This is a genomic window from Treponema ruminis (assembly GCF_014201975.1).
Lineage (GTDB): Bacteria > Spirochaetota > Spirochaetia > Treponematales > Treponemataceae > Treponema_D > Treponema_D ruminis.
Genome location: NZ_JACHFQ010000002.1, coordinates 1 through 57,671 on the forward strand (window position 1 = coordinate 1; position 57,671 = coordinate 57,671).

The window sequence follows — 57,671 nt, forward strand, 5'->3', positions numbered from 1 at the left end:
ATTTGTAACCTATAATTGGGTTCAGTACTTTATAAGGTGTAACCTTATATGGGGTTCATCCCTTAAAAAGCGTAACGTAAATGGGGGTCAGACCATAGGGGCCTTGAACGGTTGTTTTAAGGCTTCTATATTCCCTTCTGTTACTTTCTATAATGTGTATTCTGTCTACCAATAAATATATAAAAACGCCGCCTCACTAAATGGGGAGCCCCGCACCTTCCCCGTCTTTCTTCTAGCGGCGCTTTTTGTTTTTTGTCATGGCTTTTTCGGCTTTTTTGATGATTTGGCCGATATTCTTTTCGCCTGGAGTCATGCTTGAAAAACCGATTCCTGCCTTGAATTGGACTGAATCTTCCGGGAGGTTGTCGAGTTTTTCTTCCAGTTTTCCCATCAGCTGCAAGATGTTTTTGAAGTCGATTCCCTGCAGAATAACGGCAAATTCACCGCCCTGGATTCGGAATACAGGACTGTGCTTGAATGTGTCACAGGTGAATTTACAGAGCATCTTGACTGCAGTGTCTCCGGCTTCAATTCCTTTTTTGTCATTGAGTTTTTTGAGGTCGCTTATGTCGCAGATAAGCACTCCAAGTTCAAGCTCAGGATTCTTTTCGATTTCTTTGTTGAGGGTGATTTTTACTTCCTCAAAGGCGTTGTTATTGCCTACTCCGGTGAGCTCATCCTTGTTGTTGACGCTGGAGATTACTTTGTTGAGTTCTTCTGCCTGCTTGAGGGATTTTTGCCTCATGCAGCGGATTAAGGTTTTTATTACGCGGGAAATTTCGAGCGGCTTTGTGAGATGGGCGTTCATTCCGGCTTCGATGGAAGCCCTTACGTCTTCTTCAAAGGCGTTTGCCGTGAGGGCTATAATCGGCGTATTTTGCGCGTCGCTTCGATTGAGGGCACGGATTGCTTTTGTGGCGTCAATTCCGTTCATTACAGGCATCATGATGTCCATGAGGACGGCGTCATAGTAGTTTTCATTGGCCTCGCTGAAGAGCTTGACGGCGATTTTACCGTTTTCTGCGTATGTTACGCTGGCACCTTCGGCTTCGAGAAGTTCTTTTGCGCTCTGGCGGTTGGTTTCATTGTCTTCAACAAGGAGGATTCTTGAGCCGACGAGAGTTTCGCCGTTTTCATTTTCATCCTTGAACTCCTGCTTGCGGATTGCGGCAGTTCTGTCATCAATGGCAAATGGCATGTCGATTGTGAAAGTGCTTCCTTCGTTGAGCTTTGACCTTACGCTGATTGTTCCGCCCATCATTTCGATGAGGGATTTTGCAATTGCGGTTCCAAGGCCTGTTCCCTTGTATTCGGTGCGTGCCCCGCCGTCTTCCTGGGAGAAAGTTTCCCAGATGTGCTCAAGGAATTCTGCCTTCATGCCGATTCCGGTGTCTTCGACTTCGATGCGGTATGTGACTGTTTTGTAGCCTGTTCCCAGTTCCTTGATTCTGAAGGTGATTTTTCCTCCGTCCGGGGTGAACTTTACTGCGTTTCCGAGTATGTTGACCAGGGCCTGCCTCAAGTGAAGCTCATCGCCGAGCAGGAATGGATATCTGAAATCACTGAAATCTGTAATGATTTTGAGGTCTCTGTTTACCAGCTGGCCTTCAATAATCGAAAGACAGCCGTCTGCCAGTGAGTAAATGTTCATCGCTTTGTGGGCAATTTCAAGCTTGTTGCTTTCGATATGGCTCATGTCCAGGATGTCATTTACGAGAAGATTCAAGTGGAAGGCTGCCTTTGTGATTTTTTTGAGGCATTGTCCGATTTTTTCCGGATCGTCGAGGTTTTTGGCGGCCAGTTCAGCCATACCTATGACGCCGTTGATTGGAGTGCGGATGTCATGGCTCATGCGGGCAAGGAATTCGCTTTTGGTGGCGTTTGCGGCTTCTGCCCTTTCCTTGGCGGCTTTGAGTTCCTTCTGGGCTTTGAGTTCCTTGCGGATTTCAGCATCTTTTACGGCAAATCCAAAAACTACCGTACGTTCTGCAGTCCAGTCACCGACTTTTACGCACTTCATCTCACAGTATTGATTTGATTCGTTGCGGTAGCGGTAAATCAGCCTGTCTTTTAGAGAAAGCTGGCTGCCTACGTATTTGGGAGAGACTTTTAAAAGGAAGTCTGCCCTATCCTCTTCCAGCGTGCATTTTTCTGCATAAATTTCTGCTGCCTTTGAGAATGGAACCTTTGAGCGGATTACGTCCCCGATTTTGCTGTCTATGCGGTCTGAAAAGTTGTATGTGAAAAATTCCTCGCTGTCGATATTGACGTAATAAACGTTTGAATATTCACTTGCCAGCATTTCAAGAAAATTCTGATTGCGCTTTGATTCCTTTTTTTTGCGGATTTCATAATCGATGTTTTTACCGAGTATTATCGCCTGAACGTTGTTTTGCTCAGAGCCGACGAAAATCATCTGAAGCTCAATCCACTGTTCATTGTCCTCTGAAAATAGATATGGAAACTGAAGTGAAATGGCCGAGTCATTATCGACGACCCTTTCAAGAATTTTCTGCCTGTTGAAGGAAGCCGTAAAAAGATTGGAATAATCCTGATTTATGATGGAGTCCTTTATGGTAAGCAGGAATGAATCCAATTCTCCCGTGTATGCTATTGAATCTTTTAAAACCGTGTTACTGTATGAAATTATCTGATAGAAGTTGTTGGATAGATTACAGAAAACCATGAGCGGGTGAATGTTGTTCACAGCTTTAGAGAGAAGCCTGTCGTAGTTTTCCATTTTGTCAAAAAAAGCCATACAACTATTATATAACCGTATGGCTCATTTTACAAATCTTTTTTAAAACTTAATTTTTCGGTCGCTGCCCTCGTAATACTGCTTGCGGAGGGCTTTGATTGAGTCATCAGCCATGTAGTCGTCGAAAGGCATCATGCGGTCGATAACGCCTTTTGGTGTAATCTCGACGATGCGGTTTGCGATTGTCTGGATGAACTCGTGGTCGTGGCTTGTAAAGAGGATGACGCCAGGGAACTGAACGAGTGCCTGGTTCAAAGACTCGATTGCCTCAAGGTCGAGGTGGTTTGTCGGGTCATCGAGAATCAAGACGTTTGCGTTCTGAAGCATCATTTTTGAAAGCATACAGCGGACTTTTTCACCACCGGACAAGACCTTTACCTTTTTGAGTGACTCGTCGCCAGAGAAAAGCATTCGTCCCAAGAAGCCGCGGACATAAGCGTCATCCTGCTCCTTTGAGAACTGCTTGAGCCATTCAGTGATGTTCATGTCGTTGTCAAAGTATTTGTTGTTGTCTCGTGCAAGGTAGACCTGGCTTGTTGTCTGTCCCCAGAAGAATTCGCCGCTGTCAGCCTTTTTGTCGCCTGAGATGATGTCGAAAAGTGATGAAATCGTGTTGTGCTCTACGCCGACGAAAGCGATTTTGTCAGTGCGGTTGACCTTGAAGTCGAAATCTTTAAGAAGCTGAATTCCGTCCTCGTCCTTTGAGTTGAGTTTGCGGCATTCAAGAACGTTGTTTCCGATTTCACGCTCTGTTGAAAAGTGAACGTAAGGGAATTTTCGGCTTGTAACCGGTAAATCTTCCAATTCCAGCTTTTCCAAGACCTTTTTGCGGCTGGTAGCCTGGCGTGATTTTGCGGCATTTGAAGCGAATCGCTGGATGAATTCCTTGAGGTCTTTTGCCTTTTCCTCGTTTTTCTTTTTCTGGTCTTTTGCCTGTTTCTGCAAAATCTGGCTCATTTGATACCAGAAGTCGTAGTTTCCGGCGAACTGAGTGATTTTTCCGAAGTCGATGTCACATGTGACTGTACATACTGTGTTGAGGAAGTGGCGGTCATGCGATACGACGATGACTGTGTTCTCGAAGTCAAGAAGGAAGTCCTCAAGCCAGTTGATTGACTCCAAATCAAGACCGTTGGTAGGTTCATCGAGAAGAAGGATGTCTGGGTTTCCGAACAAAGCGCGGGCAAGCAAAACGCGGACTTTCTGGCTTTCATCAAGTTCGCTCATCATCTTGTCGTGGAATTTTTCTTCAAGACCAAGGCCTGAAAGCATCTGCTCAATCTGGTTTTCTGCCTCGTAGCCGCCGAGCTCGCCGAATTCTGCCTCAAGCTCAGCAGACTTGATTCCGTCTTCCTCAGTAAAGTCAGCCTTTGAATAGATTTCGTCGCGTGCCTTTGAGACCTCGTAGAGCTTAGGATAGCCCTGCATTACGGTGTCTTTTACAGAAAAAGAATCGAATGCGAAGTGGTCCTGGCTCAAAACAGCCATTCGCTCGCCTGGAGTCATGAAAATGTCGCCTGTGTCGTGATCCTGCTCACCAGAGAGAATCTTGAGGAAGGTTGATTTTCCCGCACCGTTAGCACCGATAATTCCGTAGCAGTTTCCTGCCGTGAATTTGATATTTACGTCTTTGAAAAGCGGTTTTTCGCTGAAATGAAGTGATACGTCAGATACTGTAATCATTTGTTTCTCCTAAAAATATTTATTTTAAAGCTATTGCTGAATTTTATTTTCCGCGTCCGATAAGACTCTTGAGCCTTGCGATCAGGCCAAGTTTCTTTGGAGCCGTCTCAGTCTTGCGTGCAGCGGCAGGATTTTTACGGTTATTTCCCCTTCCCTTGCCTGATTTTGCTTTTGCCGATTTGTCGTTTTTGTAAACTGCAGAAGAAGATTTTGCGTACTTTTCCTTGAAGTATCTGAGCCTTTCGTCGCTCGACATTCCGGAAAGTTTTGCGATTTCCTCGTCGCTTGCCCGGCGCACGGTGTTCTTTGACTTGTCGCCCTTGAATGACTTGAAGTCTTCTTTTGAGTGAGTTTTTTTGTCGCTTTTACGGCTTCTTCTTTCGCCCCTCTCAGACCGTCCCTTGCGCTCGCCCTTTTCCCTTCGTCTGTCTTCGCGCTCTTCTGAATCAAGGCGGATGTAAACGTTCTTAGACTTGTCTTCTTCAAAATCCTCTGCCACGGCAACCCGGCTTGGAATCTGCTTTTCGATGTAGCGCTCGATTGGAGCCAGAGAATAAACGTCCCGCTCAGAGCAGAATGTGTATGCCTTTCCAGATTTTCCGGCGCGGGCTGTTCGTCCGATTCTGTGGACATAGTTTTCGGCTTCGTTTGGCAAATCGTAGTTTACGACCATTGCAAGGTCATTTACGTCGATTCCGCGGGCTGCGACATCAGTTGCAACAAGGCAGGTGACTTTTCCGGCCTTGAATGAATCCATAATCTTGAGGCGTTTTGACTGAGGCAGGTCGCCGATGATGTATTCGTTTTTGATTCCATTGATTTCAAGACGCTTTGAAACGATTTCGCACATTTTCTTTGTGTCACAGAAAATGATTACGCTTTCTGGATTTTCCTTCTTGAAGATTCCCAGCAAAAGCTTCATTTTGTCGTCGCTTGAAACGTGAATCAGCTCCTGGTCAATTTCATCGACAGTGATGTTCTCGGCTTCAATCGTAATTTCCTTGGCCTCGCGTGTGTATTCCCATGCAAGGTTTTTGACGTAGGAATTGAGGGTTGCCGAAAAGAGCATTGTCTGGCGCATCTTTTTGTCGCCCTCGTTTTTTGGCAGAAAGTGAATGAGCTTTCGCAAATCCGGGTAAAATCCCATGTCGAACATGCGGTCAGCCTCGTCGATTGCAAGGTAACCTACGTTTGAAAGGTCCATCTGCTTGCCTTCGGTAAGGTCGATTATGCGGCCCGGAGTTCCGATGATGATGTCGCATCCTTTTTTGAGGTCAGCGACCTGTTTTTCATATCCTACTCCGCCGTAGAATGAAGCAAAGCGCAGGCCGGTGTGTTTTCCGAGTTTTTTAGCCTCTTCCTCAACCTGAACTGCAAGCTCGCGGGTCGGTACAAGAATGAGGGCGTTCTTTTTTGAAGAGCTTTCGCCCTCGCCTGCATTTTCCAGTCCGCTCATGATTTCCTGCATGATTGTAACAAGGAAAGCGGCTGTTTTTCCGGTTCCTGTCTGTGACTGAACATAAAGGTCACTTCCGTCAAGGGATTTTTCAAGCACTTTTTCCTGGACAGGCGTGCAAGTAACATAACCAGCCTCTGAAAGGCCGGCCTGAATTTTTTCGTTAAGATTTAATTCTGTGTAATTCATTGAATTTCCATGTAGATAAAAGATGATAGATAGTTATTTTTATTATATTCTTTTTTGGAATAATTGTATATACTTTCTATATGAATCAGAATACTCAGGAACAGAACGAATATCAGGCAAAAATCTTCGCTAACCGCCTGGCAAAAAAATACAAGCAGCTCCGTAAGTGGGCTCGCCGTGAGCGCGTCACATGCTACCGCCTTTATGACCGCGACATTCCAGAAGTTCCCCTCGCCGTCGATTTGTATGAATTTCTCCCGGATGGAATGGACTCAAAAATTGACGCCGCCATCTTTTTAAAGGGAGAAGACGCGAGAATTTCCGCTAACGACCTTTCGGCAGCCAAAGAAAAGGCTTCCCGCCAGTACCTTCACCTTTACTTGTATGAGAGACCGTATGAAAAATCAGACAGTGACGAGGAAATCTGGCTTTCTGAGATGAGAAAGGCCGCTGCTGCTACGCTTGAAATCCCTGAAAGTCACGTTATTCAAAAGCTGCGCAAAAAGCAGAAAGGCGAAAATCAATACGAAAAGATTGAAAGCGAACGAACGGTAGAAAGTTACGTCCAGGAATGCGGCCAGCTCTTCAAGGTCAATTTGAGCGACTATCTCGACACCGGCCTCTTTTTTGACCACCGCCCCCTCCGCTCTGTAGTCCGATCAGAGTGTGCCGGAAAGTCGGTCCTCAACCTTTTCTGCTACACAGGCTCTTTTTCAGTTTACGCTGCAGAAGGAAATGCCCGCCGTGTAGAGTCCGTCGATTTGAGCAACACCTATCTTGAATGGGCCCGCTTTAACTTTGCCCTCAACGACTTCGACCCGGACAGCCCGAAATTCTTCTTTACCCGCGGAGACGTTACAGGCTTCCTCAACCAGAAGCTTGCCGAAGTTCCCAATGCAGACAGAAGCAACCGCTACGACATAATAGTCCTTGATCCGCCGACTTTCTCGAATTCAAAGGCAACCCGCAACACCCTCGACATCAACCGGGACTGGAGCGAGCTTGTCAGAAAGTGTGTTAATTTGCTGAATGACGGCGGAGTCCTCTACTTCTCAACGAACTCCCACCGCCTTAAATTTGACGCAGACCTTGTTCCCAAAGTGACGGATTCAGGCAAGGCTGTAGCCCTTTTTGACATGACCGAAAAATCCCTGCCCGAAGATTTTAAAGGAACAAAAGCCCACAGGCTGTGGAAAATCCAGATAGCATAAAAAAAAGCTCCCCTTCCGGGGAACTTTCTTGATTAAAAAGACTTATACATGGAAGTTGTCAATCTGGCTTCCAATCTGGTCGATTGATGACTTCATCTTTTCTGAAATTCCGTCAAGCGCGCTTCCTGTCGAGCGGATTTTCATTGCACTCTCGCTCATGAGGGCCACGCTGTCCTTCATTACGCCGGTTGCGTCCTTGAGGTGGCGGACTTCTTCAAGAATCTGCTTGTTGCCCTGGCTCATTTCTTCGCTGGCAGTCTTAACTTCAGACGTGCTGTTGCTCATGTTGCGGAGGGCGTCAACAATCTGCTTACTTCCTTCCTGCTGTTCTTCCATTGCACTCTTAATCTGGCGGACCAGCTGGTCAGTTTCCTTGATTCCGTCCGAAACCGAGGTAAAGGTTGCTCCAGTTTCTTCTGAAACCTCAACTACTGACTCGATTGAACCCTTGATTTTATTAAGCTGGTCGCCGATTGTCTTTGACTGAACTGCAGAAGTTTCAGAAAGCTTTCGGATTTCGTCTGCTACAACTGCAAAGCCCTTTCCGGCCTCTCCGGCATGAGCCGCTTCGATTGCCGCATTCATGGCGAGAAGGTTTGTCTGGCCTGCGATTGCCGCGATTGCGACGTTTGCTTCCTGCAGCATGTTTGACTGGCTTTCAATTTCAATGATTCTTTCGCTCATTTCCTGCTGCTTTTCGTTTCCGGTTTTTGCCCGGATCTGAAGCATTTCGAAAGAATCCGCCATTTTTGCAACTGACTGGTTTACGCTTGAAATGTTCCCGATCATTTCTTCTACGGCAGATGAAGCCTCGCTTACTCCGCGTGACTGGGTGTCAATCATGCGCTCAAGGCTTTCGATGTTTGAAGCAATTTCATTGACGGCTCCGGCCGTTTCATCAACGCTGTTGGACTGGTTTCCGATTTGCTGCTGAACGCTGTCGATGTTTGCAAGAATGTCTGCAACCGACTGATTGTTTTCCTGAATACCGAAATTGAGCTCGTCGCCTGCTGTAGACAGGTCTGAGCGGGAAACTTTTACATCCATCATGATGTCATGCAGTTTTTCAACGAAAATATTGAAAGCGTTTGTTACAGAGCCGATGTCATCGTTTGAATGAACTTTTACACGCTTTGTTAAGTCTGCGTTTCCGGAAGCAATCTCATTGAGGTTCCTGTCGAGGTTTCTCAGTGGCTTAAGTACGCGGTAAACGGAAATTGCCGCCGTAACGATAAGGATGATTGCGATTGCGACTGTAAAGACCATCATTGTAAGCGTAAGGGACTGGGCGGTCGTATAAACCTGCTTGGCAGGAACAACCATTGCCATGCTCCATGGGGTGCCGTTTACAGGGGCGTAGACCATGAGGTTGGATCCCTTTTTTGAATGAATCCAGCCGTTTCCGCTTTCTTTTTTGATCATTGCGCTTGCAATATCCGCAAGTCCTTCGTATTCAGAAGCCAGCTGTGTTAAATTCTCATGCATTACTTTGTCTTTGTCCGGGAAAGACATGATTGTTCCGTCGCCTGTAATGAGAATCGCATATCCTTCCTCACCGATTTTGATAAGTTCGATTGCATCTGAAAGGCGGGCATGTGAGACGGCTCCTGCGATGAATCCGACAGCCTTTTTATGAATGGAAACTGTCTTACAGACGTAATAAGCTGAATCCTCGTCATTTGAGCCGACAGGATTGCTTATGTATTGTGACTTTCCGCTGCTTTTCATGTACTGATAAAATTCTGTGCCGGAAACATTCTTTGAGTTGCCCTCATCATCATAGGCCATTCCTGTTTCAAAATCACAAAAAAGGATTTCCTTGAAATCTGAACTTCGGGCTTTACGGTGGGTAACCATCCACTCGATCAAATCATCTGTTGTTCCTGCGTGCAAAACCGGGTCTGACATTGTGTACATTCTCAGCTGCTGCATGAATTTTGAGTTGCGGTAGCTGAGACCCTGAACGTGAGCCTGAATCAATTCGGTTGTCGAAGTGATGAATATGCGTTCCGTTCCCTTTTTTACCAGAAGAATCGTAGATGCTGCAAGAACAGAAATCAAGATAATGATCTCAATACCAAGTCTAAGGCCGAACAACAGCGATAGATTTTTTTTCTTCATAATTAAACCTCTCTTCTACGGGTTATTTAAAGATTATATTTACATTTTGAAAAACACAAGGACTTTTTTTTAATTAGAAAAGATTTTAGATGATTAGGCTTTTGGGTGTAAAAAGAAAGTTTGGAAAAAAATGTTGGGTAAAGTTGAAAAGCTAAGCCCTTTTGATTATTTTGACGGATTGAGATGATTTTCGGATATGCCGGAATAAAAAACTCCTGCATACCCGATGATTTGTGACTATTTGTCAGATTTGATGCCGAAGCGCTTGTTGAATCGTTCGATTCGACCTGCTGTATCGACGAGCTTCTGCTTACCTGTGTAGAATGGGTGGCAAGCAGAACAGATTTCAACGTGGATGTTCTCTACTGTTGAACGTGTCTCGATAACGTTACCGCACTGACATGTGATTTTTGTCAATTTGTAGTCTGGGTGGATTCCCTTTTTCATAAAAAATAACTCCTTATTTCTTGCCCGACATTAAAGCAACCCCAGTCACCACTAGCTTGAAGCCGAAAAAGCGGCTGCATCTATCATTCCATCACTGTTAGGAAGCAAGTTAATATCACAAGAAGATTTATAAATTATATCAAAAAAATAATGTGCAAGTCAATATAAGAATCCCTGAATTCCTAATTGCCAAAGACTTCCTGCCAGGCCTTTTTTGCCACGTTCTGCTCGGCTTCCTTTTTGCTTTTGCCGCTTTCAGGACCGTAGCTTGCGTTTTTAAGGTGAACTGTTACCCAGAAAGTTCTTTCGTGGTCCGGACCAGTCTCCTTGACAAGCTCGTAATTGGGACATGACTTATATTTTTTTTGGTGGGCTTCCTGAAGCAGGGTCTTGTAGTCTTTTGAGCCCCTGTCGGAAACGTAATTGTCAATTGCAGGAATCATAAAGGAAAGGACTAGCTTTTCCGCTGCCTTGTATCCGGCGTCGAGATAGTAGGCTCCGATTACAGCCTCAACCGCATCTGCCAGAATGGCCTTTTTCTGCCTTCCCCCGCTCATTTCCTCGCCCTTTCCGAGAATCAGCATTTTGTCGATTCCGATTTTGAGGGCGATTGGCGCCAGACTTTGTTCGCTGACGACGCTGCTTTTGATTTTTGCGAGGTCTCCTTCCGGATTGTCCATGAAGTGCTCGTAAAGATAGGCTGCTGTGGCCATTCCGAGCACGCTGTCACCCAAAAATTCAAGGCGTTCGTTGTTGTAATGCTTCTGCCCCTTCTCGTTTGCCACTGATCGGTGGGTAAAGGCCAGTTCAAGAAGGTTGATGTTTGAGAATTTGATGGAAATGTTTTTTGTGAACGCCGTCAGTTCCTGTATTCTTTTTGGCGAAAGATTTTTTTTAGAAAATAGCATATTAAAACAAAAAGCACAGGCTGAATAACCTGTGCTGTAAAAGTCAATCAGTAAAAATTATGCCTGAGCTGATTTGATGAAATCGTAAGCGTCTTTTACTGTTTCGAATTCGTTTGCTTTCTCATCAGGAATTGTAACTCCCAATTCCTCTTCGATAGCGTAAACAAGCTCGTATGTATCGAGGCTGTCTGCTCCGAGGTCGCCACGGAAAGAAGCTTCCAATGTGACTTTGCTTTCATCGATTTCAAGTTTTTCAGCGATGAGTTTCTGGATCTTTACGAACAATTCGTCCATGATTTTCTCCTTGTTTTGCGCATTATGCCCGGTTAAGAGCATAATGCGTTTGATTTGTTAACCGTTAACTTCAGGTGTGATTACCTGACGACCACGGTAGAAACCACATTTTGGACAAACATGGTGTGGCATAACGAGATTACCACAGTTGCCGCAAGCAACAAGCTGTGGAGCTTCAAGATGCATGTTTACACCGCGTCGTCTGCGTGTGCGAGCTTTTGATGTTTTCGCTCTAGGTACTGCCATATTATAAACCTCACTATATAATTTTATGAATAACGGGATTTATACTATAACAGTTTCCACCCGAATGTCAATTATTATTACATACAAAGTTGCCGTTGTCAATAATTTTTTTATGACAAAAATCGAAAAAGTGTCAGATTAGCCCTTATATTTTGATTTTATGGCCTCTTCGACGATTTTTGGGACCATTCCTGATATGTCTCCGCCGAATTTTGCCAGCTCCTTTATTGAGCTTGAGCGCACTATTCCGTATTTTGCCTCGGTCGGAAGGAAGAGCGTTTCAATTTTTGAGTCGAGGCTGTGATTTAAAAGGGAAAGGTCGAATTCGTATGCGAAGTCGTTTGTGTTGCGGATTCCCCTTAAAAGGATGTTTGCATTGTTTTTTTCAGCGTATTCTACTATCAGTTTGTCCCAGAGATGGACCGTAACGTTTTTGTAGTCTTTTGTGAGTTCCCTGAGAAGCTCCAGCCTTTCTTCCGGTGAAAAAAGATGAGACTTGTTGGGGTTGAATGCCACTACTACGTCGAGCTTGTCGAAAAGTTTGCTTCCCCGGTCAATTATGTTCAGGTGTCCGTTTGTCGGCGGGTCAAAAGTTCCCGGAAATACTGCAGATGTCATATTTAAATTAATTTAACACGTTTGACTGTTTGAAACAAGTGATGTATTATTTAGGCATGAAAATATCCAAAACTATTAATACATCTGTTTTCTCTGTAGGCTGTCTTGTGCTTGCAGGGATTGTTGTTTCATGCGGGAGCGCAAAGGTTGAGACTGCCGCTCCTGAGCCGCTTCCCCTCGTTGAGGAGCCGAAAGTTGAAGAAGTTGCCCCTCCTCCTGCCCCTGTAGAAGAAGAACCATCTCCTGTTGTCGAAGAACCTGTCGTTGAGGCTCCTGCCGAAGCTGTAGAAGCAGACGATGAATATTCACGTTCTGTCGGTGCTGTTGCCGTTGACCGCGACACATTCGTTGATGATAAGGAAAAGGTTCTCCGAATCATCTCTGAGCTTGACGTTATAATGAAGAATCTTGATTACAGTTCATGGCTTCCTTATGTAGAGCCTGCTTCAATCGATTACTGGAAGCTCCGCAAGAACCTTCAGAAGGCTGAAAAGCGTCTTCCTGTCAAGGGAATCAAGCTTCGTGACCTGCAGGACTATTTCAAGCAGGTCTTTGTTCCTGCCCGCAAAGGAAGGACTGTAACTGAAATCCGTTATATTTCCGATTCCTACATTAAAGCCGTTCAGGTTCAGGAAAGGGAGCCGGGGGAAACGGAAGATCACGTTACAGTCTATTATTACTTCAATAAAAACAACGGAAAGTGGATGGTTCACCTTCCAACTAACGAGGAACTGAATTAAAATCGACTTGTTTTCTGGCTTTCATGCTAAAAATAATGTTGATTTTTGCAGTCGTATGTTTTATAATCTTTAGTTAAGTGTTGTTTCACTTTGCTTAGGAGGAATATTTCTATATGAAATCATTGAAAAAATTATCTTGCACAGCTTGTGCATTTCTTTTGACATTCTCTTTGATCGCTCAGGAAAAATCCGCTGAGGAAGATTATTTGAGCACAGTAGAAGATGTCGTAATTACAGAGCTTGCAAATTCAGACGAGCGCGACAACAAGCTTGTTGCCCTTCAGTATCTTGAGAATGCAGTCGAGGAAGGCCGTGTTTCTCCGGATATGATGGTTGCTCTTGATCATCTTGCTGGCGAAGGAATCAACACCCAGTCAAGACAGAGCGGACGTCTTGTTAACAACTATCCTGATATCCGTGCAAAGGCATGTGATCTTCTTGCAAAAGTTCCGTCTGAGGAGTCAAAGACAACCCTCAAGAATATCGCTCTTGCAGATAACGAGCCGATGGTAATCACTGCAGCCGTTCGTTCACTCGGTGAAATCGGTATGAACGACAATGATGACGTTGTTAATACAATCGCATGGGCAAACAAAAAGAACGCTGTCCTCAATCCGACAAGTTCCCTCGCTCTTGAAGTTCTTATTGCTTACGAGAAAATTGCTGACAAAGTTCAGGATAAAGGCTCTATGATTCAGTCTGTAGGTCAGATTGCTACAAACTATCACTATGTAAAGCCTGTTCGTGACAGAGCTCTTGCCCTTCTTAAGACTCTTCAGTCTGGCAATAACAACTCAAAGAAAAAGGAATCTAAATAATTAAGATTTCTGCATCTTCAAAGGCGGAGTCGGTTCTTTTGAAGCGATTCCGCTTTTTTTTCTGATTTTATTTTGCTTTTGTTGTATATTTTCTTTTGATTTTCACTTGTAGATTTTATTTAAATCGCTTAAAATTGTATTAATTAAAAATGTTTGGGGGGCGTATGAAACCTATCATATTAGCATCTTCCTCTCCTCGTCGACAGGAAATTTTGAAGTTGCTGAATATTCCTTATCAGGTTAAGGTTTCCAATTTTGATGAGGAATATCCGTCTGACATTCCGCTTGAACAGGTTCCAGAATATCTCGCAAGCCGTAAGGTTGATTCCGTAGCGCGCACATATCCTGCCGGACATGAAATTCCGTGGATTTTGGGTGCTGATACAATGGTTCTTTTGGACGGAAAACTCTACGGTAAGCCTGCTGACAACGAAGAAGCTGAAAAATTCATGCATGATTTCCAGGGAAAGACTCATCAGGTGATTACAGGTCTTGCCCTCTTTAACGGTGATTTGCTCTATGCTTCAAGCCGCACTTCCATTACAAACGTTACTTTTGCTCCCATGACTCAGGAAGAAATCGAATGGTATGTCGAGACAGGCGACTGGCATGGCGTTGCCGGTGGTTACAGAATTCAGGGTCTGGCCTCTTGCTTTATCCAGAAAATCGAAGGCACGAATTCAAATGTAGTGGGATTGCCTATTTTTGAGCTTTATGATATGTTAAAAGAACAGGGTTATTCAATTCTTGAATAGTTCTGTCGGGCTTTGTGCAAGGCTGTTGGCTGGAGCAGAGTTACGTAATTATCCGGGCGCATTTTAGCGTCACGAGAACAAGAGACGGTGGAATTTTAATTAATTCCGGTGAAGGAGAAACTCAATGGCAGTTGTAACCATGAAGAGTTTGCTTGAATCTGGCGTACATTTCGGTCACCAGGTTAAACGTTGGGATCCACGCATGAAGAAGTACATCTTCGCAGAGCGCAATGGCATCCATATCATCGACTTGCAGAAGACAATCGCTTCTATCAAAGACAGCTACGAGGCTGTTCGCAAGATTGTTGCTTCTGGAAAATCAGTTCTTTTCGTAGGAACTAAAAAACAGGCTCAGCAGGCTATCGCTAAAGAAGCAGAGCGCTGTGGCATGTACTATGTAAACAACCGCTGGCTTGGTGGTATGCTTACAAACTTCTCTACAATCAAAAAATCACTTCAGAGACTCAAGAAAATCGAGAAGATGGAAGTTGACGGAACATTCGACAACCTCACAAAGAAAGAAGTCTCAAATCTTCAGAAAGAAAAGGCAAAGCTTGAGAAAAACCTCGGCGGTATCAAAGATATGAAAGAACTCCCAGGAGTTATCTTCATCATTGATACACACAAAGAGCAGATCGCAGTTGCAGAAGCTCGCCGCATGGGAATCCCAGTTGTTGCTGTTGTTGATACAAACTGTAACCCAGAGGGTATCACATACCCAATCCCAGGTAACGATGACGCTATCCGCGCTATCAGCCTCTTCACTTCTATCATCGCAAATGCAGTTGTAGAAGCTAACAACGAAGAAGGTCTCAAAATCATCGAAACTCTCGGTGACGAGGACGACGTTGTTACAGACGCATCTACAAAGAAAGATGACGAGGAAATCGTTGACTATTCTAACTACACTCCTACAGAAGAAGATACAAAAAAGGATGATGTAGAAGATGACGACGACGACGAGATCGACGAGTCAAAAATCAAATAAAGAACCTTCCCGCGTAAATAGCGCGGGTAACTACTATAACTGGAGTTAAAAATGGCAATTACAGCTGCTGACGTAAAAGCTTTGCGCGATAAGACTGGCGCAGGCATGATGGAGTGTAAAAAAGCACTTACAGAAGCTAACGGAGATGCTGCAGAAGCAGAGAAAATCCTCAAAGAGAAAGGATTGGCTGCAGTAGCAAAACGTGCTGAGCGCGCAACTTCTGAAGGACGCATTTTCATTCGCCAGACTGGTGATAAAATCGTTGTTGCAGAAGTTACTTGTGAGACAGACTTCGTTGCAAAAAATACAGATTTCGTAGCTCTCGGTGAGAAAATCCTTGACGTTGCAATTGCAAAAGGCTACACAAAAATCGAAAAAGAGCTTGAGGACCTGGTTCTTGAGCTTGCTACAAAAATCCGCGAGAATATGTCTATCCGTAAGCTCGAGGTTGTTGATGTTCCTGCAGGTTCTGCTGCCGCAACATACGTTCACTCAGACTTCAAGACTGGTGCTGTCGTAGTTGTTGAAGGCTCAGACGCAGAGGCAGTTAAAGTTTTCGCAAAAGACTGCTGTTTGCACCTCGCTGCATTCACACCAGCATACACAACAAAAGACGAAGTTCCACAGAGCTACATTGATGAGCAGAAAGAAATCTTCCAGGCTCAGATGGCTCAGGACGAGAAAATGGCTTCTAAGCCAGAGAACGTTAAGGCTGGAATCCTTCAGGGCAAAATCAGCAAACACCTTGCTGAGATCTGCTTCGTAGACCAGGCTTTCGTAAAAGACGACAAAGTTACAGTTGCTAAGAAACTTGAACAGGTTTCAAAAGAAGCTGGAGCTAAACTTTCATTCAAAAAGGTCGCTCTTTTCGTTCTCGGAAAATAATTTTTCGTGAATAACGGCGGTCAGATTTTTCTGGCCGCTTTTTGTATTATTTTTATTTTGTTGCTTTTATAACGGAGGAAAATATGGCATTTGATGCAAAGTCTAAGATGGACAAAACTATTGAAGGTCTCAAGAATGAAATGAACACAATCCGAACCGGTCGTGCATCAGCTTCACTTTTTGACAAGGTTCGCGTTGATTATTACGGAGCAAAGTCTCCTCTTTCACAGGTCGCACAGATTTCAATTCCAGAGGCACGCTCTGTCGTTATCTCTCCGTTCGACAAATCTCTCATTACAGAAATCGAAAAGGCAATTCTTGTTGCTGACTTGGGGCTCAATCCTTCAAATGACGGCAAGGTTATCCGAATTGCTATCCCTGCCCTCACAGCTGACCGCCGCAAGGAGCTTGTAAAACAGGCTAAATCAGTTGGCGAAAACTACAAGACAACAATCCGCAACATCCGTCGTGACGGAAACGATGACCTCAAAAAACAGCAGAAAGCAGGTGAAATCACTGAAGACCAGCTCAAAAAAGAGACAGATGACCTTCAGAAGCTCACTGACAAATATATCGCAGAAATCCAGACTGTCTGCGACGCCAAAGAAAAGGAAATCATGGCTTAAAACATGACTACCGAAGAAATTATTGCCCGCGGAGTTCCTGAACATGTTGCAATCATCATGGATGGAAACGGCCGCTGGGCAAAAAAACGGGGGTTGCCAAGAACTGCCGGTCACAAAGAAGGTTTGACAAGCGCAAAAAAGATTGTGGCGGCAGCGGCAAAACTCGGAATAAAATACGTTACACTCTACACTTTCTCAACAGAAAATTGGAAGCGCGCTCAGGAAGAAGTCGGTTATTTGATGGGTTTGATTAAAGGCCACTTACGCGCTGAATTTGAATTCTACAAAAAAAATGGAATCCGTGTTGAACATATCGGAAATATTGACGGATTGCCGGAAGACGTAAAATCAGAAATCATAAACGCAAAAAAAGATACTGAACATTTCACCGGGACAACCTGCGTTCTTGCCATAAATTATGGCAGCCGTGACGAAATTGTCCGTGGTGTTAAAAAAATAATTGCCAGTGGTACTGGTGCTGACTCTGTCACTGAGGATTTGATTTCACAATCGCTTGATATTCCTTCACTTCCACCTGTGGATCTCATGATTCGTACTGGCGGCGAAGAAAGATTGAGTAATTTCCTTTTGTGGCAATGTGCTTACGCAGAATTTATCTTTACAGATACGCTCTGGCCGGATTATAATGAAGAAGAATTCTTTGATGATGTTGCAAAATATCAGCAGAGAAACAGACGGTTTGGAGCTGTTCCGAATCAATAATGGTGGGGAATATGAATAAAGTTGTGCAGAGGCTTCTGGTTTTTTTTATCGGATTGCCTTTAGTTGTTTGCTTAGTTTGGTTTAACCAGTTTCATCATATTGCTTTGCATGCTCTTGTTTTTACGGCATCTTTGCTTGCATCAAATGAGCTTTATCACCTTTTCAGGCATAAGTTTTCACTTCAGCCTCGCCCGCTGGTTCTTATATTTTCTGTAATCCCTGTTTTTGCAGCCGCTTTGCTTGTTTATTTTGAAATGAACATTGCAATCCTCAATTATATTTTTGTTTTTGTAATTCTTATGACCATGGCCTGGGAAGTTCTTTTTTCAAAATCTTTTGAAAATTCCGTAGCACATCTGATGACTTCCCTTTTCATTATTTTTTATGCCGGATTCCTTCCAAGCTTCGTTTCAAGAATGACCGTACATCCACATTCACGCGAATTTATCGCCTTTTTCTTCCTTATGGTATGTATGTGTGATTCAGTCGCATGGTTTTTCGGAGTTCTTTTCGGAAAAAACAACAAGGGCTTCATCAAAGCTAGCCCAAATAAGTCCCTGGCCGGCTTTATCGGCGGTTTTTCAGGAACAATGCTTACCGGTGCAATCGCCCATTTCCTTTTCCCCAATGTTTTTACCGGTTCACTTGCAAAAATACTCATCTTGAGTTTTGTGATTGCTTTCGTAGCGATTATTGGAGATTTGGTTGAGTCTGTACTCAAGCGTTCTGTCGAAATCAAGGATTCAGGTTCCCTTGTACCGGGGCGCGGCGGAGTTCTTGACTCAATTGACAGTATTGTTTTTGTTGCTCCGATCTATTATTTTGGAATTAATTTCTTGTTCTAGATTTTTCGGGGTAATCCCGCTAGTGGCAAATTGAAAATATGAAAAGAATTCTTGTTTTGGGTGCGACCGGTTCAATCGGCAGCAGCACCGTAGATATCCTGCGCAATCAGAAAGACCGTTTTCTTTGCTGCGGCCTTACTGCAAATTCAAAGAAAAGCGAGCTTGAAGCCCTTGCAAATGAATTTTCCTGCCCTTCTTCACTGACAAAAACTGAGGGAATTGACGGCATTAAACGTCTCCTCGAAGAAACTCATCCTGACATCGTTGTAAACGGCATTGCAGGTTCTTCGGGCCTTGCTCCCAGCATGGCTGTTCTTGAAGCTGGCGTTGATTTAGCCCTTGCGAACAAGGAAACTGTCGTCATGGCAGGGCCTTTGATGTTTGAGGTAGCCAAAAAGAGCGGCTCACGGATTCTTCCTGTTGACTCTGAACATTCGGCTATTTTCACGCTTGTAAATCAGTGCGGCAAGGAAAATATCGATAAAATCGTAATTACGGCAAGCGGCGGTCCTTTCAGAACATTTCCGCGCGAAAAACTGACTTCCGTCACTGTCCAGGACGCCCTCAAGCATCCTACATGGGACATGGGCGTTAAGATTACGATTGATTCTGCCACTCTTGGAAACAAAGGGCTTGAAGTAATCGAAGCCGTGCGCCTTTTTGACGTGAGCGCAAGGCGGGTTCAGGTCGTCGTTCATCCCCAGAGCGTGATTCATTCACTGGTACGCACAAAAGACGGAATCGTTTACGGACAGTTTTCTGAGCCGGACATGAAGCATCCTATCCTTCAGGCTTTAGACTGGCCGAAAATACTTCCTTCCTACATGAAGCCTTTTGATTTGACTGATACTCTTGACGGAAAGAGGACCCTCACATTTGAAAAGCCCCGCATGGACGACTTTCCTATGCTGGGCCTTGCATTTGAGTGTGCCGAAAAAGGCGGCTCCTATCCGATTGTCTTCAATGCGGCAAACGAGATCGCGGTTCAGGCCTTTATCGACGGTAAAATCGGCTTCCTTCAAATCGGCGAGCTGGTTGCAAAAGTCCTTCACGGTTCGGACTGGTCGGCAAATCCCCGTGACTTGAAGGATGTCTTTGAAGCGGATAAACTTGCCCGCGAAAAAATTTAAAATAATATGTCAATAATCATTGGAATCATTTTTCTTGGTATTCTAGTTTTCATTCACGAACTTGGACATTTTTTAGCTTCCAAGGCTTCTGGTGTTTCTGTCGAGGCTTTTTCAATCGGCATGGGGCCTGTCCTCTTGCACAAGGAATGGCGGGGAACTGACTGGAGGCTTTCCCTCTTCCCTTTTGGCGGCTACTGTGCCATGAAGGGCGAAAGGGATTTTGAGGAATCTTTCAATGCGAATGCAGTCCTTGATAAGGATTCGTTTTACGGTGTAAAGGCGATTTTCCGGGCAGTCATTGCTTTCGCTGGTCCCTTTTCAAATTTTCTTTTTTCTGTTTTTGCCTTTTCTGTAATCGCTCTTGTCGGTTACACATATTATTCTGCGACAAATCAGATTCGCCTGGCCACTGATGAATATCCGGAGATTCATTCTGCGGCGGCTGATGCCGGAATCCTGACCGGTGATAAAATCATAAAAATCAACGGCAAGGAAATTGCAGATTTTTCGGCTTTGTATGAGGAAGTTGCCACCCACCCGGATGAGGACCTTCTTGTTCTGGTTGACCGGGATGGCCGCCAGCTCGAATTCACCGTTCACACTGATTTGAATACATCGACAGGTGAAGGAAAAATCGGTGTCATGAGCGATCCTTCTTCCGTCGAAAAAAAGGACTCAAAGCGATATTCCTTTTTCCCGGCAATCGGACAGGGCTTTTCACAGACTTTCAGACTGATATATCTATCTTTTAAGGGGATTTCTACACTTTTTAAGGGGGTAAAAGTAAGCGAAAGTCTTGCAGGACCTGCGAGAATCACAAGCATGATGGGAGAAACGGCAAAGTCAGGATTTTCATCTGGCTTCCGTAACGGAATTGTTTCCGTCCTCAATTTCATGGCCTTAATCAGTGTCTCGCTTTTTATCATGAACCTTCTTCCCCTTCCTGTTTTGGACGGATTTCTGCTTATTACCTCGATTATTGAGGCAATTTTCGGCCTGCGTCTTTCCCCAAAAGTGCGAAATGTTGTACAATACATAGGAATTGCCCTGATTGCAATGCTTTTCCTGCTTGCACTAAGCGGCGACTTCCATTACTTTTCGGAGCTTTTGAATGCTAAAAAATAATTCTAATTATTTAAAAAATATCCTTTCACTTTTTTCGATTTTAATTTTTCCTTTTTCAATTTCTGCCCAGTCTCATATTTCCACTCAGTCTCACGCCGGTAAAGTCACGAATGTAGCTTACCTTGAGGACAGTGACGGTTCGGTATTTAGCGCTGGAACTGACGGCTTTCTTGTAAAGTGGACCGAAGACGGCATGGGCGAGCACTATCAGATTTCTGACCTTACAATCAAAATGATTGCCCGAAGCCCAAACGGCAATGAAATTGCAGTCTACGAGAGCGACGGAGCTTCCCTTAACAGGGTTTCAGTCTGGAACTGGAAGACCTTCACTCGTAAATATGCTTTCCGCTTTACAGATTCCCTTACAAGCCTTGCCTATTCTGCAAAGGGAACTTATATCATCTGCGGTACAGCAAGCGTAAGCGGTGCTTTTTTCCTAAATTCAATGAACGGCTCGATAATCCGCAACAAAATCAAGGGAAATACAGGTGTCGTAAACTTCATTCAGACTTCTGATTCAGAAAAATCAGCTGTCATGTATTCTCCAAAGGGAAATCTCATTTACTACAACCTGCAGAACGGCGAGCAGAAGGCAAAATTCAATACGGAATATGATTTGAGTCAGTTCTGCCTTTTCAATAATGGCGTTTTTGGTGCCGGTGTGCGCGGCTCTGGAATCTTTGTCGTTCAGGCTGTAACCGGAAGCACGGTCGGCTCATTTACGGCTCAAAATCCAATCCTCATCGGTTCAAATAAGTCAAAAGACCTCTATTACATCGTTAATGATAACCGTCAGTTTAAGGTTTATAAAATTGCCAATGACAGGAACAAGGCAGTTATTGCTCCGGAACTTATGCGAACTTTTTCAGGACTTAAGACCGGCGAGCAGATTGTTTGCGCGACCCTTGCAGGCGAAGAAATTTATGCGGGAACCAACAGCGGCAACATCTACAAATTTGATTATGCCCAGGCTGAGCGGGTTGATGTTCAGCAGGCTTTGACTGACAAGATGTATGAAAAAATCTACGACATCGCTTCAGTCGGAAATGATTTTTACTTCCTCACTCCTTCTTCAATCTTCCAGTCCTCCTATGAAAGCTCAAATATTGACAAAAAGGCAGCCAATTCAGGCTATACAAATATAATTCCTTACGGCCAGAACATTATTCTCTGGTCAAAGGATTCAAAAAAGGCTGTAGTTCTTCTGGAGCTTGCTAGCGGCAAAATGACTCAGCTTTTTGCACCTGAGGGAACGATTCAGACCCTTAAGCTTTACGGAAATTCCCTGATTGATGTTGAGTCAAATTCTCAGGTCAACCTTTTTGACATTCAGAACCTTAAAAAACGCGAGCTTTACAAGGGAACCAGCATTCAGGATGCGATTTTATTCACTGAAAACGACTTGTATGTTGCAAAATCAAGCGGTTCTTCTCCAAACGTGCCTTTGATTTACGTCAACGTCAACACTCAGGAAACAGTTCCCCTTTCAATGAAGGGAAATGTCGCCTATTCCCTCACCTACGATTATGATAAAAATCCGGCAGAAATCTACGGAATCACGATTTACACAAATGCTCAGACCAAAAAACTCACGACCTCAATTTTCGCCTACAAGCCGCAGACAAAGTCTTCACGCTATCTGCTTTCAATCACTGACGAAGACAGTGAGGCTTTTGCAAACCTCTTCGACAATATTTTGTACACGAATATCGGAAAATCTCAGGTCAGGTCTTACAATCTTTCTACGCGAAGGGATTTTCAGTACAGAAGATCAGCCTCAATGCCGATAAAGACAGTAAGAAATCAGGACAAGATGGTAGTTTTGAACCGGGATGGCTCAATCAGCTGGTATAATCCCACCCTCAACTCTGTTCTTGCTGACTGGTATCTTACGACAGAAGGCAGCTGGTTTGAATTTTAGTTAAAAAATTAGAGAAAATAGAGTTTTTTACCTATAAATTCATTTGATTTTTAAGAAATCGTGTTATAATAATAGATGATGAAGAAAGCTGTTCCTCTTCTATTTATTTTTGTCTCTTCTCTCCCGGTAATTTCTGCAAGTCCGTGGGTTGATGACGCCTTTCTTCTTGTCGAAACAGAAAATCCCAGAAAAATTCAGCGTGCAATCGAAACTGATTATTCCCTGAGGAATTTTACCCGCTCTGCCGAAAAGGAAAATCTCCTTATGGCGGCCCTCAAATATTCCCGGGGAAACGACATAATTACCCTTCTTCTTGATGACGCTCAGATTAATCCTGATTCAAAGACGAAAAACGGTGTGAGCGCATTGATGTACGCCTGTCAGTACGAAACTGATATCGAGGCCGTTAAATCCGTTCTCTTCAAAAACGCGCGTTCAGATTCCAAAAAGGCAAACAGAATCCTTTTAAAAGACAAGGACGGTCAGAACTGCTTTGATTATGCCCGTAAAAACGAGGTTATCAGTCAGGAAGTCATTGACTTATTGTCTCTTTATGCCCAGGAAACTTACAAGGAAGCCGAAGAGCCTGTTCAGGAAGAAGTGCCTGAGGCTCCTGTCGAGGAAGTTCCATTCGGTGATTTTGCCGAAGAGTTCGACATTCCCCAGCTCCCGGACGAAAAAGTCGCTGCTCCGGCCCCTCTTGCCCCGGTTGTACCGCCTGTTGTGGCTAAAATTGAGGAAAAAGAGCCTGTCGAGGCTCCAAAAGCTGACGTAAATTCCATGATTGATATTGGAGCGGCTCCTGTCGTAATTCCAGAAAGCATCTATCTTTATGACTATGCAGACGATAAATATGCGGCTCTTGCCATTCCTGAATCCCTGATTGCAGCCGAAAATGCAAAGCACAAATTTATCAAAAACGCAAATGAGCGGGATTCTGCCGGCCGCACCAAGCTCATGCTGGCCGCCAAAAAAGGTGATATAGGCCGGATTGAGGATTTGCTTTATTCCGGAGCCGAAATAAATGCCCGTGATGAAGAAGGCTGGACTGCCCTCATGTATGCAGCCCGCTTTCAGCCCAATCCAGACGTAACAAAACTCCTGCTTTTTAAGGGAGCTGACAGGGCTGCAAAGAATAAATACGGTCTTTCTTCCCTGCTTTTAGCTGCAGGCTATTCTGAAAACCCGGAAGTCCTTGCCATTCTGCTTGAGACCTACTCTGCCCTTTCTGATGAAGCCCGCGAGGCATTTGCTTATGGTATCTCAAATTATAACAGCACGACTGTCCTTCAGGCTTTTATCGACAAGCGTGTTCCTGTTAATATTCCTTATGATGGCAAAACTCCGCTCATGGTAGCCTGCATCACAAACAAGAACACGAAGATTATTGAATGGCTGCTTGAAAACGGTGCCTCAAAATACCAGATAGAAGCCAGCACCGGTAAAACGGCCTATGACTATGCAAAAGAGAACAGAAAGCTTCCTCATAATCTTGCATACTGGTCATTGAATCCAAATTCATAATTTAAAAAAAGGAAATATATGCGAATTACAGGTGGAAAACTTAAGGGACGCGTTATTAAATGTCCTGACGGCATTATCAGACCCGCAATGGACAGGATGCGTGAATCCGTTTTTGCAATTTTGGGTGATCTGGATGGAAAATCCTGGCTGGATTTGTTTTCCGGCAGCGGTACGATTGCAATCGAGGCTGTTTCCCGGGGTTCAAAAGAAGTCCAGCTTTGTGAAAAAGACAAAATCAAAGTCAAACAGGTTCTCGAAAATGTCTCTATTACCGAAAAGGAGCTCGGCGTTAAAATCGGCTGTCACTTTATGGCGGTAGAGTTGTTTTTAAAGAGATGCAAGGATAAATTTGATTATATTTTCCTGGATCCTCCCTTCCCTTACAAATACCGTCTGGACTTGCTTAAGATTATCGAGCAGAGACAGCTTGTAAAAGAAGGCGGATTCGTCATGATTCATTACCCGGAAGAAGATGCCCTTCCCGAAGAAATTGGTACACTTACTCTAAAAGACAAGCGAATTTACGGCCGCTCAATCGTAAATTTTTATTCTTTTTAACTTTCTTTAAAATAGTTTAAAAATATACTTGACTTTTATTGAAAATGTGTTAGATTAATTATATGTAATATTGTTTTCAGGTAAAAAAAAGTTGGATGAAAAAACACTAAAAAGTACTTTATCTGCACATAGTATTCCTGAGGGCTTTATCAAGGTTACTGATAAGCCAATTCAAGGACTTTCTCCTGAACAAAAAGTTATTCTCAATCGCAAGGGAAATATGCTTTTTAACGAAGGGAAGTTCGATGCGGCTTGCCGGATTTTTGTTACAACTGGCTATTCTGACGGTCTGGCTCGAATCGGGGATCTTTACATGAAACAAAATCGTAGCATTACCGCGCTCAAGTATTACCTTTTGGCTAATAACAGAGCAAAGTCAGAAATGGTCTATGAAAAAATTGCTAATATCATTTCGATATTGCTAAAAAATATTTAAAAATTAAAAAAGTGAGGAAAGTTTATGAGCGAGGAAATTTTTAAAGAATTCGATGTCCTTCAGGGAGATGCCTCTTTCGTACCGGGTGATACTGATACGTCTGCAGAAATCTCAGAATTATCAAAACAAGGCTATCAGCTTTTAAAAGACAATCGTATTGAGGAAGCAAAGGAAGCCTTCAATAAAATCCTCAGCATCGAGGACAATAACAATTATGCCCTTGTCGGTCTGGGTGACTCAGAGCGCAAGCAGGGACATTTCAGAACTGCAGAAGGCTACTATTCAAAATGTCTTGATTTCCATCCTGGCAATAACTATGCCCTTTTCGGTCTTGCAGACTGCTATAAGGCCATGAATCAGTACCACCGGGCAATTGATATCTGGGAGCAGTATCTTGTTCATGATGACAGGAATATCACTGTCCTCACCCGTGTCGCAGACGCTTACCGCAAGGTCCGTGACTTCAAAAAATCAAAGGAAATCTATCTTTCTGTCCTCGACATGGAAGAAAACAATTCTTATGCCCTGATTGGTCTTGGTCATCTTCACTATGACTTTAAGGAATACCGTGACGCCCTTTACTACTGGACAAAAATGCTTGAAAAGAACGAGGATCTTGTTGATATCCGAGTCCTTACTTCAATCGGCAACTGTCACCGCAAGTTAAAGACTTTTGAGAAAGGCGTTTATTATTTTGAAAGAGCACTGCAGAAGGAACCGGGCAACTTCTATGCCCTCTTCGGTCTTGCTGACTGCTACCGAGGCATGAACCAGCAGTTCCGTTCAATCGAATACTGGAATAAAATCCTTGATATGGATCCAGACAACAAGGTTATTCTTACCCGTGCCGGTGATGCTTACCGCAATACAGGCGACTATAAGACTGCCTCTATTTATTACAATAAGGCTTTGGACATTGAATTTGACGTGTATGCGGCTTTGGGACTTGCCCTGATTTGCAAGGGTGAGGGACGCTATGAGGAAGCTGCTGAACGTCTCCAGGGCCTTATTAAGGGTGATCCTCGTAATTTCAGATTCTATATCGATTTATCTGACTGTTACATAAAGCTCAATCAGAAGGCAAAAGCAATCGAGACCTTGAGAAACGTTTCCCGATATGGCTTGCGTTCTCCTGCTATCTCTGATATGCTTGCACGTCTTGAGCGTAGTTAATTATGAGTGATAAAATTCCTTTGGCTGGTCTTTTACCAGCCGAAATCTGCGAATCGCTTGGATTAAATCAGGCCTTTCGCGGAAAACAAATCTTTCAGTGGATTGGAAAGGGCCTTGAGTCTTTTGACGAAATGACCAACCTCAGCGTTGATTTGAGAAATGAACTCAAAGAAAAAGCCCTTCTCCGTTCAACTTCTGTTTCCGAGTTTCTTAAAGACCCGGATGGTACAATCAAATTACAGATCAGCCTCTCTGACGGACTTGCCGTTGAAACTGTCCTGCTTACAGACCGGGATGACCGCAAAACTGCCTGTGTTTCATGTCAGGTCGGTTGTGCAATGAACTGTGCTTTCTGCCAGACAGGTCATCTTGGACTGGCAAGAAACCTTACAGCCGGTGAAATTGTCGAGCAGTTCCTTTATCTTGAAAAACATGCCGGCCCTCTGGATAACATTGTCTTTATGGGAATGGGCGAGCCGATGATGAACCTTGAGAATGTCCGTAAGGCAATTGCAATTCTTACCAGCAAGGATGGACGGGCCCTTTCAGGCAGAAGGATTACCCTTTCGACATCCGGCGTCATCAAAGGCATTTATGATCTGGCTGACAACGGCCCTGCAATCAGGCTGGCGGTTTCACTTACTACAGCCGACAATGCCCTTCGTGAAAAGCTGATGCCAATCTGCCGCACGAATCCCTTGCCTGAGCTTCGTAAGGCAATCGACTATTTTGCCCAAAAAACAGGAAAGCGCGTAACTTTGGAAGCAGCCCTGCTCCATGATACTAACACAAGCATTGAAAGTGCTACAAACATGATAAATTTTGCCCGTGGTCTGGACGTTCACATCAATCTGATTCCATGGAATCCGGTTGAAGGCCTTGAATTCAGCGAGCCAAGCGGAAAGGAATGCAAGAATTTCGTCTATCATCTTGAAAAGGCGGGCTTGAATGTGACCTTGCGGACTCGTCGGGGCCGTGAAATTGGCGGTGCATGCGGACAACTCGGAAAAACTTTGGCAGAAACTCAGGGTAACGGCAAAAAACTTGCTGAATATTAAAGATTATTTTTGTTGAATTTTTCTGTATTACCATTTATAATAATTTATCAATAACATGGAGTGTTCGTAAATGCAGAAGAAAATTTACGTTGACGGTATGTTTGACCCGGCTGTAGCAGCTAAGGTTGATGGAGCCGTAAAAGCTGTAGCTGGTGTAACTAGTTGCAATGCAAATCCTGAAAAATCACAGGTTCTTGTAGATTTTGATGAAAGTGTTGGCGGAATCGAAGATGCCATCAATGCGGCCATTTCTTCTACAGGAATCGCGGTTTTAGGATAAGCAAATGAAAATAACGGTTCTTGATGGGCACGGACTTAATCCTGGCGATGTATCTTGGGATTGCATAAAGTCTTTCGCAGATGAATTTACAGTTTATGACCGTTCTCCTCAAGAACTTGTTGTTGAACGAATCGGCAATAGTGAAATCGTTCTTCTGAATAAAATTCATATCACCAAAGAGATTGTAGAAAGCTGTCCAAATCTCCGATATATCGGGGTGCTGGCAACGGGCTACAATGTCGTTGATGTGAAAGCCTGCCGCGATCGCGGAATTATTGTCACGAACATCCCTTCTTATAGCACAAACGCTGTTGCACAGCACGTCTTTTCTTTCATTCTTCATTTTACAAATCAAGTTGCAGCACATTCTCTTTCAGTTCACGATGGAAAATGGATTTCAAATCCTGACTTCTGCTACTGGCTCTCTCCTCTTACAGAACTTTCCGGCAAAACCCTGGGTATTTACGGTTTCGGACATATCGGGCAGAAGGTTTGTGAAATTGCACTTGCTTTCGGCATGAAGGTAATCGTTTGCGCACACTCAAAGAAATCATTTGAAAAGGCAAAAGCCGCCCTCAATGTTTCTGAATCATTGAAGGCTCTGGTTCAGCCTGTTTCCAAAGAGGAGCTTTTCAAGGAATCTGATTTCCTTTCACTTCACGCTCCCCTCACTCCTGAAACTGAAAATCTTGCAGATGAAAAAATGCTTTCACTCATGAAAAGCTCTGCGGTTCTCATAAATACAGCCCGTGGCGGCATGATTGCCGAAGCTGACGTTCGTGCGGCCCTGGAAAGCAAAAAAATTGCAGGCTATGCCGCTGACGTTCTGCTTCAGGAACCTATGAGTCCTTCAAGTCCTCTTTACAAGGCTCCCAACTGCGTAATCACACCTCATCTTGCATGGGCACCAAGGGAAACAAGGCTCAGGCTTCTTGATATTGAAGTTGAAAACATAAAGGCATTTTTGGCCGGCAAGCCGGTTAATGTTGTAAACTAAAATTTCCGTGAGTCACGGGAATGACAAATATAAAACAGAGGTATTTAAAATGGGAAAGACGATAGCTCAAAAAATCTTTGAGTCACATCTTGTAGACACGCCGTTCGAGGGAACTTACGTCCTCAAGCTCGACCGTGTTTTCTGTCATGAAATTACAACTCCTGTCGCAATCAATGACCTTATTGAGCGCAAAAAGGACAGGGTTTTTGACCCAACAAAAATCAAGGCTGTAATCGACCATGTAACTCCGTCAAAAGACAGCAAAACTGCTACTCAGTCTAAAATCCTTCGTGACTGGGCACGCCGCAACAATATTAAAGACTTCTTCGACATTGGTGCAAACGGTGTCTGCCACGCAATTTTCCCGGAAAAGGGATTTGTACGCCCAGGCTTCACTGTAATCATGGGTGACAGCCACACTTGTACACACGGTGCTTTCGGTGCTTTTGCTGCTGGTGTCGGTACTACTGACCTTGAAGTCGGCATCCTCAAGGGCGTCTGCTCTTTCCGCGAGCCAAAATCAATCAAATTCGTATTGAACGGCAAGCTTAAGGAAGGCGTTTATGCAAAGGACGTCATCCTCCACCTCATCGGAAAAATCGGTGTAAACGGTGCTACAAACTGCGTAATCGAGTTCACAGGTCCTGTAGTTGACAACATGGATATGGAAGAGCGCATGACTCTCTGTAACATGGCTATCGAAGCCGGCGGAACAAGCGGAATCTGTTTCCCGGATGCAAAAACTGTCGACTACCTCTGGGAATTCATCAAAGACGAATATAAATCAAAAGAAGAAGCAATCGCCGACTACTCAAAATGGCGTGACGACGATGATGCTGAATACGAAAAGGTAATCACTGAAGACCTTTCAAATCTTGAGCCTGTATGTACAATCAACTACAAGCCGGATCAGATTAAGAAAATCTCTGAAATGAAGGGAACTAAAGTTGATCAGGTTTATATCGGTTCTTGTACAAACGGACGAATTTCTGACCTTCGCATTGCGGCAAAGGTTCTCAAAGGCCACAAACTGGCTGACGGCGTACGCGGTATCGTAAGTCCTGCTACTCCAAAAATCTACAAGATGGCTGTTGCCGAAGGAATCATCGACACATTCCTTGAGGCAGGCTTCTGTGTTACAAACCCAACCTGTGGTGCTTGTCTCGGCATGTCTAACGGTGTTCTTGCTGAGGGCGAAGTTTGTGCTTCAACAACAAACCGAAACTTCAACGGACGAATGGGAAAAGGCGGCATGGTTCACCTTATGAGCCCTGCTTCTGCTGCTGCAACTGCAATTACAGGCACTATAACAAATTCAGAACTTTACAAAGGCTAAAAGCCTAGGAAGCTTGATAAAGGAGAAAATTATGAAAGCTTTTGGTGGAGATGTACTCTTCTTGGATCGCTCAGACATTAATACTGACGAGATTATTCCAGCAAAGTATCTGACGGAAGTCTCTAAGCAGGCGCTTAAACCTTACCTGCTCGAAGACCTCAAACTCGACGGATTCGATGCAAAACGTGATGTCCCGAACAAAAAGGTAATCATCACACGTGAGAATTTTGGCTGCGGTTCGAGCCGTGAGCATGCGCCATGGGCTCTTGAAGTAAACGGAATCTACACCGTAATTGCTCCAAACTTTGCCCGAATCTTCTACCAGAATATGTATAACTGCGGTCTTCTCGCACTCAATATGCCAAAAAAAGACATCGATGACATGTTCCGCACATTCGGTACAAAAGACTGTGAATGCAAAATCGAGCAGAAGGAAGACGGCACCTGGAAAGTAAAGCTTATCGCAGGCTCTCTTTCAAAAAGCTACCCTTTCAAGCTTGAAGGATTCGAAAAAGCACTTATCGAAAACGAAGGCTGGATTGGATTTGCGGATTCAAAATATTAATCAGAATAGGTTTTTAAAATCTACTTGATACATAAAAAATAAACCTGCGGGTCCCAGCGACGGAAAAATCAAGGTATCTCCCTAAAAGGGTACCCACTTAATTTTTCCTGCCTCCCACAGGTTTATTTTTTTTGATATTCCGGCTTTTTATCAATTCTTTTGCTTGATCTTTCTTTACATATGGAAAAAAAATTCCTCTCGTATTTTTTGTTTTTCTTCGTTCTCTTTATTATTGTTCTTCCACCGCTTGTGGGGCAGTTTTTTTTGGAACGACAGAGTGAGGTTGTCGCTCAGTATCCGCTTTCGGTCTTTTTGACTGGGGCCCTGGCCTTGCTTATTTATCTTTTTGCAGTGAAAGGTGTGGTTTTTGGGGAGCCTTTTGAGAAGGTTCGGCGGCCTTTTTTTGAGTCTTTTTATAATTATTCTTCAAATTCACTTGTCTGCTTTGGTTTTCTCTGTTTGTGCACGGCTTTGCTTGAAATTATTGCCTATTTTTCTGGAATTGACTCAGGCATAAAGAATATTGTTTTTCCAGATTCTTTTTTGGGGAAGCTTAATTTTTTGCTTGGCGTGATTGCGGCGGCTTTTTATGAGGAAGTGATTTATCGCTTCTATCTTCCTCGCTCTTTTAAGGAAATGCTTTCTAAAAAGTTTGGGGATAACCCAAGGCTTTCGCTTTTTTGTGAAGGACTTGCCCTGCTCCTTTTTTCAATGGGACATCTTTATCTTGGAATCCTTGGCTTTATTAATGCCCTTTTGTGCGGGGCTGCCCTCAGGCTTTGCATGATACGGACACAATCTCTTTGGATTCCCTTTATCATTCATACTCTTTATAATCTGCTTTCCTTTTTGATTGCCTGGAAGGTCTTTTAGAAAAGGGATTTTATCTTTCCGTAGGTCCAGGCAGAAATCTCATATACTGCGTTTTCTGAATAGAATGCAAAGGCGTTTTCCTGGGAGTCGGCTGGCGACGGCTTGATGCTCTTTTTATAGAAGTATGATTTTTCTGATTCAGACTGTCCTTTTTCCTCAATTTCAAAAAACTCGATGCGGGCGCTTCTTCCGCTTCCGTCCTGAACTGTAAGGACAGCTGACGGACGGGGATTCTGACTTTGCATGGCGGAAAGGAAATCTTCCTCATCTTTAATGCTTCCGTGCCTGAGGGAAAGAAGACTTGCTGATTTTGTGGTAAAGTCCGGGGATTTTTCGTTCAGGCTTGATTTTGCTGATTTTTCTTCAAATCTTATTTCCACTGGATTTGAACCTTTTGAAATGATTCCTGAAAGAATTTCACCTTCTGACCAGTAGTTTGTGTCGGAATTCAGGAAGTGGGAAAGGTCATTTTCAGTCTCGAAGGTGATTTTTGAGCCTTGTGAACGAACGAAAGTTCTGTTTGTGAGCGGATTCGTACTTCCAAAGTGCAGTTTTGTATACATCTTGTTATCATTTCCGGTAAAAGTGACTGTGCGGGCTGTATTTTCGCTGGTTTTAAGCTGGTCAAAGTCGCTTTCTTTGTCCGAAATCTGGTAGAGTTTTCGGATTTCACAGGCTTTTTCGATCAAGGATGCTACAAGTTTTTTGTCAGCAAAGGTGGTGATTTCAGTTTTTTCCTCGCCCGCGTTTTTGACAAGCTGCCAGAAATCCCCCTGCTTTTTGAGGGTGACTGAGCCGTTTTGTGAAGGAATCTGGATATCAATCTGAGCGACTTCGTTTTTGTATTTTGGATTCAGAAGTGCTGATTCAATGAATTTGGGCGCGTTTCTTCTATTTTTTGGGAAAAAAAGTGAAAAGAGAAAAAGAATCAGCGAGAAAATCAAAATCTTTGTAAGAAGTTTATCGAGTTTTTTCATAATTTTAGCCAAGCGTTAGGGATTGTAGCGCCTTTAGTTGCCGCTTGCGGCAATGAAGCGTAGCGGAAGCGCGGAAAGCCCGGCCAGCCGCAGGCTGGTAACGACCTATTTTTTTCTCCTTTTTATCTGAACGAAAACAAAAATCAACAGAATCACAAGCGGCAAAAGTCCGAAAGTCAGGAGCAGCACCAGCTTTCTTTTTGCGCTGAATTCGCTTTCACCGACGATTTTATGAAGGGATGTGACGGGAGCGGATTTTTCCATGAGGGCTGCTAATTCGCCCTCGCCCCTCAAAACGAGAAGTTCCTTGGTCAGAAAATCGTAGTTCCTGAAATCGCCGGAGCTTTCGCCTGAAATAAAGCCTGTCATGAGGCTTGAGACGAAAAACTGGTCTGAAACAAGCGAGATGTTTTTGCTTCGGGCGGCAACAATCAGCTGCTCGTTTTTTGCATCACTTGCGGCGGCTGACTTTGGAATCATGAAGGGATTCGTGAGGAAAAGATTTCCGTCGTCACTTGCGGCGGGCCTTTGCTTCCATGCGTAATTCGTCGTAAATAAAAGCGGCTCGACTTGACCGTAAGGAACGATCGGGCTTGCCCAGAAGACGGTTGCGCCTTTTTTTGCTTCCTTTTGATTCTGGATGACGAGCCATAGAGGATAGTTTACCGTGGCGTATTCGGCCTTGTTTCCTTCCCCGCTTTCCATCGTGAGCGGATAGCAGGAAATGTCTTCGGCAAGGGAGAGGTCAAAAGCAAAGCCCTTGGAGTTGAGGTAAGAAATCATGGAGTCGTGTTCAGGCTTTGAGACCTTCCATTCATCTTCAATCGTCGTGTGGAAAGGACTTGTTGCGATAAATGCCTTGGCGCCCTTTTCAAGCGCATTCTGCAAATAGAAAGACTGCTCCGCGCTCAGGTCCTTTGTTCCGAAAACGGCGATTTGATCTTCAGGAGTGAGTTTTTTTAGAACTTCTGTGGCATTAAAATCATTTAAGTGTTCGACTTCAAAGCCGCGTGAAGAAAGCCAGGGGGCTACATAGAGATAGGATTCTTCGATGGAGCGGCCGTTACCGCATAAAAGGTAAACTTTTCTGTCTTTTGAGGTGATAAGTTTCTGAACGCGCTGGGTTAAATCGTATTCCAGGCTTGAAGTTGAAAGCACGAAAGGAATCAGCTCGGACTTTTCAAGGTACTGAATCAAAACCGCAGAATAAACCGTGACGAATTCAGTCTTTGTGCCGTTGTCGCTGCGGATCTGCTGGCTCTGAATACCCAAAGCCTTGAGTTTTTCGGGATCAGCCTTTTCGAGGGTGAAAGACATGCCCTTGCTTTCAGAACAGTAGTCGGCAAGGAATTCCGCGACATCTGAAGTCTGCGGATAAAGGTTTTTGAGTTCCTTTGATCTGTAATATGTGATTCTGATGGGATTTTCAAGATTTGAAAGAAGATTTTTGCTCGTTTTGGAAAGCGAGAACTGGCCGTTTTTGCTGGCGTCGGCACGGAAATAAAGGTTCTGGAAAGAAAGCGAGACAAGAAGGATGATTGCCGCAAAAAGAAAAGCCGTGAGGCGTGAAGTTTTTTTGCCCAGCCGCTTGTATTCCAAGGAAACGCAGAGAAGAAGAAGTACAAATGCGAGAATCAGGTAGTATGCAATGTTCCGCGAGTCGATAATGCCCTTTGAAAATGAATCAAAATGCCATGCAAAGCTGATTTTTCGGCATAAAAAAGTAAGGATTATACCCGTCTGGTAATATAAAGGAAGAAGATGAAGGAAATTGACCAGAGCAAGCGAAACCGACGAAAGAATCAGCGGGAAAACCTGGGAATTGGGAAAAATAGAAAAAAACAGAATCGAAAGAAGCGAGGCGCAAAGTCCGTAAAGAAAGATTCCAAAGAAAGACGAAAGAGCCTGAAAAAAATCCATCGTGCCGAAAAGGTTCACGCAAAACGGCAGAATTGAAAGAAGAATGAGCGGAAAGGCAAAAGCCGAAAAAGCCGAAAGCGAAAGAGCGGAAAACCTTTTGAATGGCGAAAGTGGCACCGAGTCATCAAGAAGAAGCGGCCGGAGCCTTAAAACCAGAAGAGGAACCGTTAGGATTGAAATGTAGGGAACTGAATTGAAAAAAGGCCGCAAATCCGTGGAACCTAGCCCACTAACGAAAAACTTCCCCATAAAGAAAAACTTGAAGAGGCAGAAAAGGACCGTGAGCAATGACGATGCGTAAAAAAGAGGGTCAATCAGGTAGGAGAAAATCGCGGACTTGTAGAGGGCAAAGGATTTTTTCATTTTTACTCCCTTACTATATCACTCGCGCTCGTGATTTTAAAGAAGGCTTCCTCAAGATTTTTGCACTCAAACTGAGCCGCAATTTCTTCCGCCGTACCGCTTGCCGCAAGACGACCCTCGTGAATGATGTAAACGCGGTCGCACAATGCCTCGACTTCCTGCATGAGATGTGTTGAAAGCAGAATCGTGTGGTCAGCTTTAAGTGATTTGACGAGGCTGCGCATTTTTAGGATTTGTGCCGGATCTAACCCCGATGCAGGTTCGTCTAAAACCAAAACCTTTGGGTTATAAATGAGTGCCTGGGCGAAATTCACGCGCTCCCGCTGCCCTTTTGAAAGCGTCCGGATTTTTTTGTGCAAGAGTTCTTCAAGGGAAAGCTGGTCAATCAGGAGCGGATTATTTTCTTTTATTCCATGAAGTTCCGCAACCATGTTGAGGTATTCTTCGACGGTATATTCTCCCGGAAGGTTCGGCTCTTCGGCGACAAAGCCCGTGAGGTTCCGCACCTGCTCCGGGTTTTCACTTGCATTTACGCCCTCAACAAGCACTTCTCCGCTCGTGGCAAAGTGCCGGGCACAGATTGCCTTTAGAATTGTGGTTTTACCTGCACCGTTTAAGCCGAGGATGCCGGTAATTTCGCCGGTTTGGCAGGTCATGGAGAAATCCCGCACGGCAAGGGGGGCGTTTTTGCGTGAGGTGTAGGATTTTGAAAAGGCGGTTAGTTGGATCATTTTTTGGGGGCTCCTATTTAGTTGGTATTGATTTTAACTCTAATCATTGTTTTTAAACCAACCCCTTCTTCAACTCTTCAATCAATTCATCACTCTTCCTAAACGATGCACTCAACATATCAAGCAGTTCTGCAGTAGTATGAGTAACTTCCTCTTCTTTTACAAACGGATTTTTAATATCAAGATTCCAACCGCTTTCTGCAATCTTCTCAACAGAAACACGCCAAGCCTGCTCGTTTTCACTACGCTTGCCCCACCATTCCTTAAGAGAAGCAAATTCACTCTTTTGAATCGGCTTTGTTTTAGAATAAGATTTCTGACCTTCTGGCAGCTTGTGTTCCCAATACCAGATTTCTCGTGTAGGCTCGCCCTTTGTAAAGAACAAAAGATTTGTCGCAACCGAAGCATAAGGCTGGAAAACCGAGTTAGGCAAACGCACAATCGTATGAACATTACACTGCTTCAAGAACTCCTCGCGGATTCTCTGCTTTACACCGTCGCCAGTCAAAGAACCGTCAGGCAAAACAATAGCAGCACGACCGCCATCACGAAGATAACGAATCATCAAAAGCAAAAACAAGTCGGCACTTTCTGTAGTACGGAACTGAGCCGGATAATTAGTTTCTACACCATCACTTACACTCGCACCAAAAGGCGGATTAGCAAGAATAACATCAACCTTATCTTTAGCGCCAATAGAAGTATATTCACGGTTCAAGCTGTCGCCGTTTATAATATTCGGAACTTCAATATCATGCAGAATCAGGTTAGTAACACAAAGCATAAAAGGAAGCGGCTTTAATTCCTGGCCGCGAATTGTTTCTTCCAGAGTCTTCAAATCTTCAACAGAATGAACATCCTGCGTCCTGATATTTTCAATGGCGCTCGTCAAAAATCCGCCCGTACCACAGGCAGGGTCAAGAACCTTTTCTCCAAGTCGTGGATTAATAATCTCCGTCATAATTTCTGTAACAGCACGTGGAGTATAGAATTCTCCATAGTTACCCGCACTCTGCAAATCACGCAAAAGACTTTCGTAAATATCACCAAAAGTATGACGGTCTTCACTGGCATTAAAATCAATCTCATTAAGCTTGTTCACAACCTGGCGGATAATGGTGCCGTTCTTCATATAGTTGTTAGTGCCTGCAAAAATATCACGTACCAGAACAGCCCGTCGGTTAACGCCATCATTGCCAGAAGAAACATCAAGATTCTGCAGCCCCGGAAAAAGCTCGCCGTCCACAAACTCCTTCATCGCGTCTCCGGTAATTCCTTCACTATCTCCAGCCCATGCACGCCATCTCAGCTTTTCAGGAATCACAGAAACATAATCATCGTTCAAAAGCTCCATCTCTGCATCCTTGTCATCCAGGATTTTGAGCGTAATCATCCATCCCAGCTGCTCAAGCCTCTGCGCATCCCCCGAAACTCCCGGGTCCTTCCACATGATATTCTGCAAAGATTTTATGATTCCTGATATATTTGGCATTTTTGTGCTCCTTTTTTTTGGGGTGTTCCCCTCACTTCGTTCTGGTCGGGCTTTTCGGGGTTCTGGCTTTCGCCTCCATTCTTGCTACGCAAGAACGCTTCGCGCCCCTACAATCCCTAACACTTTTTATCTAAAAGTGTTACGTTCTTAACATTCTATCTATATCCTCATCGGAATACCCTTCTACTGTATATTTTGGTAAATCAGTTTTCTTTCGAGATTCGTTTACTTCTTTCTGTGTTTTTACAGGAACACCTACCATTCGGAACGATCCAAAACTAATACAATTTTCAGGTAGATTTGCTGCATATTCAAAAATCTCATCTATCAAGCTAACAAAGTCTTTAGGACATTTTTCCTTTTTATCTGGGCACCATAAAGATGCGGAAATAGAAAAATCTACATTTCTATACTCCAAAGCATAAACTTTTCCAGTTCCCTTTGAATATTTAAAATAATTAGTCAACTTATTAAAGTCTAAAGACTTTGCTCTTTCAACAAACTTTTCCCACCGATTTTTATAAAGTTTTTCTATAGACATTAATTCTTGTTTTACATTATAAAACAGTTTCTCAGTTGTATATTCATAATCGCTATTCAGTTTCTTTGCAATTCTCAAAGCTGTTTTACTTGGCTTTTCGGGTTTGTATTCTAAATCTGTAATTGAAACTTCAAGAAATACAGCAGGAGCTTTTTCGATATAAACTTCTTCTTCCTCATCTTCTTCTCTGAATTCACACGGCTTTAAATGTTCTAAAAGATTATTGAATTGAAAAAAATATACATGATTGTAAACTTCTTCTTCATTATCGCATGGTTCAAGTTGTTTATTCAGAACCATTTCTTCCGTAATTATTTTGATACCTCGAGGTTTATATTTTTCCAATACTTCAGAAATACTAGTCCACCCTTCTTCCAAGTCTTCATCAATATTTTCCCAATTTATACTTTGTGTATCACCAACCATTAAAATAGAGTTGGAATTGAAGGCTTTAACAAACGAGTTTATTCGATACAGTATTTTTAAATAATCCTCGGTAAAACCTTCTTCTGGATTTTCGATAGTTTCAATAAATGAAAACATTCTGCCGGGAAAGCATAAAAAATCGCTATAAATCTTTAATGTTTTTGGATAAATATACACTTCTATATCATCTAGTACAGAGCGAAGAAATAATTCTATCTGTCTTGTCTTGAATAATTCACTTATATTTTGATTTTCAAAATCCTTTATCTTATTATCCGAATCAACAATTTCTAAAAAATATTCGCTTTTATTCAGTGCTACAACACTACATAAAGAAGTATATTTATATTTTCCTGTTTTTGGAAACAAAGAGAACCATTCATCAGAATCTCCCTGCATACAAAAAATTGATATTCTACAATCCAGATATCTTTCAAGATGAAATTTCAAATCTTTGATTGTTGAAAAACTAATGTTATTATCATACCAATATTGAATATCAACTCCCATACAGTACCTCGTCTATATTCTTGAATTTGTTGAAAAATATGGCAAGTTCAATCAATTGTTATTCTCAATAATTAAATTATTTCTCCTCGATCTTTCTTATCATTTTATCAAAATCAGAATCTATCTTCTGAGTTTTGTTAAAAATCTCATATTCGGCAAATGCCTTGTTGTCTGCATCATTTCGGGAAATCCTTCCATTTCCTTCAAGATTATCGTACTTTCGGAATTCAAGAAATTCGTTAACACTTGCCGCAAACTGTTCCATATTAAAAGGAATTTCACGTTCAATCAAATCTTCAATATAATCAAAATAACCGCTCACCGCCCTTTCCAGCTGGCGGATTTGCTTTTCAGAAAGATAGTTTTTTGCAATATTCACATCGGATTTCAAAATACGTCCATCAGGAGAATTTTTCCATGTAGTTAACCCCATGTGTTCTTTTTTGTGGTCAGCCTTGTCATAAACAATTTCTGCCGCAGTCTGACCGGTAATTGCAAAATGAAACTTATTCTGAACCGTTGCATAAAACTGTTTTGTAATTTCAGAGTTTTTATCATAATCAATGGAACATTCCGCAAAAATATCTGTAATCTGCTGCCAGATCCTGCGTTCACTTGCACGGATTGAGCGGACTCTTTCCAAAAGTTCACGGAAATAATCCTTTCCAAAAACATTTTCGCCCTGCTTTAGCCGCTCATCATCCATAACAAAGCCTTTTTTGATGTATTCCTTTAATACATTTGTAGCCCAGATACGGAACTTTGTAGCTTTTGCAGAATTCACTCTATAACCTACAGAGATAATGGCATCGAGATTATAGAAATTTGTAAGAACGGACTGAGTTTTTCCTTCTATTGCGCCATGCCTGGTGGTTATTTCCATTTTGGAAACAACCACTTTTTCATCAAGCTCCCCCTCTTGAAATATATTCTTAAGATGTTTTGAAACCGCAGGTACATTTACATCAAACAACTCTGCCATAGATTTTTGCGTAAGCCAGATAGTCTCATCCTTAAGGAGCGCATTGACTTTTACATCTTCTTCATATGCTTTGTAGAGAATGTACGATATTTGTTTTACAAGTTCGTTTGTCATTTGTTTTGTTCCTTTTGTTTTATATTGAGGAGGGGAAAGCCTTCCCCTCGCTCCCAAGCAAGTCGCTCCACGAATCGTCTCTGCAAGCAGCGCCGATTCTCTCCGCTTTGTTGCTTGTCCGCTACCCCTTCTGCGGGGACACCTCGCAACGCCCCGAAGAGTTCATTGCCTAAGTTTTGAATAACACATTTCTTTATAAGCAAACTTAGTAGACATGCAATTTCTAACAAGAATTGCAGAACCTATATTTAAATAAATTTAAAATATAAGAACCAAACCCATTATTATAATTATATATTTCCAAAGTAATAATAAATAATATAAGCAAAGATAAAAACCACAAGACACTATAGAAATTGCGTTGTTGTATAATAAAAGATGCGTGAGTACCATCCTTGTCAGGATTGCAATCATCGAATATTCCCTGTAATTCTACCTCCGACAAGACATGGCTATATCTTTGTTTTATTTGATTAAAATGTTTTTCATACAACTTTGTTTTTTGATCTAGCTCCCATCTTGAAAAAAATAAATATATCAAAGAAATTAACAAGAAACTGAAAATCAATAGAATAATATTATTATTAAAACCTTTTATATAATTACTATTTGAAATAACATTTACAACAATTACAGATATAAACAAAGAAAGCACTGTAATAATATTTTTTTTGAAGTCGTCTATAAAACTGCTGACAATAGAGTTTATTTCTCCTTGTAAAGTTATAAGTAATTCAGATATTTCTTTTCTTACTGAAAGATATTTTTCGACATTTTCTTTTTGATAAATTCTATAATTTGATTTTATTGCTTCAAATACATTTTGGTCTAATTTTAAGTGTTTTTGATCCAAATTCAAGGAAAGAATATTTCTTGAGATATTAAGCTTATCAGTTGCATTTCCATCCGTATAAATCCATCTATATATTTCGTATAATTCATTGTTATTTTTAGTGTCGATAATGAAATTTGAAATTGTTTCTGTATTAAAATCGTTTTTTAAGATTTTGAAACCATTTAATCTAAAAGAGAATAATGATTTTTCAAGTTTTATATAATCAAAAATCGATAAAAAACATAAAAATGCCAAAACTTTGTCAAACAATTGCTTTATTTTATTATTATTGCAATTAAAAAAATAAAAATCCTCCGGAGTTAATTCATATCTCGGGCAATCTTGACAGCATAAATCTTTTGAGAGTTTAAGAATTTTTTCTTTCTTCACGCTATCCAATATTTTTACTTGTGAAATATCGACATTCTGTGATAAAAAAAAGATACTTTGGGAATAGAAGAAAAGGACTTCTCTGCTTTGCAGTTCGAAAATAATATAAGGTCTCATTTTTTTGCTAAATATCGATAGAAAATCTGATAATGCACATTTTTCTAAGTAATTAATAAAAGAATCCATTTGATATATAGAAATATGATTATTTTCAAATTTTTTATAAACAGTTAATTCTATACGTAAATTAGTACCAGCATCATAGGAATCATATGCCGAAATCATATTTTCCCATGTTGATTTTTCACTTGCTGGGTTAAATGATGTAACAAGATTTCCTTCGAACAACAAAGTCATATAAAGAGAATCTCTTGAGGCAATTTGAGGGCATGAGCATAATTGCGGTAATGATCTTTCATCTTTAGTAAAATCCCATTTGTATTTTACTACTTCAAAATCTTCTTCTATCTCAATTAAAGAATAAGCATCTGAAAAAAGTTGAATAAAATAATTACAAATAGGATGTATCATATTTTTCATAATCCTTTGGCATATTCATAGCCATCTGTACTTAATACCATGATATACTTTTTTCCATCTTCTTCTTTTGGTTTTATTATTGAAGATAGATTTGGGATATCCTGTTTTATAACTAAATCAATTTCATTAGTTAGTTTTAATTCTTTTTTCATTCTATTTGTTATAGATAAAGGATCTTTTTCAAATTTATTATCAAACTTATTCTTATTTTGTAATTCAGTTATTTTAGTCTTAAGTGGAGACATTTCTAGTGAGTCGTCATATGGAATATAATTACCTATTACATTTTCTGCATAATAGGTAATATCAAATTCTCCTTTTGTCCGAAAGTATGCTACTGTCGAATTCCAAAGCTTTATATAATCAGTTTTATGATCCTTTTGCAATGGTGCCAAAACAGTATTGTTTATTAATTCAAAAGCTTTTTTTGTATTTGTCGTATTATCTCTTAATTCTTTTAACTCGAGAAAAGATTTCCACCAATATACAGAATGGTTAATATTTGAATCGTAGGTTACTATTCGTTGAAATGTATAATCATTGTTTGCATACTTAATGTCAGCAATGAAAGATTTAAATATTTTCTTCTTCAATGGTAATCCACTTTTTGTATTTCCTGTTATTTCTTCAACAAATTCTGCATAATCAGCTTTTGTAATAATAAACTTATAATCCGCGTCTGTTATCTTTGCTGCTGCAATCACCAATATACCTTTTTGAATCTCAACGTTTAATTTCTGAATCTTCTTTTGAACATCTAATTCTGTTACTAATAATTTCTGTGCAAGCAATATACATTCATTTTGTTTAATCTGTTCATCAAGATTTTTTACTATAGAAAGTATCCTGTTTTTTGTAGTCATCAAAGTCTCATCAAATTCATATTCTCTATCTCCAGAACTAGAAACAATTGCATCTAGCAATTCACTCAAATACTTTTGGATATTATATTTATCAGTAAAACTTTCTTTAGTACACTGTTCCAAATTTAAGTCAATTTTGAATAAATTAATAAAAATGGTTTCCATATTTCCCCTCAAACCTCAAAAGCTTCTTTTATTATAGTCTGCATAAGAGTTTTAGTCAGTAATTTTTGGTCTTGGATTTGTTTTTCTAGAGTTGTTACTTTTGCGAGTAGAATTTCTACTTTGTTTACTATTTCTTCTTGTTCCTTTAGTGGAGGTAATCCTATAATCAGAGGATATATCCTTTTTCCGGATAAGACAGGCTGTGCAGTTTCCCTAGCATAGTTTCTTAAACTAAGCGAGTTCAGCAAATAATACAGCCAATAAAAATTAATCATTGATTCATTGAAAGATGTTACAAACGCATTATCAGTGACCCATGCTTTTTCTGGTGTAATATGAATACATCCACATTGTGCTCCAACCCTACCAATGATTATAGAAATTTTATTTATATTTGAAATATTGTGATTCCCATTAATTCCATTCCCTCCATATACAGGAATATTTCCTTCTCTTTTTTCTTTTTCTGTTAAATTATCACCAGATGATATTGAAATTAAATATCCTAAAGAAGTGTCTTTCCAACTGTTAGGTATCTTAAATGGTTTTTCTTCATATGTAATGGGAGCAAGAGATTTTGAGCGGGTGTTGCGGGCGACGTTTGAGCCCGCAGAGGGGGTAGCGGAAAACTGCGAAGCAGGTTGTAGCGAGGGGGAGACTTCCCCCTTCTGAATCTGTTCAAACAATGCTTCTGCATCGTAGTTGGGATTGCCTTTTTTGACTGGATTCTGTTTGCGCCAGTTGGCGGTGAGTTTTCCTTCTATGGCTTGTTGCAGAATGTTCTGGCGGAGAAGTTTTGCGTAATCGGTCTGCTTTTCATATTCGGCAGAGAGTTCTTTTTGCTTTTCCTGGAGCGAGACAAAAAGATTTGAAAGTTCTCTTTGGCGTTCTATTGGTGGCAAGGGAAATTCTACGGTTGCGATATCTTTCATTGAAAGAGAAACATTTGCAGCGCCTTTCATCAGAGGAACAAGAATTATGTCTTTGTAAAATTGAAGATACTGATGGAGATAGCGGGCATCGAGTTCCTGCGGATTGTTTGGAATTACGGCGCACAGAATTGTTCCGAGCGCAAACTTTCCGCTTTGATAATGAACATTTTTGAGAGACTTTTTGCCGTGCCCGCTGGAACTTACAAGCGGAATACATACGGCTTCGCAATCGAACTGATATGTTGAACAAGTTTTTCTTTCTTCGGCTGTAACTACAAGAGTATATTCTCCCGGCTCTGCGCTTGCAATGCCGGTTGTGCCTTTTACGATTTTGCAGATGTCACCAATTTTTACTTTTTTCCATTCGCTCATTTATTATATCCCTAACAATCATTAGATTTATTATAATATAAATCTTCTAGATTGCCTAAATCTTGCGAACAATAATATGGAACATCATTGCAATCTTTACTATCACGTACGGAGTAATAACCACACTGTATCTTAAGTTTTTTCTTAATAATATCTGATAGATTTTGTATCATTTCTTCTTGCATTTGTAATGGCAATGAAGAATCTAGAGGTTCAAGTTCGAATAAGATTTTGTTTTCATTATTAATAATGAGTAATCCTTCATTTAACATTGCTAATACTCTTTTATCAAAAACATTATAAAACCAGATCCAGCATCTTCCATTTTCATATGTGTAATCGTTTCCTGTTGAAATTATTTTTTCAAATACGATGCTAAAATAGTGCTCAATTTGTTCTTTTGTTGAAAATGCTAATTTAGTATTTTTTTTAAGGTAATCTTCAATAGGTATTAATGATTTTTTTATTAATTTCTTCTCTTGATAATAATCCCTGTATTTTTTTGTATTCTTTATTTTTTCTGCACAAATTATAAATTGATATTTATTTTCTGAAATTGTCCCTCTATAAATTAGACAGAGAATATCATAAAGAATTTTATTAACATCTTTCTTTTTATCAATGATTATACCTATATCATTGCAATCTTCTTTTGATAGGTAGAAACCAGGAACATCATTTGAGCTTTCTACAATACCAAATTCTGAAATTTGATTTTCATACTTACTTAAATCACCTCTGTATGGAAGTCTCCATTCTCTTTCATGGGTCCAATCCACGGGTCGGGAGATACAAGGATTATAAGTAATATATCTAAACTGTTCTGATGAAGGAAGATATCTTTCTTCAAAGATTCTGGCACCACCATTATTTGAATCTGGATAAACGGCAGATGGATTAGATAATCCATAAATTACATGACGAGCACCCATTGTAAATAACTCAGACTTTTTGAATGATAAACCATAAATACTAATTTTTTCTGATTTTTTTGCTCTTGATCTTGCAGCTTCTACAAATGCAGCAAAAGGCATTTCTGTGAAACAAACTGCAGGATTCGGTCCATAAACAGAGCGAGCTTTTCCTCTATATGACCAAGTCGCCCATAATTTATCATTTCGAATACAACACCGTAAAAGAAATAGAGCACTGTATTTACAATCTCCGACGTCTTCGTTGTTAAAACCTAAATATTCAGGTAATCCTGGAAATGAAGGATCTTCAGCATCTAAAGGTCTAAAAAAATGTATTAATCTATCGTTTAAATCATATCGCTCATTATTATTCATTTTAATATCCATATTTTTAATTAAAAAACTTACTATTCCTTCAACAATCCCATCAATCCAATGTTTATGAACAGATTGTCTTTGCCTACTTTTATACATTTTAGTATTCCAATATCTTCCAGTTGATGCAAATATCGCGAAGCGGCTTTGCGTTCCACCCCGAGAGATCTTACAATGAATTCAACTTTGCAATATGGATTTTCAAAAAGAGTTTCTATTAATTCTTTTGAGTAGATTTTTGGAGCTTCTGCTTTTACTTTTTCTACAGTATCTTCAAGAAGTTTTTGTATGGCTTTTACTTTCTGGATTGTATCAGCTGCAGTTTCTTCAATTCCCTTAAGAATAAAAATAATCCAGTCTTCCCATGCATCTTGCGCTCTTACATTTTGTAAAAGTTTATAGTAAGTAGTTTTATTTTTTATGATGTATGAACTGAGATACAAAATTGGAACATCAAGGTGATGTTTTAAAATCAGATAGAGGATATTTATAATGCGGCCTGTTCTTCCGTTGCCGTCATAAAATGGATGAATACTTTCAAACTGATAATGCAGAATGGCAAGCTTTGAAAGACTGTCATCTTCGTTATTCAGATATTCAGTAAAATTCTTTAACAGCTCGTCTATTTCTTCTTTTGTCTGAGGCGGTGTATAAACAACTTCATTTGTTGTGTCGTTTACAAGCTTTGTTCCTGGCAAGGTTCGGATTCCTGCATCATTTTGAACAAGAGCTTTTTGAATCTGAACAATGTCATTAATAGAAATAAAACCATGTTCCTTAAGCTGATTAAAACCTGTATACAGAGCTTCTCTGTAGAACATAACTTCTTTTGTGGCTGAATCAATTTTAGTTACTGTTTCAGATACGGCTTTATAAAGATCATCTTTTGTTGTGATGATATTTTCTATTTCTGAACTGTCTTTTGATTCCTGAAGTACAATTGCATTTATAAGAATAGATTGATTTGGAATAAGATTTGCACAGCCTTTTAATTCAGCAAGCATTTTTACTGCTTTGTTTTCTGCTTTGAGAATCTTAATTGTTTCCGTTTTTGAAGAATCAATCGGGAGCTTTTGCAATTCAGTCATGTCCCAATTATACACCATTTTGGTACATAAGACAAGAAATATGTACCAATTTTTGCAATTTTGGTACATATAAAAGAAACATGCACAAATTTTGAGAATTTTGGTACATGATAATTTTTTGAGACTAATGATTTCCGCAGATATACGCAAAAATCTTTAGTCAAAGAAGAACACTTCATCATCCGTTTGTTATGCCGCGCGATAAATCTCTGATTCCAGTTCCCTTATGGCTGCAAGATACTGTGTTTTTCCACCGAACAAGCCTACCAGTTCTGTTGGAGTTCCAAGTTCTTTTAATGGCTCGACTGTCAGAATTTTCATGTCTTCGATATTTTCAATTCCGCTTTCTGCGTATTTATCAAGCAATGCCTCAAGAACTGTGCGCGCTTTATCACCGTATTTCGTCCAGTAATTTCGCTTTCGTACATTTTCGGCTCTTTCGCGTCTGGTTAGTGCGGGAGCATCCCATGCGATATGGCAGATTAAATCAAAAATATCTAAGTCTGATTTTATTTCTTCTTTGAGTTCTGCAAAGCTAAGTCCCTGATTTTCAAGTTCTTCTATAATCACCCGCTTTTTCTCAGCATCATTCCAAGCCTGTAAGAAGTTGTCCAGAGAACGGTACGATGTGAGGATTCCGTTCTTTGTGTATTCTTTTAGGCTTGTTGTAATAAGCTTGCCGTTAGAATCGAGGAATTGCTTTCTTTCGCTCAGGATGCTTACATCTACTCCGGCAATATAGATTTTTTCACGTTTGGTGGATTCGTTCTTTTTTGGCTCGCCTATGCTCACCGCGCCAAAATTTTCATCAATCTTATATTCCGGGAAGGCAACTTCTTCGCCTGTTACCGGGTCAATCTGGCTTTCGCTTTCCCCGCTGTCTATCATTTCTTCGGAAACTGGCTCATTCTGGGCTGTCTCTTTGATTTTCACTGGTGCACCGTCAAAATCCTTGTCCGCGAATTTGTCTGTTACATTCCTAAAATCTATAATCGTAAAGTACAGCTTTCCAAAATCTTCTTCAACACGCGTTCCACGGCCAATAATCTGTTTGAATTCTGTCATGCTTCCGATATTTGAATCCAGCGCGATTACTTTGCAGGTCTTTGCATCTGTTCCTGTCGTCATCAGTTTTGATGTAGTCGCAATGACGGGATAAGGTTCTTCTGGATTGATGAAATTCTCAAGATATCCTTTTGCAACCGGATCATCGCCGGTGATTCGGACGATATATTTGTCTGTTCTGGCAGTAATTTCACGCGGAGCATAGCGCAAAAGAGCCTGTCTCATCCGTTCCGCATGTTCAATATCAACGCAGAAAACAATTGTTTTTGCCATCGGGTCGGAATTAGTCAGATACTCCATAATCTTTTTGGCAACTAAATTCGTTCGTTCATCGATAATAATCGTGCGGTCGTAATCCTTTGTGTTATAAAGACGGTCTTCTACAAGCTCGCCATTAATGTCCGTCTTACCATGCTCAGGTCGGTACCCTTCAAGGTCAACATTCATTCCTACCCGAAGGACTTTGTACGGTGCAAGGAAGCCGTCGTCAATTCCCTGCTTAAGTGAATATGTGTAAACTGGCTCGCCAAAATATTCAATGTTCGAAAGTGCCTTTGTCTCTTTAGGAGTGGCAGTCATACCAATCTGAGTGGCTGAGTTGAAATAGCTCAAGATTTTGTGCCAGGCTTTGTCTTCATCAACTGAACCGCGGTGACACTCATCAACAATAATCAAATCAAAAAAGTCAGGGCTGAACTGTTTGTAAACATCATTTTCTTCATCATAGTTTGTAAGTCCCTGATAAAGTGCAAGATAAATCTCATAAGCTTTGTCGATTTTCTTATGTTTAACGATTGTAAGCTTGTCCTTAAAGTGCTTGAAGTCGCCTTTTTTTGTCTGCGTAATGAGGTTGTTTCTGTCTGCAAGATAAAGAATTCGCTTTTTACAGCCGGATTTCCAGAGGCGGTAAATAATCTGGAACGCCGTGTAAGTTTTACCCGTTCCTGTTGCCATAACAAGAAGGATTCTGTTCTGACCGCGGGCGATTGCTTCTACAGTCCTGTTGATTGCAATCCGCTGATAATAACGAGGCTTTCGGCCTTCTGCATCAAAAAAGTATGAGCAAAGGGATGTTTCTTCGGCTTCCTTTGTTTCAAGTCCGTTATATTTTTTGTAACATTCCCAGAGTTCTTCAGGAGTCGGAAAATGGTAAAGGTCTGCGTTTTCTGAAACAACATCTGCACAATTCCTGCGGTATTGAATTACAAAGCCGTCTCCGTTACTTGAAATTGCAACAGGAATATCAAGGGTCTCTGCATATTCCAAAGCCTGCTGCATTCCGGCCCCGACAGTATGCTTGTTGTCTTTTGCTTCTACAACAGCAACTGGAATGTTTGGCTTGTAATAAAGAATAATGTCAGCGCGTTTCTTTTCCCCGCGTTTTGTAAGTTTTCCTTTTACAAAAATTCGTCCGGCAGTAAAAGATACTTCTTCCCTGATTTGGCTTTGCCTGTCCCAGCCGGAATCTTCGATTGCGGGGAGAATGTATTTTGAGATTATATCGCGTTCAGAAAAGCTGGATTTACTGTTCATTTTTTTATTATATTATACCACCAAATTTCCGCCCGTGCTAGAAAATCCCTCCCCTAATCCACATACGGCACGTCAAAAATCATCCGGTCCTTCGTCAGCTCCGCTTTCGGGTAGACTTCCTGCGCCTGCTTTAAGAGTACGTCGAGCTCGCGGTCGGTGTAGCGCGGGGAATAGTGAATCATTGCCATGCGCTTTGATTCTGAGTCGCGGGCGATTGTGGCGGCCTGGCGGGCGGTCATGTGCTTTTTTTCCTTGGCCTGGTCCGCGCAGTCGTCGGCGAACATGCCCTCACAAATCAAGAGGTCGCTTCCCTTCACTTCTTTTGCTATGCTCGGAAGATACTGTGTGTCCGTTACGAAAGAGAATTTCCTTCCGCTGCGCTTTTCGCCCATTACGTCTGACGGAGTGACGATTCTGCCGTTTTCAGAAGTGACTTCCTCGCCCCTCTGAAGCTTACCCCAAAGAGGACCACGCGGGATTCCCAAAGACTCTGCTTTTTCCGGATTGAATTCGCCCGGGCGGTCAAGTTCCTCAAGCGTGTAGCCTACGCAGGTCTTTGTGTGCGAGAGCGGAAATGCGCGGATATAAAAGTCCTTTCCCTCATGAACGACACAGGGAGCCGTAATTTCTTTTATGATAATCGGATAGTTGATGTACATGTCCAGAACCTGGCGGCTGGTCTCAACGTATTCCTTAACTTTCGGCGGACCGTAGATGTAGAGAGGCTCGGTGCGGTCAACCTGGGCTGAAAGCATGAGTATTCCCGGAAGGCCAGTCACATGGTCAGCGTGAGTGTGCGAAATAAAGATAGCGTCTATTTTCTTCCATTTGAGGTTGAGTCTTTTTAAGGAAACCTGAGTGCCCTCGCCGCAGTCAAAAAGGAACAGGTCACCGTCACGGCGGAGCAAAACTGATGTAAGATGGCGGTACGGAAGCGGCATCATGCCACCGCAGCCCAAAACGAATGCTTCAAGATTCATATATTATCTTCCCCTGATTTTTTTCATCACTTTTTTGTGCCAGAAAGCACGGAGATTTTCCGCCAGCGTGTAAAAAGCGTACATTGAGCTTAGCGGAAGGTCGAAACTGCCCGGTCTGTGAACATGCGCCCCGCCAAAGCCAGTCTTAAAGAGGTAAAGACCGTGCATCGGGTGATTTTCGTCGTCGGTCGGCGGCATTCCGTAAAAATCATAGATTTTGCTTCCGAAAGCCTTTGCATCTTTGATTGCAGTCCACTGGACAAGATAAGCCGGCATCAGGTTGCGCTTGTTGTTTCCCGAGCAGCCGTAAAGGTAAATCGCCTCGTCGCTCTGGAAAAGCGTGATGATTGCGGCCAGATCCTCGCCCTCATGACTTGCGATGTAGAGCGTGATTTTTGTCCTGTCGCCCTCTGCCTCTGACTTTTCTGATTTTGCGCCCCGCTCAAGCAAATCCCTGTAGTAGCTTTTCGGGTGCAGGCCGATTCCGTCGCGGGCGGCTGTCGTCTTGTAAAGCTCGTAGAATGAATCCAGATCCTTTTCAAAATCAGCTGAATCTGCCGTAACGGCGCGGACTTCAACACCGTGCTTTGCAGCATAGCGGACATTGTAGCGCCATTTGTTTTTCATCCCGGCAAGAAGCTCATCCTCGGTTTTGGTGAGGTCAAGATATGTTGAATCCGGCGGCTGAATGTCAACCTTGTTCTTTTTGATTCCGACTTTTGCCTTTTTTGCGAGCGAAGGAAAGCCTTTGACGAAAGAATCCCGCTCCTCGCATGTTGCAAAGTCAAGCGGAAGGTCGTATCGCACGCAGAGAGTGTTCTTAGGAAGGAAAGTTTTCAGTGATTTTGTGAAGTCACCGATCCGGGCGATATAAGACTCTTCTGACTCGCCCTCACCCTTTTCCGGGGCAAGAGGAACATAGGCAAGAGAAAAATTTACGAAAGATTTTTTGAAAGTACGAACGAGGACATTAACGCCTTCACATGAAATTTGTGTCCATCCGTGCGCACACTTAAAAGCACACCAGAATTCGGACTGCTGAAATCGTCTAGACATAATATAGAACATTTTAGCAGAAAAACGACGGTGTGACTATCCGAGGGGGGATTTTTATTCCGGGCGCACCGGCTAAAGCCGTCGGGCTATCCGCGGTTCCGCTATCGCTCCATTCCTCCGCGATGCTCCGGAACGCTTCGCGCCGCTACTATCCCTTGCGCATGTTTTTGCATTATTTTATATGTGAAATTCAAAGGTCGTGATTAAAACACTGCAAATATATCAAAAAAAACGGCCGGAGCCGGGGTTCTGACACAATCCCGCCTGAGCTTCGCTCACTGCGAGGTTTGGGGCAGGTTCCCGGCGGAAGGCCGTTTTTTTTGATAAAGCCGGATAATTATAAAACCCGGCATTTGAAATCTTAGTAGTTTTCTTCGCTGATTTCAAAGAAGCTCTTCGGGTGAGCGCAAACCGGACAAACTTCCGGAGCCTTTGTTCCTACGACTACATGACCGCAGTTTCGGCATTCCCATACTTTAACCGTGCTTTTCTCGAAGACTTCGTTCATCTCGATGTTCTTGAGAAGTGCGCGGTATCGCTCTTCGTGGCGTTTTTCGATTGCCGCTACCCCGCGGAATTTTGCTGCGAGGGCTGTAAAACCTTCAGCTTCAGCAGTTTTTGCGAAATCCTCGTACATGTCAGTCCACTCGTAGTTTTCGCCTTCTGCGGCTGCGGCAAGATTTGCCTTTGTGTCACCAAGACCGCCGAGTTCCTTGAACCAGAGCTTTGCGTGCTCTTTTTCGTTGTCGGCTGTTTTCTGGAAGATGGCAGAAATCTGCTCAAATCCCTCTTTTTTTGCTACAGAAGCAAAATATGTGTACTTGTTCCTTGCCTGGCTTTCTCCGGCAAAAGCTGCCTGCAAGTTTTTCTCTGTCTGTGTTCCTGCATACTTGTTACTCATTTTAATACCTCTCAATTTGCTTATATTTCTTTGGAACAGTCAGGGCAAAATCCTTCAAACACGATTGTGTGAGACAGCGATTTGAAGCCCGCCTCTTCCATTTTTGACTCAACCGCCATCACTTCCGAAGGACAAACGTCCGGCACATCAAGAACCTTGTGGCATCTTCTGCAGTGAAAATGGAAATGCTCTTTTAACGTGCTGTCGAAATGATCGGCTGCATCAGGGACGGAGACGCGCAGCAGAATTCCGTTTTCAACCAGAAGATTCAGATTACGGTAAACCGTTCCGCGGCTTATGTGGGGATCAGCCTTTCTTGCCTGGTCATAAATCTCATCAGCGGTGGGATGCGTTTTGTTCCCTTCCATGATGTTCATGATCAAGGTTTTCTGTGCTGAATTACGATTCTGCATGGCGTACCTCCTTGATGGCTAAATACTAGCATGTTTGAGAAAGTTTGTAAATAGTAATAAGTCCTATTATTAATAAAATTTAGTCTTATTTCCGTTTAGAAATCGAAATTCCGTCCCCTTTTTTCAGGAATTCGGTCTCAAACTCTTCGTTTGTCTTGAGGAATTCAATGTACTTGCGGATTTTCTTTACCAGTTTTCTTGTGCTGTAATTGTGAGTCAGGCTTAAGTCCTCGACCATGCCGTGGAAGGAAAGGTTGTCGCTTACGATTACGCCACTTTCCGAGAGGTTTTCCTTGTATTTTTCGAAAAACTTGATGTACTGGGCTTTTGCCGCATCGATGAAAACGAGATCGAATTTGCCTGGGATTTGGGCCGTGAGCGCGTCTCCGAAAATCAGCGTGATTCTGTCAGTCAGTCCGTTTTTTGCAACGTTTTCAACAGCCGCCTTGTAGCGTTCCTCGTCAATCTCAATCGTTGTTACGCGGATGTCGTCAGAAAGCTTTGCGAACCGCACCGAAGAATAGCCGATTGCAGTTCCGATTTCAAGGATTGTTTTTACTTCGTGGCTCTTTATGTACTCGCAGATGAAGTCACTTCCTTCGTCCTGCATGATGGGGACTTCGTTCTGCATGGCGTAGTTTTTGATGAAGTCGTCGCACTTGTCTTCAGAGAGAATGTCGATGAACTTTTCGATTTCACTTGCGACCGAAAAACAGAGGTCAGGCTTTGCTTCCAAAAGCTTTTCCCTGTCTCCGATTCCACCCCGGCAGCCGGCAGTCTTGCATCCGAAAGCCTTACCTGCATTAATGTCCTGGGCGCTGTCACCAATCATGATGAAATTGTCTTTTGAGAGTGAAAGCGAGAAATTTTTGTTCAGATATGAAAGAGCATACTCAAGTCCGTCCGGCTCCGGCTTCATTTTAAGCAGGCTTCCCTCTTCATTTTTTGTCTCAGGGCCTACGAGAAGGTCAAAATATTCAAGAACCGAAAGTTTCTCAAGAATCTGGCGGGCAATGCTTTCAGGCTTGTTGGTCAGAAGGACGACTTTTTTGCCCTTCTTTTTGAGCACGCGCAAAAGCTCCTTGATTCCGGCATAAAGATGAGTTTTTACGACCGGATTTGAATGGTAAAGCTTGAGGTAAAAATCCATGACTTCCTGAAACTGCTTCTGATTGTATTCAGTCTCAAGGTTGAAGTGATTTTTTGTAGAGAATTTAAGGGCACGAAGCAGAAGGTTTTTGGTTCCGTCGCCCAGAAAAGTGATTATTTTCTTAACATCGACCGGCCAGTAGCCAAAATGATGCAAGGCTTCGTTCACGCAAAAAGCGATGTCTTCCCCCGAATCAATAATGGTGCCGTCACAGTCGAAAATATATGCTTGGATTGACATGGTGCCATGATTTTAATGGAAAACCGGGAAATTAACAATAAACAAAATATTTTCGCTAAAAATATTGAATATTCTCATAGAAAGCTTGGAAGACGGACTGAATTATGCTAAATAGATGGAAAAGATTCCTGACGACACCATGCTTAGGAATATGGTACTTCCTGGTTCCCATGATTCTGCAACCTTCGTAATTGTTGCTAAATAAAAAGCCCCGGTAGCACAGATTTCTCTGCACTGCCGGGGCTTTTTCGTTATTGTTAATTAATAATTGCTAATTGCTAATTTCACCTTAGCCGATTTCACCGTTAAGGGCTTTTGTCGTCTTGATTTCCTTTCCGTCAGCGAGGAGTTTTTTGCCTGCGATTCCGACGATTCCGTCCTTAGCCTCGATTGCAACCGAGAAGAACTCGTCGCCAGAAATCTCAGCCTTCTTAACTGCGTTTACATCGCTTCCCTCAAGAACGACTTTTGTTCCTGGGGCTGCCCAGCTTGCGTCCAAAACTTCGACGCATTCCTTGCCGTTTTCGTCCGTGTAGTCGCCTGCAAGGAGCATACCGTAGCTTTCAACGCCGCGCATTTTGCGTGGAGCGAGGTTTGCCGCGATGACGACGTGCTTTCCAAGAAGCTCTGCCTCTGTAAGATACTTACGAAGGCCTGACTGGATTGTGCGGGGAGTTCCCGAACCGTCGTCCATTGTCTCGATGTAAAGCTTGTCTCCATCCGGATTCGGCTTGATGTCTGTAATTTTTGCAACGCGAAGCTCGATGTTTGCGTTGAAGAAGTCAATCTGCTGCTCAGGTGTAAGGGCTGGCTTTTCTTCTTTTGGCTCTGCTTTCTTTTCCTGTTTTTTAGGCTGCTTTTCTTCTTTCTTCTCGTTCTGCTTGCCAGAGAATTTAGCGCGGAATTCTTCCATTGCCTTGTTGTCAAGCGGTGTGAAGTAAACTGAAGTCTCAGAAATTGTGTCCAGGCCTTCCATTTTGCCCAAGTCTTCCCAAGTGAGGCTTCCCTCTTTTGCAGGAGTTCCGAAGTGAGCGTCATAGATTGTGTGGCCCAGGTAGCCTGCTACGACCTGTGAGTATTTCGGCAAGTAAGGCTGAATCATAATCATGAGGTCTTTGATTACGTATGCGAGGTTGTAGAGGATGTTGTCAGCGACTTCCTTGTTTGTCTTAACTGCCTTCCATGGCTCTGCTGCCTGGAAAGCCTTGTTGCAGATATCGGAAATTGCAAAAATCTCGTGGAATGCGTCCTTGAGTTCTGCCCATTCAAGGTGTTCTGTTGCCTTTTTCTCGTGCTCGAGAACCTGTGCCCAGAGAGCCTCGTCCTTCTTTCCAGCCGGAATCTTTCCTGAGTAGTTTTTGTTGATGAAAAGAAGGGTTCGGTTTACGAGGTTACCCAGGTTTCCGATAAGTTCCTTGTTGTATTTTTCCTGGAAATCCTTCCATGTGAACTGATAGTCCTGGTTTTCAGGGCGGTTGTAGTAGATGTAGAATCGCCATGCGTCGCTAGGGATTCCAGACTCTTTGGCATCAGAACCGAATACGCCAACTCCCTTTGATTTTGAGAATTTGCCGTCTTCGTAGTTAAGGAATTCTGTTGAAGACATGTGATAGAGTTTTGTGTAGTCCTTGCCTGTTCCGATTTCAGAGCATGGGAAAACTACAGTGTGGAACGGAATGTTGTCCTTTCCGATGAACTGGAAGAGCTTGATTTCCCCGTCCATTTTTTCGCTTGATTCAGATGGAAGCCACCATTTTTTCCAGTCGAATGTTTCCTTTCCGGCTGCCTTCATTTCGTCTGCGAGCTGTTTTGTGATTGACATGTAGCCGATCGGTGCGTTGAACCAGACGTAGAATACCTTGTTTTCGTATCCTGCCTTTGGAACCGGGATACCCCACTTGAGGTCGCGTGTGATTGCGCGCTCGTTGAGGCCGTCGCGAATCCAAGCCTTTGTCATTTGGATTGCGTTTGCGCTCCATTTGCCCTCTACGCTTGCCTTCTCCATCCATGCCTCAAGTTTTGGAGCGATTGAAGGAAGGTCGATGTAAAGGTGCTTTGTCTCGCGTACCTCTGGAGTTGAGCCGCAGGTGTGGCAGCGTGGCTTTAAAAGCTGGGTCGGGTCAAGCAAAGTGCCGCATGAGTCACACTGGTCGCCTCGTGCGTCCGGAGCGTGGCATTTAGGACACTCGCCGTCTACATAGCGGTCAGCGAGGAACATGTTGCACTTAGGACAGAAAAGCTGCTTTGAAGTGTGCTCCTTGATGAAGCCGTTTTTGTCGAGGTCGTTGAAGATGCTTTGAGTGATTTCAGTACACTCTTCGTTTGAAGTGCGTCCGAATTTGTCGAAAGCGATGTCGAACCACTCGTAGATGTCCTTGTGGATTGCGTAGTAGTAGTCACAAAGCTCGCGGGCAGTCTTTTTTTCCTGCAAGGCCTTTGTCTCTGTTGCAGTGCCGTATTCGTCTGTGCCGCAGACATACATAGTCTCATATCCGCGTGAACGGCAGAAGCGTGCGAAAACATCAGCAGAAAGCATCTGAATCAGGTTTCCGAGATGAGGAATATTATTTACATAAGGTAATGCTGAAGTGATAAGTCGTTTAGTTTTGATATTGTTCATAAGAAAGTATTATAATGAAAAACGGCTTTTTGTACAATGAATGAGAAAAACTTGAAAAGAAAATTAAGGTAACTTCTAATCCTTTTCGATGAATCTTGTAAACTCACCAGCCTTCATGAGACCGTCGTTTTCAGCCCATTCGTAATAGCTTGAATTCCAGTTATAGAATGAGAATGAAGCGTCTGTAAGGACTTCGTAGCTGACCCAGTAATAATCCAGGCTCTTGCTCTTTTCCTTGCTGGTGTTCTCACGATAGCAGCGTCTCAGATAAGGAGAACCATTCTGCAGCTTTCTGAGCGGGAAAGGAGAAATATTTTCAAGGCTTGAGAGAATCAGCATTCCGTGGATTGAAAGGTCTTTCTGGCCGATTGTAGGACTTGTTGCGCTGCTTCCGTTCTTGGTCTTTGGATTTACGAACTGAACGACAGTCTGGTAAACGCCCTCAACTTCCTGATCAGAAGACTCAAATCCTGCTTTTTCGGCCCGGGAAATTACATAATCCTTGAAAGACTGGTTGTACTTTCCGTTTCCGACGGCAAAAACCGGAGATACAGTGCTGCCGTTTTCTGCGTCTGAATATGAATCCAATTTCTTTAGCTGAGACTCTTCTTCATCCGTAAAATCGTCTGTGTCAGTGAAATAAGAGTAGAAAATCCTGTTTTCACTGCTGATATAGCAGTTTTTCTTTTCTTCTTCCGGATTTTCTGAATCTGCGCTTTCTACAGAATCTTTGCCTGAAGATGAATTTGATTTTGCCTCAATAAGTTCATTGTCGCTAGGCGGATTTGTCGTTCTTGCAGGGCTTGTGTGCTCTTTGACAGTGTAGTAGATTTTGGCTCCCCTTGTCTGGCAGTCGATTCGCGTTCGGACGTAGCCTGTCGGCTTAATGCTGTCATGTGACTGAGGAAGATAGTTTGTTTTGTCGGCCATAATCTGGTTTGCCTTGTTTCCGTTTCTGTCGCTCTGCCAGATTCCAAGACCATAGCTGTAGCGGTCAACACGGACGACTGGTTTTGCAACCTTATCAGACCAGAATGAAAGCTGATTGTTTGAATTTTGGATTACAATCTCATCATTTTTAGAAGAAAGTCCGAATTTATTGCCCGAAAGGTCTTCAAAAGCACCCTTTTCGATTACAAGCTCCCACTCACGGCCGTCCGGCAAATCATCAGAAGAATCCAAAAGACCGGCTCCGAATGTGACTGTCAGGCTCTTTCCGTCTTCTGAAAGCTCAACTTCACTTGAATTTACGTCAAGAATTCTTTCATGGTAATGAACTTTTTCGAGAACTTTGCGGATTTGTCCTGCCGTACAGAGATATTTCTTTGAATTTACGACTTTGAGTATGTTTGTAAGGGATTCAAAAGAACGCTCGTCATATTTTTGCTGGGTTGCAAACCCATTTTCAAAGGTCTTTTCAAAGTAATGAGGTGTATCGGTTTCCCAGATGTCGATGTCGAAATCAAGGACATACTTGGCAGAAAGGTCCGGGAGGAATTTTCCGTCTTCTGAAAGGGAAAGCCCCTGCACTGTCTTTTTGTAAGGTCCGATGTACTGACCGGTTCCATGATAGGTGTCGTTTGGGTATTTTGAATTTGACTTTAGGATATGCTCGCTGTCCTTCATGTCACTGCCATTTTCCTGGCGTGAAAGAATTTCCCGGTCTGTCTTGTCGAGAAGGCTGGTAATCGTCTTGAAGTCTTTTTCGCTGAGAACCGGAGGAAGGGCCCAGTTCTTGCACTGGCGGAGGATAATCTTTCCTTCTGCCTTTTTGACTGCTTCGTTGAAGTCGATAAGGATTTTGTTGCCCTGCTTGAAGATATTGCTTCCGCTTTCAGTTTCTTCTGAAGGCAGCATGCCTGTGATTTGCGGAGCAAGGGTATCAATTGTGATTCC

General features: G+C 42.4%; 50 protein-coding genes (1 of these 50 running past the window's edge). 22 read left to right on the top strand and 28 right to left on the bottom strand.

The window, feature by feature from the left end:
* Positions 1-232 precede the first annotated feature (232 nt).
* The 3 genes from HNP76_RS02580 to HNP76_RS02590 are packed head-to-tail and all read right to left on the bottom strand — an operon-like array spanning position 233 to position 6,086.
* Complete coding sequence (locus HNP76_RS02580; RefSeq protein ID WP_184657190.1) at positions 233-2,758, bottom strand: ATP-binding protein; 2,526 nt, start codon at positions 2,756-2,758, stop codon at positions 233-235.
* Between the two features lie 42 nt (positions 2,759-2,800).
* Entirely contained in the window at positions 2,801-4,441 is a 1,641-nt protein-coding gene (locus tag HNP76_RS02585) for an ABC-F family ATP-binding cassette domain-containing protein (protein WP_184657192.1), read from the bottom strand.
* A 43-nt stretch (positions 4,442-4,484) separates the two neighbouring features.
* The gene (locus HNP76_RS02590; protein WP_184657194.1) at positions 4,485-6,086 is read right to left on the bottom strand and encodes a DEAD/DEAH box helicase; all 1,602 of its coding nucleotides are present in this window, start codon (positions 6,084-6,086) and stop codon (positions 4,485-4,487) included.
* Positions 6,087-6,166: 80 nt separating this feature from the next.
* Between HNP76_RS02590 and HNP76_RS02595 the strand changes: the two genes are divergently transcribed.
* Positions 6,167-7,297 carry a class I SAM-dependent methyltransferase gene (locus HNP76_RS02595; protein WP_184657196.1) on the top strand — a complete coding sequence of 377 codons (1,131 nt, stop codon included), beginning with the start codon at positions 6,167-6,169 and terminating at the stop codon, positions 7,295-7,297.
* 42 nt (positions 7,298-7,339) lie between these two features.
* Here HNP76_RS02595 and HNP76_RS02600 read toward each other — a convergent pair whose 3' ends face one another.
* The 6 genes from HNP76_RS02600 to coaD all read right to left on the bottom strand — a co-directional run bounded on the left by HNP76_RS02600 (position 7,340) and on the right by coaD (position 11,931).
* Positions 7,340-9,418: a methyl-accepting chemotaxis protein gene (locus HNP76_RS02600; RefSeq protein WP_184657199.1), complete on the bottom strand. Its 2,079-nt coding sequence runs from the start codon at positions 9,416-9,418 to the stop codon at positions 7,340-7,342.
* A gap of 237 nt (positions 9,419-9,655) precedes the next feature.
* Positions 9,656-9,865 carry a 50S ribosomal protein L31 gene (rpmE, locus tag HNP76_RS02605; protein ID WP_184657201.1) on the bottom strand — a complete coding sequence of 70 codons (210 nt, stop codon included), beginning with the start codon at positions 9,863-9,865 and terminating at the stop codon, positions 9,656-9,658.
* 182 nt (positions 9,866-10,047) lie between these two features.
* Positions 10,048-10,773: a ribonuclease III gene (gene rnc / locus HNP76_RS02610; RefSeq protein ID WP_184657203.1), complete on the bottom strand. Its 726-nt coding sequence runs from the start codon at positions 10,771-10,773 to the stop codon at positions 10,048-10,050.
* Between the two features lie 57 nt (positions 10,774-10,830).
* A complete protein-coding gene (acpP, locus tag HNP76_RS02615; protein WP_184657205.1) occupies positions 10,831-11,067 on the bottom strand; it encodes an acyl carrier protein in 237 nt (78 codons plus the stop codon).
* Positions 11,068-11,124: 57 nt separating this feature from the next.
* A complete protein-coding gene (rpmF, locus tag HNP76_RS02620) occupies positions 11,125-11,313 on the bottom strand; it encodes a 50S ribosomal protein L32 (protein ID WP_184657207.1) in 189 nt (62 codons plus the stop codon).
* 138 nt (positions 11,314-11,451) lie between these two features.
* Entirely contained in the window at positions 11,452-11,931 is a 480-nt protein-coding gene (gene coaD, locus HNP76_RS02625; RefSeq protein ID WP_184657209.1) for a pantetheine-phosphate adenylyltransferase, read from the bottom strand.
* Positions 11,932-11,987: 56 nt separating this feature from the next.
* Here coaD and HNP76_RS02630 point away from each other — a divergent pair, with 56 nt between their 5' ends.
* From HNP76_RS02630 to HNP76_RS02730, 21 genes are all read left to right on the top strand, one after another.
* Complete coding sequence (locus tag HNP76_RS02630) at positions 11,988-12,671, top strand: hypothetical protein (RefSeq protein ID WP_184657211.1); 684 nt, start codon at positions 11,988-11,990, stop codon at positions 12,669-12,671.
* A gap of 113 nt (positions 12,672-12,784) precedes the next feature.
* The gene (locus HNP76_RS02635) at positions 12,785-13,489 is read left to right on the top strand and encodes a HEAT repeat domain-containing protein (protein ID WP_184657213.1); all 705 of its coding nucleotides are present in this window, start codon (positions 12,785-12,787) and stop codon (positions 13,487-13,489) included.
* Between the two features lie 164 nt (positions 13,490-13,653).
* On the top strand, positions 13,654-14,244 hold the full coding sequence (locus tag HNP76_RS02640; RefSeq protein WP_184657215.1) for a Maf family protein: 591 nt from the start codon (positions 13,654-13,656) through the stop codon (positions 14,242-14,244).
* A gap of 124 nt (positions 14,245-14,368) precedes the next feature.
* A complete protein-coding gene (gene rpsB, locus HNP76_RS02645) occupies positions 14,369-15,232 on the top strand; it encodes a 30S ribosomal protein S2 (protein WP_184657217.1) in 864 nt (287 codons plus the stop codon).
* A 51-nt stretch (positions 15,233-15,283) separates the two neighbouring features.
* A complete protein-coding gene (tsf, locus tag HNP76_RS02650; protein ID WP_184657219.1) occupies positions 15,284-16,117 on the top strand; it encodes a translation elongation factor Ts in 834 nt (277 codons plus the stop codon).
* A gap of 83 nt (positions 16,118-16,200) precedes the next feature.
* The gene (gene frr / locus HNP76_RS02655) at positions 16,201-16,743 is read left to right on the top strand and encodes a ribosome recycling factor (RefSeq protein ID WP_184657221.1); all 543 of its coding nucleotides are present in this window, start codon (positions 16,201-16,203) and stop codon (positions 16,741-16,743) included.
* Between the two features lie 3 nt (positions 16,744-16,746).
* The gene (uppS, locus tag HNP76_RS02660; protein WP_184657223.1) at positions 16,747-17,466 is read left to right on the top strand and encodes a polyprenyl diphosphate synthase; all 720 of its coding nucleotides are present in this window, start codon (positions 16,747-16,749) and stop codon (positions 17,464-17,466) included.
* Between the two features lie 11 nt (positions 17,467-17,477).
* Positions 17,478-18,311: a phosphatidate cytidylyltransferase gene (locus HNP76_RS02665; RefSeq protein ID WP_184657225.1), complete on the top strand. Its 834-nt coding sequence runs from the start codon at positions 17,478-17,480 to the stop codon at positions 18,309-18,311.
* 38 nt (positions 18,312-18,349) lie between these two features.
* Positions 18,350-19,441: a 1-deoxy-D-xylulose-5-phosphate reductoisomerase gene (gene dxr / locus HNP76_RS02670; protein ID WP_184657228.1), complete on the top strand. Its 1,092-nt coding sequence runs from the start codon at positions 18,350-18,352 to the stop codon at positions 19,439-19,441.
* 6 nt (positions 19,442-19,447) lie between these two features.
* Complete coding sequence (locus HNP76_RS02675; protein ID WP_184657230.1) at positions 19,448-20,566, top strand: M50 family metallopeptidase; 1,119 nt, start codon at positions 19,448-19,450, stop codon at positions 20,564-20,566.
* A complete protein-coding gene (locus HNP76_RS02680; protein WP_184657232.1) occupies positions 20,553-22,487 on the top strand; it encodes a WD40 repeat domain-containing protein in 1,935 nt (644 codons plus the stop codon). The genes HNP76_RS02675 and HNP76_RS02680 overlap by 14 nt, the downstream gene beginning before the upstream one ends.
* Positions 22,488-22,562: 75 nt before the next feature.
* On the top strand, positions 22,563-24,011 hold the full coding sequence (locus HNP76_RS02685; protein WP_184657234.1) for an ankyrin repeat domain-containing protein: 1,449 nt from the start codon (positions 22,563-22,565) through the stop codon (positions 24,009-24,011).
* 18 nt (positions 24,012-24,029) lie between these two features.
* Positions 24,030-24,569 (top strand): 16S rRNA (guanine(966)-N(2))-methyltransferase RsmD, encoded by a 540-nt coding sequence (gene rsmD, locus HNP76_RS02690; protein WP_184657236.1) that lies wholly within the window; start codon positions 24,030-24,032, stop codon positions 24,567-24,569.
* A gap of 91 nt (positions 24,570-24,660) precedes the next feature.
* A complete protein-coding gene (locus HNP76_RS02695; RefSeq protein WP_184657238.1) occupies positions 24,661-25,005 on the top strand; it encodes a hypothetical protein in 345 nt (114 codons plus the stop codon).
* 24 nt (positions 25,006-25,029) lie between these two features.
* Positions 25,030-26,178 carry a tetratricopeptide repeat protein gene (locus tag HNP76_RS02700; protein WP_184657240.1) on the top strand — a complete coding sequence of 383 codons (1,149 nt, stop codon included), beginning with the start codon at positions 25,030-25,032 and terminating at the stop codon, positions 26,176-26,178.
* A 2-nt stretch (positions 26,179-26,180) separates the two neighbouring features.
* The gene (gene rlmN, locus HNP76_RS02705; RefSeq protein WP_184657242.1) at positions 26,181-27,236 is read left to right on the top strand and encodes a dual-specificity RNA methyltransferase RlmN; all 1,056 of its coding nucleotides are present in this window, start codon (positions 26,181-26,183) and stop codon (positions 27,234-27,236) included.
* Positions 27,237-27,306: 70 nt separating this feature from the next.
* Entirely contained in the window at positions 27,307-27,516 is a 210-nt protein-coding gene (locus HNP76_RS02710; RefSeq protein ID WP_184657244.1) for a heavy-metal-associated domain-containing protein, read from the top strand.
* A 4-nt stretch (positions 27,517-27,520) separates the two neighbouring features.
* Positions 27,521-28,513: a D-2-hydroxyacid dehydrogenase gene (locus tag HNP76_RS02715; RefSeq protein ID WP_184657246.1), complete on the top strand. Its 993-nt coding sequence runs from the start codon at positions 27,521-27,523 to the stop codon at positions 28,511-28,513.
* Positions 28,514-28,562: 49 nt separating this feature from the next.
* Positions 28,563-29,849 carry a 3-isopropylmalate dehydratase large subunit gene (locus tag HNP76_RS02720; protein ID WP_184657248.1) on the top strand — a complete coding sequence of 429 codons (1,287 nt, stop codon included), beginning with the start codon at positions 28,563-28,565 and terminating at the stop codon, positions 29,847-29,849.
* A gap of 31 nt (positions 29,850-29,880) precedes the next feature.
* The gene (locus tag HNP76_RS02725) at positions 29,881-30,414 is read left to right on the top strand and encodes a 3-isopropylmalate dehydratase small subunit (RefSeq protein ID WP_184657250.1); all 534 of its coding nucleotides are present in this window, start codon (positions 29,881-29,883) and stop codon (positions 30,412-30,414) included.
* Positions 30,415-30,678: 264 nt separating this feature from the next.
* The gene (locus tag HNP76_RS02730) at positions 30,679-31,287 is read left to right on the top strand and encodes a CPBP family intramembrane glutamic endopeptidase (protein WP_184657252.1); all 609 of its coding nucleotides are present in this window, start codon (positions 30,679-30,681) and stop codon (positions 31,285-31,287) included.
* Here the strand turns inward: HNP76_RS02730 and HNP76_RS02735 are convergent.
* From HNP76_RS02735 to HNP76_RS02825, 19 genes are all read right to left on the bottom strand, one after another.
* Positions 31,284-32,276 (bottom strand): DUF4340 domain-containing protein, encoded by a 993-nt coding sequence (locus HNP76_RS02735; protein ID WP_184657254.1) that lies wholly within the window; start codon positions 32,274-32,276, stop codon positions 31,284-31,286. The genes HNP76_RS02730 and HNP76_RS02735 overlap by 4 nt on opposite strands.
* A 93-nt stretch (positions 32,277-32,369) precedes the next feature.
* Positions 32,370-34,547, bottom strand: coding sequence for a GldG family protein (locus HNP76_RS02740; protein WP_184657256.1), 2,178 nt, complete (start codon positions 34,545-34,547; stop codon positions 32,370-32,372).
* A 2-nt stretch (positions 34,548-34,549) separates the two neighbouring features.
* A complete protein-coding gene (locus tag HNP76_RS02745) occupies positions 34,550-35,278 on the bottom strand; it encodes an ABC transporter ATP-binding protein (protein ID WP_184657257.1) in 729 nt (242 codons plus the stop codon).
* 52 nt (positions 35,279-35,330) lie between these two features.
* Entirely contained in the window at positions 35,331-36,770 is a 1,440-nt protein-coding gene (locus HNP76_RS02750; RefSeq protein WP_184657259.1) for a class I SAM-dependent DNA methyltransferase, read from the bottom strand.
* Positions 36,771-36,909: 139 nt separating this feature from the next.
* Positions 36,910-38,247 carry a hypothetical protein gene (locus HNP76_RS02755; RefSeq protein WP_184657261.1) on the bottom strand — a complete coding sequence of 446 codons (1,338 nt, stop codon included), beginning with the start codon at positions 38,245-38,247 and terminating at the stop codon, positions 36,910-36,912.
* Positions 38,248-38,323: 76 nt separating this feature from the next.
* Entirely contained in the window at positions 38,324-39,343 is a 1,020-nt protein-coding gene (locus HNP76_RS02760; RefSeq protein WP_184657263.1) for a virulence RhuM family protein, read from the bottom strand.
* A 223-nt stretch (positions 39,344-39,566) separates the two neighbouring features.
* Positions 39,567-41,108, bottom strand: a complete 1,542-nt coding sequence (locus HNP76_RS02765; RefSeq protein WP_184657266.1) for a hypothetical protein — start codon at positions 41,106-41,108, stop codon at positions 39,567-39,569.
* Positions 41,105-42,136, bottom strand: coding sequence for a hypothetical protein (locus HNP76_RS02770; RefSeq protein WP_184657268.1), 1,032 nt, complete (start codon positions 42,134-42,136; stop codon positions 41,105-41,107). The genes HNP76_RS02765 and HNP76_RS02770 overlap by 4 nt, the downstream gene beginning before the upstream one ends.
* A gap of 8 nt (positions 42,137-42,144) precedes the next feature.
* Positions 42,145-43,440 carry a restriction endonuclease subunit S gene (locus HNP76_RS02775; RefSeq protein ID WP_184657270.1) on the bottom strand — a complete coding sequence of 432 codons (1,296 nt, stop codon included), beginning with the start codon at positions 43,438-43,440 and terminating at the stop codon, positions 42,145-42,147.
* 11 nt (positions 43,441-43,451) lie between these two features.
* Positions 43,452-44,828: a DUF4427 domain-containing protein gene (locus HNP76_RS02780; protein ID WP_184657272.1), complete on the bottom strand. Its 1,377-nt coding sequence runs from the start codon at positions 44,826-44,828 to the stop codon at positions 43,452-43,454.
* The gene (locus HNP76_RS02785; RefSeq protein WP_184657274.1) at positions 44,762-45,817 is read right to left on the bottom strand and encodes a Fic family protein; all 1,056 of its coding nucleotides are present in this window, start codon (positions 45,815-45,817) and stop codon (positions 44,762-44,764) included. The genes HNP76_RS02780 and HNP76_RS02785 overlap by 67 nt, the downstream gene beginning before the upstream one ends.
* Before the next feature lie 189 nt (positions 45,818-46,006).
* On the bottom strand, positions 46,007-48,415 hold the full coding sequence (hsdR, locus tag HNP76_RS02790; RefSeq protein WP_184657276.1) for an EcoAI/FtnUII family type I restriction enzme subunit R: 2,409 nt from the start codon (positions 48,413-48,415) through the stop codon (positions 46,007-46,009).
* 53 nt (positions 48,416-48,468) lie between these two features.
* Positions 48,469-49,395: a ribonuclease Z gene (locus HNP76_RS02795; RefSeq protein WP_184657278.1), complete on the bottom strand. Its 927-nt coding sequence runs from the start codon at positions 49,393-49,395 to the stop codon at positions 48,469-48,471.
* A 3-nt stretch (positions 49,396-49,398) separates the two neighbouring features.
* Entirely contained in the window at positions 49,399-50,451 is a 1,053-nt protein-coding gene (locus HNP76_RS02800; RefSeq protein WP_246462718.1) for a lipid II:glycine glycyltransferase FemX, read from the bottom strand.
* A gap of 361 nt (positions 50,452-50,812) precedes the next feature.
* Positions 50,813-51,352, bottom strand: a complete 540-nt coding sequence (rbr, locus tag HNP76_RS02805) for a rubrerythrin (protein WP_184657282.1) — start codon at positions 51,350-51,352, stop codon at positions 50,813-50,815.
* A gap of 20 nt (positions 51,353-51,372) precedes the next feature.
* Complete coding sequence (locus HNP76_RS02810; protein WP_184657284.1) at positions 51,373-51,765, bottom strand: Fur family transcriptional regulator; 393 nt, start codon at positions 51,763-51,765, stop codon at positions 51,373-51,375.
* Positions 51,766-51,850: 85 nt separating this feature from the next.
* On the bottom strand, positions 51,851-53,155 hold the full coding sequence (locus HNP76_RS02815; protein ID WP_184657286.1) for an HAD hydrolase-like protein: 1,305 nt from the start codon (positions 53,153-53,155) through the stop codon (positions 51,851-51,853).
* 289 nt (positions 53,156-53,444) lie between these two features.
* Positions 53,445-55,775 carry a methionine--tRNA ligase gene (metG, locus tag HNP76_RS02820; RefSeq protein WP_184657288.1) on the bottom strand — a complete coding sequence of 777 codons (2,331 nt, stop codon included), beginning with the start codon at positions 55,773-55,775 and terminating at the stop codon, positions 53,445-53,447.
* Positions 55,776-55,850: 75 nt separating this feature from the next.
* Positions 55,851-57,671, bottom strand: partial view of a hypothetical protein gene (locus HNP76_RS02825; protein ID WP_184657290.1) — the final stretch only. It continues 2,082 nt past the right edge of the window; 1,821 of the gene's 3,903 nt are visible here — the last part of the coding sequence; its start codon lies off the right edge, out of view; it ends in the stop codon at positions 55,851-55,853.

What these genes read in the sequence shown, in the direction of transcription:
- HNP76_RS02580 (WP_184657190.1), bottom strand. Translation starts at nt 2,758, where the DNA reads ATGGCTTTTTTTGACAAAATGGAAAACTACGACAGGCTTCTCTCTAAA.
- HNP76_RS02585 (WP_184657192.1), bottom strand. Translation starts at nt 4,441, where the DNA reads ATGATTACAGTATCTGACGTATCACTTCATTTCAGCGAAAAACCGCTT.
- HNP76_RS02590 (WP_184657194.1), bottom strand. Translation starts at nt 6,086, where the DNA reads ATGAATTACACAGAATTAAATCTTAACGAAAAAATTCAGGCCGGCCTT.
- HNP76_RS02595 (WP_184657196.1), top strand. Translation starts at nt 6,167, where the DNA reads ATGAATCAGAATACTCAGGAACAGAACGAATATCAGGCAAAAATCTTC.
- HNP76_RS02600 (WP_184657199.1), bottom strand. Translation starts at nt 9,418, where the DNA reads ATGAAGAAAAAAAATCTATCGCTGTTGTTCGGCCTTAGACTTGGTATT.
- rpmE (WP_184657201.1), bottom strand. Translation starts at nt 9,865, where the DNA reads ATGAAAAAGGGAATCCACCCAGACTACAAATTGACAAAAATCACATGT.
- rnc (WP_184657203.1), bottom strand. Translation starts at nt 10,773, where the DNA reads ATGCTATTTTCTAAAAAAAATCTTTCGCCAAAAAGAATACAGGAACTG.
- acpP (WP_184657205.1), bottom strand. Translation starts at nt 11,067, where the DNA reads ATGGACGAATTGTTCGTAAAGATCCAGAAACTCATCGCTGAAAAACTT.
- rpmF (WP_184657207.1), bottom strand. Translation starts at nt 11,313, where the DNA reads ATGGCAGTACCTAGAGCGAAAACATCAAAAGCTCGCACACGCAGACGA.
- coaD (WP_184657209.1), bottom strand. Translation starts at nt 11,931, where the DNA reads ATGACATCTGCAGTATTTCCGGGAACTTTTGACCCGCCGACAAACGGA.
- HNP76_RS02630 (WP_184657211.1), top strand. Translation starts at nt 11,988, where the DNA reads ATGAAAATATCCAAAACTATTAATACATCTGTTTTCTCTGTAGGCTGT.
- HNP76_RS02635 (WP_184657213.1), top strand. Translation starts at nt 12,785, where the DNA reads ATGAAATCATTGAAAAAATTATCTTGCACAGCTTGTGCATTTCTTTTG.
- HNP76_RS02640 (WP_184657215.1), top strand. Translation starts at nt 13,654, where the DNA reads ATGAAACCTATCATATTAGCATCTTCCTCTCCTCGTCGACAGGAAATT.
- rpsB (WP_184657217.1), top strand. Translation starts at nt 14,369, where the DNA reads ATGGCAGTTGTAACCATGAAGAGTTTGCTTGAATCTGGCGTACATTTC.
- tsf (WP_184657219.1), top strand. Translation starts at nt 15,284, where the DNA reads ATGGCAATTACAGCTGCTGACGTAAAAGCTTTGCGCGATAAGACTGGC.
- frr (WP_184657221.1), top strand. Translation starts at nt 16,201, where the DNA reads ATGGCATTTGATGCAAAGTCTAAGATGGACAAAACTATTGAAGGTCTC.
- uppS (WP_184657223.1), top strand. Translation starts at nt 16,747, where the DNA reads ATGACTACCGAAGAAATTATTGCCCGCGGAGTTCCTGAACATGTTGCA.
- HNP76_RS02665 (WP_184657225.1), top strand. Translation starts at nt 17,478, where the DNA reads ATGAATAAAGTTGTGCAGAGGCTTCTGGTTTTTTTTATCGGATTGCCT.
- dxr (WP_184657228.1), top strand. Translation starts at nt 18,350, where the DNA reads ATGAAAAGAATTCTTGTTTTGGGTGCGACCGGTTCAATCGGCAGCAGC.
- HNP76_RS02675 (WP_184657230.1), top strand. Translation starts at nt 19,448, where the DNA reads ATGTCAATAATCATTGGAATCATTTTTCTTGGTATTCTAGTTTTCATT.
- HNP76_RS02680 (WP_184657232.1), top strand. Translation starts at nt 20,553, where the DNA reads ATGCTAAAAAATAATTCTAATTATTTAAAAAATATCCTTTCACTTTTT.
- HNP76_RS02685 (WP_184657234.1), top strand. Translation starts at nt 22,563, where the DNA reads ATGATGAAGAAAGCTGTTCCTCTTCTATTTATTTTTGTCTCTTCTCTC.
- rsmD (WP_184657236.1), top strand. Translation starts at nt 24,030, where the DNA reads ATGCGAATTACAGGTGGAAAACTTAAGGGACGCGTTATTAAATGTCCT.
- HNP76_RS02700 (WP_184657240.1), top strand. Translation starts at nt 25,030, where the DNA reads ATGAGCGAGGAAATTTTTAAAGAATTCGATGTCCTTCAGGGAGATGCC.
- rlmN (WP_184657242.1), top strand. Translation starts at nt 26,181, where the DNA reads ATGAGTGATAAAATTCCTTTGGCTGGTCTTTTACCAGCCGAAATCTGC.
- HNP76_RS02710 (WP_184657244.1), top strand. Translation starts at nt 27,307, where the DNA reads ATGCAGAAGAAAATTTACGTTGACGGTATGTTTGACCCGGCTGTAGCA.
- HNP76_RS02715 (WP_184657246.1), top strand. Translation starts at nt 27,521, where the DNA reads ATGAAAATAACGGTTCTTGATGGGCACGGACTTAATCCTGGCGATGTA.
- HNP76_RS02720 (WP_184657248.1), top strand. Translation starts at nt 28,563, where the DNA reads ATGGGAAAGACGATAGCTCAAAAAATCTTTGAGTCACATCTTGTAGAC.
- HNP76_RS02725 (WP_184657250.1), top strand. Translation starts at nt 29,881, where the DNA reads ATGAAAGCTTTTGGTGGAGATGTACTCTTCTTGGATCGCTCAGACATT.
- HNP76_RS02740 (WP_184657256.1), bottom strand. Translation starts at nt 34,547, where the DNA reads ATGAAAAAATCCTTTGCCCTCTACAAGTCCGCGATTTTCTCCTACCTG.
- HNP76_RS02745 (WP_184657257.1), bottom strand. Translation starts at nt 35,278, where the DNA reads ATGATCCAACTAACCGCCTTTTCAAAATCCTACACCTCACGCAAAAAC.
- HNP76_RS02750 (WP_184657259.1), bottom strand. Translation starts at nt 36,770, where the DNA reads ATGCCAAATATATCAGGAATCATAAAATCTTTGCAGAATATCATGTGG.
- HNP76_RS02755 (WP_184657261.1), bottom strand. Translation starts at nt 38,247, where the DNA reads ATGGGAGTTGATATTCAATATTGGTATGATAATAACATTAGTTTTTCA.
- HNP76_RS02760 (WP_184657263.1), bottom strand. Translation starts at nt 39,343, where the DNA reads ATGACAAACGAACTTGTAAAACAAATATCGTACATTCTCTACAAAGCA.
- HNP76_RS02765 (WP_184657266.1), bottom strand. Translation starts at nt 41,108, where the DNA reads ATGAAAAATATGATACATCCTATTTGTAATTATTTTATTCAACTTTTT.
- HNP76_RS02770 (WP_184657268.1), bottom strand. Translation starts at nt 42,136, where the DNA reads ATGGAAACCATTTTTATTAATTTATTCAAAATTGACTTAAATTTGGAA.
- HNP76_RS02775 (WP_184657270.1), bottom strand. Translation starts at nt 43,440, where the DNA reads ATGAGCGAATGGAAAAAAGTAAAAATTGGTGACATCTGCAAAATCGTA.
- HNP76_RS02780 (WP_184657272.1), bottom strand. Translation starts at nt 44,828, where the DNA reads ATGTATAAAAGTAGGCAAAGACAATCTGTTCATAAACATTGGATTGAT.
- HNP76_RS02785 (WP_184657274.1), bottom strand. Translation starts at nt 45,817, where the DNA reads ATGACTGAATTGCAAAAGCTCCCGATTGATTCTTCAAAAACGGAAACA.
- hsdR (WP_184657276.1), bottom strand. Translation starts at nt 48,415, where the DNA reads ATGAACAGTAAATCCAGCTTTTCTGAACGCGATATAATCTCAAAATAC.
- HNP76_RS02795 (WP_184657278.1), bottom strand. Translation starts at nt 49,395, where the DNA reads ATGAATCTTGAAGCATTCGTTTTGGGCTGCGGTGGCATGATGCCGCTT.
- HNP76_RS02800 (WP_246462718.1), bottom strand. Translation starts at nt 50,451, where the DNA reads ATGTCTAGACGATTTCAGCAGTCCGAATTCTGGTGTGCTTTTAAGTGT.
- rbr (WP_184657282.1), bottom strand. Translation starts at nt 51,352, where the DNA reads ATGAGTAACAAGTATGCAGGAACACAGACAGAGAAAAACTTGCAGGCA.
- HNP76_RS02810 (WP_184657284.1), bottom strand. Translation starts at nt 51,765, where the DNA reads ATGCAGAATCGTAATTCAGCACAGAAAACCTTGATCATGAACATCATG.
- HNP76_RS02815 (WP_184657286.1), bottom strand. Translation starts at nt 53,155, where the DNA reads ATGTCAATCCAAGCATATATTTTCGACTGTGACGGCACCATTATTGAT.
- metG (WP_184657288.1), bottom strand. Translation starts at nt 55,775, where the DNA reads ATGAACAATATCAAAACTAAACGACTTATCACTTCAGCATTACCTTAT.